Consider the following 56,788-nt stretch of genomic DNA (forward strand, 5'->3'; position numbering starts at 1 on the left):
GGGTAGGCCAGCCAGCCGGTCTGCGCGAATTCGCCCACACCCAGTGACAGGTTAACCAGGATAACGCCGACAACCGTGAACCAGAAGCTCAGGTTGTTCAGGAACGGGAACGCCACGTCGCGCGCGCCGATTTGCAGCGGAACGACAACGTTCATCAGACCGATAACCAGCGGCATCGCCACGAAGAAGATCATGATAACGCCGTGGGCGGTAAAGATCTGATCGTAGTGGTGCGGTGGCAGGAAGCCGGCTTCACCCGCAGAAGCGAGTGCCTGCTGGCTACGCATCATGATCGCATCCGCAAAGCCACGAATTAACATGACGATACCGACGATGCAGTACATGATACCGAGTTTTTTGTGGTCAACCGAAGTCAGCCACTCGTTCCACAGGTAGCTCCACTTACCGAAGTAAGTGATCAGGGCCAGTAAGGCCGCGCCACCAATGATAATTGCAGCCACCGTAACCACGATAATCGGTTCATGGTAGGGCACTGCATCCAGTGTCAATTTTCCGAACATTTTCTTCCTCGGCCCCTTAGTGAGCGGTTTCCGCGTGGCTCATGTCCATGCCTTCCATACCTTCGTGCGCGCTGTGCTCGCCTTCAGGCTGGGTCATGTCCATGCTCTTGCCGTGATCCATAAATTTGCCAATAACGTCTTTGAACAAATCTGGTTTCACATTAGAGAAGTACTCCACCTTGTTGTATTCGCTTGGTGCAGCCACTTTTTCGAACGCCGCCATGTCAGACATGGTGTTTGGAGACTGCTTCGCTTTTTCAACCCACTGGTCGAAAGCGGCACGGTCTGGCGTCGCAATAGCTTTGAACTTCATACCTGAGAAGCCCGGGCCGCTATAGCTGGCGGAGATACCATCATAGGTGCCTGCTTCATTCGCGATCAGATGCAGGTTGGTCTGCATACCGGCCATCGCGTAAATCTGGCTACCCAGACGTGGGATGAAGAAGGAGTTCATTACGGAGTTGGAGGTCACTTTGAACTGAACCGGAGTGTTCGCCGGGAAGGCGATTTCATTCACGGTAGCAATACCCTGCTCTGGATAGATGAAGAACCATTTCCAGTCCATGGAGACCACTTCAATGGTAATAGGTTTCTCATCGTGAACCAGCGGTTTGCTTGGCTCAAGTGCGTGAGTGGTTTTCCAGGTCAGTACGGCAAGGAACAGGATGATCAGAATAGGTACCGTCCAGACCACAGCTTCCACTTTATTGGAGTGTGACCAGTTAGGGCTATACTTCGCATCTTTATTGCTCGCACGATACTTCCAGGCGAAACCAACAGCCATCAAAATGGCAGGAATAACCACAATCAACATCAGGCCAAAAGCCGTCAATATCAGTGAACGTTGTTCCAGTCCAATCTGTCCTTTGGGGTCTAGTAGTGCAGAATCGCAGCCACTGAGTAATACAGTGCCCGCGAATAATGACAACCATCCCAAACTTTTATTGTATTTCCCGAGTCTCATTTAACGACCTCAATTCCACGGAGTCTGGTGGCGTTTAAAGTGTGCGGGCATTTTACGGGAAGGTTACATTACTGTAAACATCATTAGGCCTGTGTCAGGAAGGTGTTACCGGGTTCTGCCGCACGTGTCACAAGTGTTGCAAATTATGTCGCTTTTTATGACCGAAGCCGCATGTCATGGGCTTTATAACGAAAGGACCCCCAAGCATACCTTAAAAGGGGCAATTGGTATAACCATTGTTGAAAATAAACAAAAAATTAACAATTAATTATCAATAAAAAGACATCTTAAAAACGAAAAATCAAACTCTCGGGTGCTGAATCGTTTAATGAAAAATAGCGTTTTGGAACTGGTGCCAATAATTTCCAAATCCTATCCCGCACAAAACAACAAATATTTTTTTTAGCGGTTGGTGGCTATTTCGCCGTTATAATTGCGGTTAGTGATTACAACGGGAAATAACCTTTCGCTTTTTTCTTCAGGTCAGCTGGATTTTACGCAACGCCATGAAATCAAGCAGACCTCCGGTCAGGATCCCGGCGATAGCCAGCAGGGCGCCTGCGTCCAGCAGAAGGGCTTCGAAAGGGAGTACCAGAGAGGTGCTGGCATTGATAATAAGTACCACAAGCCAGAGCGCCAGAGCAGTGCAGCCCGCCATTAACAGACGTAGCGCAAAACGGTAGGCGCGGCGATATTCGGTGCGCGGCATAAAATGTTCTGTCCGCTGGGTATATTCCAGCGTCTGACGGCAGACCAGCAGCAATAAAATTCCCGGCACGGCAGCCACGACCGAGAAGAGATAAAATGTTGGCCAGCCGTGGGCTTCGACGAACCAGCCGGCAATCGGGCCAACGTACACGCGGCCAACGGCGGAGAGCGCCGAGAGCAGCGCGAACTGGGTAGCGGAAAACGACTTGTTGCACAGGGTCATCAGCAGGGCGACAAACGCCGCGGTGCCCATGCCGCCACAGAGGTTTTCGAAGAACACCGCCGCGGCCATGCTGATCGTATGTTTGTCGGTAATCGACAGCAGCCAGTAGCCTGCGTTAGAGGCGCCCTGAAGGATGCCGAAAATCAGCAGCGCGCGGAACAGCGTCAGGCGCTGCATCAGCACGCCGCCATAAAGCGCGCCGACAATGGTCGCAAACAGCCCCAGCGTTTTATTCACCACACCCACTTCACCGGCATCAAAACCGACACCCCTGATCAGGAAGGTGGTGGTGAGGCTCATGGCAAATGCGTCGCCCAGCTTATAAAGAACGATAAGCAGCAGGATCAGCCAGGCGTTGTTGCGGCCAAAGAAGTCTCGGAGCGGTTCGGCGACGGCCTGCTCCAGCGAGCGGGGAACCGGGATGATGTCACTCGGTTCGGGCGCGAACAGCGTCGCGATAATGCAGGGGATCAGCAGGGCGGCCATCAGCCAGTACATGCCCTGCCAGCCGAGGTAACGATCTGCCAGCCACAGCGCCAGCCCGCCGGAGACCAGCATCCCGAGGCGATAGCCCAGCACGCTGATTGCCGCGCCGGCGCCGCGCTCTTCTGCAGGTAGCACGTCCGTCTTCCAGGCGTCGAACACGATATCCTGAGAGGCGGAACAGAAGGCAATCACCACCGCAAGCGCCGCCATCCATCGAAGCTGGGTGGTGGGTTCAAGAAATCCCATCGCCGCGATGGCCAGCAGCAGCAGGATCTGCGTCATTACTAACCAGCCGCGTCGACGCCCGAGGAAAGGCGGCGTGTAGCGATCCATGACCGGAGACCACAGGAACTTAAAGACATAGGCCTGGCCGACAAGCGAGAAGAAACCAATGGTTTTAAGATCGATGTTCTCAACCGTCATCCACGCCTGAAGCGTGCCGGAAGTGAGCGCGAGGGGTAAACCCGAGGCGAAGCCGAGGATCAGCAGAATCGCTGATTTCGGTTGCTGGAAAATGCGTAAGTAATGGCTGGACATGTTCTTATAAAACTGACCCGGTGATACACCGGGTCAGAGAGCGGGATTAACGCGCGTTCTGCTTGATGAAGTCGTGAATGCTGGTGTCCTGCGCCATATCGGCGATGGTGTCGGTCAGCACGCTGTTCACGGCGTTAGCAATGTTCTGGTTAGAAGCCTGGAAGGCACCTTCAACAGAGTAGCTGGCGCGGTAGTTTTTGGTCATCTTGTTGCCATTCTTCGCGGTGGCAATGATGGCGATATCCGCTTTGGTCGCGATGTTGTAGCGCACGTTGCCCTGAGACACGTCAGCGTACAGGTTGTTCACGATGATCTGCAGATCGACCGCGCCGCTTGGGCCAATCATGTAGCCGCGAGCGGTCATCTGTTTCTCCAGCACTTCCTGGAGCAGGAAGCGCAGGTCGCGGGAGGCGGTGAGGGTAACCTGCTGGTTATCGCGGGTCACTTTTGCCAGCGCCTGATCCTGACGCTGATCGGCACCGTTAATGCTCACGGTGACGCCCATCAGGCTTGGGTCCTGCTGAGGCAGGGTGATTTTTGGTGAGACATCAATAGTGGTAGGCGGGGTAGCACAGCCTGCCAGCATAAAAAGGGCTACCAACGGAAAGAAGAGTTTTTTTAACATTTTCGGGTTCTCAACGAATCGTAAGCATATAAAGAGAAAAATTGCCGCCATCATAACATCGCCAACGGCGAGGGGAAGTGGTCAACGCATGTAAATTCATCGCCTTGTCCGAAAACTGACCAGTTCACCGTTTTTCCCAATCCGTGTATGACAAAACGTATGAGTCTCACAGTGAACTTCATTCGTTTGAATGAGAAAATCAGACGAAAGCTAAATATTTGTTGTCAAGGTGTAATGGAAACGGTAAAAGCGGCTAACATTTAAAGGGATGGGTGACATCCTGGCGTTGTCGGAGGAGTAATTTCATGATGATACGTGAGCATATAGAAGATAAATTAAGGGCAGCGTTCAACCCTGTGTTCCTCGAAGTCGTCGACGAAAGCTATCGTCATAACGTGCCGGCAGGTTCTGAAAGCCACTTTAAAGTGGTTCTGGTTAGCGATCGCTTCACGGGAGAACGTTTCCTGAATCGACACCGCTTGATCTACAGCACCTTGACGGAAGAACTCTCCACGACCGTGCATGCGCTGGCACTGCATACCTACACCATTAAGGAATGGGAAGGCCTGCAGGATACGGTTTTTGCATCACCGCCCTGTCGCGGAGCAGGCACTATCGCCTGATAAATCGGATTTGCAACGGCTGGAGCTTTTCCAGTATGTTGCTTACAGATTTCCTCAAAACGGCCTCCGGGCCGTTTTGTTTTGTTTGAGTTTTGAGCGGATGGTGCGATTTTAAGGCTAAAAATAGCCTTAAAGTGTGAAAAAAGCCGCAGCAACATGCCCCAACCGTTCTCGACTCACCTAAGTGATGCCGCTATAATGCCGCGTCTTATTGAATGTCTTCGGGATGATTCTGGCGACAGGGAATGTGAATCTGCACTAAGAGAGCATCCCGGTATAACAGACAGATTCAGAGTTGACCGAGCACTGTGATTTTTTTGAGGTAACAAGATGCAAGTTTCAGTTGAAACCACTCAAGGCCTTGGCCGCCGTGTAACGATTACTATCGCTGCTGACAGCATCGAAACTGCTGTGAAAAGCGAGCTGGTCAACGTAGCAAAAAAAGTACGTATTGACGGCTTCCGCAAGGGCAAAGTACCAATGAATGTTGTTGCTCAGCGTTATGGCGCTTCCGTGCGTCAGGATGTGCTGGGTGAACTGATGAGCCGCAACTTTATCGATGCGATCATCAAAGAAAAAATCAATCCAGCCGGCGCGCCGAACTATGTTCCAGGCGAATACAAACTGGGCGAAGACTTCACCTACTCCGTAGAGTTCGAAGTGTACCCGGAAGTTGAGCTGAAAGGTCTGGAATCTATCGAAGTTGAAAAACCAGTTGTTTCCGTGACTGACGAAGACGTTGACGGCATGCTGGATACCCTGCGCAAGCAGCAGGCGAACTGGAAAGAGAAAGAAGGCGCTGTTGACGCTGAAGACCGTGTCACCATCGACTTCACCGGTTCTGTAGACGGCGAAGAGTTCGAAGGCGGTAAAGCGTCTGACTTCGTACTGGCGATGGGCCAGGGTCGTATGATCCCAGGCTTTGAAGACGGTATCAAAGGCCACAAGGCTGGCGAAGAGTTCACCATCGACGTGACCTTCCCGGAAGAATACCACGCTGAAAACCTGAAAGGGAAAGCAGCGAAGTTCGCTATCAACCTGAAGAAAGTTGAAGAGCGCGAACTGCCAGAACTGACTGAAGAATTCATCAAGCGTTTCGGCGTGGAAGATGGTTCCGTAGCGGGTCTGCGTACCGAAGTGCGTAAGAACATGGAACGTGAACTGAACGGCGCGGTGCGTAACCGTGTGAAATCTCAGGCGATCGAAGGTCTGGTGAAAGCCAACGAAATCGACGTTCCAGCTGCCCTGATCGACAGCGAAATCGACGTTCTGCGCCGTCAGGCTGCACAGCGTTTCGGTGGCAACCAGCAGCAAGCGATGGAACTGCCACGCGAGCTGTTCGAAGAGCAAGCGAAACGCCGCGTTGTTGTTGGCCTGCTGCTGGGCGAAGTGATTCGTACCCACGAGCTGAAAGCTGACGAAGAGCGTGTGAAGGGCCTGATCGAAGAGATGGCTTCTGCATATGAAGATCCATCAGAAGTTATCGAGTTCTACGGTAAGAACAAAGAGCTGATGGACAACATGCGCAACGTTGCCCTGGAAGAGCAGGCTGTTGAAGCGGTACTGGCGAAAGCGAAAGTGACCGAAAAAGCGACCTCTTTCAACGAGCTGATGAACCAGCAGGCGTAATTTCGCCCCCATCGGTTTAAAGTTTGAACAGAAAACCCGTTGCCTTGCGGCAGCGGGTTTTTTTTATCGCAGCGATAGCCCAGGAAGAGTGCTAAAACGCCCTTTCGGTGTTAGCGTAACAACAAAAGGTTGTTATGCTTGAAATAGGGCACTGTGAACCCCATAAGTACGTAATCATGATGAATGAGACTGGCTGATAATCCGTCCGTAAGGTTACAATCAGTACAGCAGGTGTTTTCAATTTTGATCCAGGAGACGGAAATGTCATACAGTGGCGAACGAGATAACTTTGCACCCCATATGGCTCTGGTGCCAATGGTTATTGAACAGACCTCACGTGGTGAGCGTTCTTTTGATATCTATTCCCGTCTGCTCAAGGAACGCGTTATCTTTCTGACCGGCCAGGTGGAAGACCACATGGCTAACCTGATCGTGGCGCAGATGCTGTTTCTGGAAGCGGAAAACCCGGAAAAAGACATTTACCTGTACATTAACTCCCCGGGGGGCGTGATTACAGCAGGTATGTCCATTTATGACACCATGCAATTCATCAAGCCTGATGTAAGCACTATCTGTATGGGTCAGGCTGCATCTATGGGTGCGTTCCTGTTAACAGCAGGGGCGAAAGGTAAGCGTTTCTGCTTGCCAAATTCCCGCGTGATGATTCACCAGCCGCTGGGCGGTTACCAGGGGCAGGCGACGGATATCGAAATCCACGCCCGCGAAATTCTGAAAGTAAAAGCGCGCATGAATGAACTTATGGCGCAGCATACGGGTCAACCACTCGAGCAGATCGAGCGCGATACCGAGCGCGATCGCTTCCTCTCTGCTCCAGAGGCAGTTGAGTACGGCTTAGTCGACTCCGTGTTGACCCATCGTAATTGATGCCCGCGACGCGAGTGTGCCGCTATACTAAGGTAGGGCGGCACGCTGCTGATTGCAGCTTGCGTCTTAGAATGGCATTTGCGTCGTCATGTGCGGCACAAAGAACTTAAAAAGAGGTTTGGACTCATGACAGATAAACGCAAAGATGGTTCGGGCAAACTGCTGTACTGCTCTTTTTGCGGCAAAAGCCAGCATGAAGTGCGTAAACTGATTGCCGGGCCGTCCGTGTATATCTGCGACGAATGTGTCGATTTATGTAACGACATCATTCGCGAAGAGATTAAAGAAGTCGCACCGCACCGTGAGCGCAGCGCGCTGCCAACGCCGCATGAAATTCGTCATCACCTTGACGACTATGTCATCGGACAGGAGCAGGCCAAAAAAGTGCTGGCGGTAGCGGTCTATAACCACTACAAACGTCTGCGTAACGGTGACACCAGCAATGGCGTAGAACTGGGTAAAAGTAACATTCTGCTGATCGGCCCAACCGGTTCCGGTAAAACGCTGCTGGCTGAAACCCTGGCGCGTCTGCTTGATGTTCCGTTCACGATGGCGGATGCCACCACCCTGACCGAGGCCGGTTATGTGGGTGAGGACGTCGAAAACATCATCCAGAAACTGCTGCAGAAGTGCGATTACGACGTACAGAAAGCCCAGCGCGGGATTGTTTACATCGATGAGATCGACAAGATCTCCCGTAAATCAGACAACCCGTCCATTACCCGTGACGTATCGGGTGAAGGCGTACAGCAGGCGCTGCTGAAGCTGATTGAAGGTACGGTTGCCGCCGTTCCGCCGCAGGGTGGTCGTAAACATCCGCAGCAGGAGTTCCTGCAGGTTGATACCTCCAAGATCCTGTTCATCTGTGGCGGTGCGTTTGCTGGTCTGGACAAAGTCATCTCCCACCGTGTTGAAACCGGCTCCGGAATTGGTTTTGGCGCAACGGTGAAATCGACGTCCGAAAAACCAAACGAAGGCGAACTGCTTTCTCAGGTTGAACCGGAAGATCTGATCAAATTCGGTCTGATCCCTGAATTCATCGGCCGTCTGCCGGTTGTCGCAACGCTGAATGAACTGAGCGAAGACGCGCTGATCCAGATCCTGAAAGAGCCGAAAAATGCGCTGACCAAGCAGTATCAGGCGCTGTTCAATCTGGAAGGCGTTGATCTGGAATTCCGCGACGAAGCGCTGGATGCGATTGCCAAGAAAGCGATGGTCCGTAAAACCGGTGCCCGTGGTCTTCGTTCAATTGTTGAAGCGGCACTGCTCGACACCATGTACGATCTCCCATCAATGGAAGACGTTGAGAAAGTGGTGATTGACGAGTCCGTCATTAGCGGTCAAACCAAGCCGCTGCTGATTTACGGCAAACCGGAAGCGCAGCAGGCATCTGGCGAATAATTAACCAAATCATACAAGCAGTTAATCAAAAAGGGGGGATTTTATCTCCCCTTTACTTTTTCCGTATTCATAGCGTTGAATGTGTGGGAAACATCCCCATATACTGGATACATGTTAATGGTTATGTGAAGCACAGTGACATGACCAGCTTACCTGGCGGACACTAACTAAGAGAGAGCTCTATGAATCCTGAGCGTTCTGAACGCATTGAAATCCCCGTATTGCCGTTGCGCGATGTGGTGGTTTATCCGCACATGGTCATACCCTTATTTGTAGGGCGGGAAAAATCTATCCGTTGCCTCGAAGCCGCCATGGATCATGATAAAAAAATCATGCTGGTGGCGCAGAAAGAAGCATCAACGGATGAGCCGGGTGTAAACGATCTTTTCACCGTCGGGACCGTGGCCTCTATTTTGCAGATGCTGAAGCTGCCTGACGGCACCGTGAAGGTGCTGGTAGAAGGCCTGCAGCGTGCGCGTATTACCACTCTGTCAGACGACGGCGAACACTTCTCTGCAAAGGCAGAGTACCTTGATTCGCCTGAGCTTGATGAGCGCGAGCAGGAAGTGCTGGTGCGCACCGCGATTAGCCAGTTTGAAGGCTATATCAAGCTGAACAAGAAAATTCCACCAGAAGTGCTGACGTCGCTGAACAGCATCGACGATCCTGCGCGTCTGGCGGACACCATCGCTGCACATATGCCGCTGAAGCTGGCTGACAAACAGTCCGTGCTGGAAATGTCCGACGTTAACGAACGTCTGGAATACCTGATGGCGATGATGGAGTCTGAAATCGATCTGCTGCAGGTTGAGAAGCGCATTCGCAACCGCGTCAAAAAGCAGATGGAGAAATCTCAGCGTGAGTACTATCTGAATGAGCAAATGAAGGCCATTCAGAAAGAACTGGGCGAGATGGACGACGCGCCGGACGAAAACGAAGCGCTAAAGCGTAAGATCGACGCGGCGAAGATGCCGAAAGAGGCGAAAGAGAAGGCCGAAGCAGAACTGCAGAAGCTTAAAATGATGTCTCCAATGTCGGCTGAAGCGACCGTTGTTCGCGGCTACATTGAGTGGATGGTGCAGGTTCCGTGGAACGCCCGCAGCAAGGTCAAAAAAGACCTGCGTCAGGCGCAGGAAATCCTGGATACCGATCACTACGGCCTGGAACGCGTGAAAGACCGCATTCTTGAGTACCTCGCGGTACAAAGCCGTGTAAACAAAATCAAGGGCCCAATTCTGTGCCTGGTCGGACCGCCGGGGGTAGGTAAAACCTCTCTGGGCCAGTCCATCGCCAAAGCGACTGGACGTAAGTATATCCGTATGGCGCTGGGTGGCGTACGCGATGAAGCGGAAATCCGCGGTCACCGCCGTACCTACATCGGTTCTATGCCGGGTAAACTGATCCAGAAGATGGCGAAAGTGGGGGTTAAAAACCCGCTGTTCCTGCTCGATGAGATCGACAAGATGTCGTCGGACATGCGTGGTGACCCTGCGTCTGCGCTGCTGGAAGTGCTTGATCCAGAACAGAACGTGGCGTTCAGCGATCACTACCTGGAAGTGGACTACGACCTGAGCGATGTGATGTTCGTGGCGACCTCCAACTCCATGAACATTCCGGCCCCGCTGCTGGACCGTATGGAAGTGATCCGTCTCTCCGGTTATACCGAAGATGAGAAGCTGAACATCGCTAAGCAGCATCTGCTGCCGAAACAGATTGAGCGTAACGCGCTGAAAGCCAACGAGCTGACCGTCGAGGACAGCGCGATTATTGGCATCATCCGCTACTACACCCGTGAAGCGGGCGTGCGTAGCCTTGAGCGTGAAATCTCTAAACTGTGTCGTAAAGCGGTGAAACAGCTGCTGCTGGATAAGAGCCTGAAACACATTGTGATTAACGGCGACAATCTGCATGCCTATCTCGGCGTCCAGCGCTTCGACTACGGTCGTGCGGACAACGAAAACCGCGTTGGTCAGGTGACCGGCCTCGCATGGACGGAAGTGGGCGGCGATCTGCTGACCATCGAAACCGCCTGTGTGCCGGGCAAAGGCAAGCTGACCTACACCGGCTCGCTGGGAGAAGTGATGCAGGAATCCATCCAGGCGGCGCTGACCGTGGTGCGCGCGCGCGCGGAGAAACTGGGTATCAACTCTGATTTCTACGAAAAACGCGACATCCATGTGCACGTTCCGGAAGGGGCGACGCCGAAAGATGGTCCAAGCGCTGGTATTGCCATGTGTACCGCTCTGGTTTCCTGCCTGACAGGTAACCCGGTGCGTGCCGATGTGGCAATGACCGGTGAAATTACGCTGCGTGGTCAGGTTCTGCCGATTGGGGGTTTAAAAGAAAAACTGCTGGCGGCACACCGCGGTGGGATCAAAACCGTATTGATCCCTTACGAAAACAAACGCGATCTGGAAGAGATTCCGGACAATGTGATTGCCGACCTGCAGATCCATCCTGTGAAGCGAATTGAGGAAGTTCTCAGTCTCGCACTGCAGAATGAACCCTCCGGAATGCAGGTTGTAACCGCAAAATAGTGACCTCGCGCAAAGAGCGTCAATAAAAACAAGGCTGGTAAGTCATTTCGCACTTGCCAGCCTTTTTTTGTATAGCTAATTTAGATTGCTGATTAGGTCCGTCATCAACAACGGGTGTTGTAAGGTCATGGCAGGCCTGATATAACTGCTGCGCGGTCGCGTTGTGAAGGATTCAGGCGCGATATAAATTATAAAGAGAGGAAGAGAACAGTGAATAAATCTCAACTGATTGACAAAATTGCTGCGGGTGCTGATATTTCTAAAGCTGCAGCTGGACGTGCGTTAGATGCCTTAATTGCTTCTGTTACTGAATCTCTGCAGGCTGGGGACGACGTTGCACTGGTAGGTTTCGGTACTTTTGCTGTTAAAGAGCGTGCTGCCCGTACTGGCCGCAACCCTCAGACCGGTAAAGAGATCACCATTGCTGCTGCTAAAGTGCCGGGTTTCCGTGCAGGTAAAGCGCTGAAAGACGCAGTAAACTGATTGCTTTCCCGTTTCAGGGAAGCCGGAAAGTACAAGGGCGCATCATTTGATGTGCCTTTTTTGTTTGTCCAGACCTGATTTGTGCGAGTTTATGCGAGTTGTGGGCTGACAATCGCCCCGTTTTCTTGTCACAATACGCCTTCACGCGCGACGGGCAGGATTTTCCGTCAGCGTCAGGTAACCAGTCACCTACAGCGGAGTGTTGTTACACCATGATGGACAGCTTACGCACGGCTGCTAACAGTCTCGTGCTCAAGATTATTTTCGGTATCATTATCGTGTCGTTCATATTGACCGGCGTGAGCAGTTACCTTATTGGCGGTGGCGCAAACTACGCCGCAAAAGTGAATGGCCAGGAAATCAGCCGTGGTCAGTTCGAGAATGCTTTTGCCGGTGAACGTAACCGTATGCAGCAACAGCTGGGCGACCAATTCTCTGAACTGGCGGCAAACGAAGGGTACATGAAGACCCTGCGCCAACAGACACTGAACCGTCTTATCGACGAAGCGCTGCTCGATCAGTATGCCAAAAAACTGGGCCTTGGCATCAGCGATGAGCAGGTGAAAAAAGCCATCTTCTCCACGCAAGCCTTCCAGTCTAACGGTAAATTCGACAACGCGCGTTACAACAGCATCGTCAATCAGATGGGGATGACGGCCGATCAGTACGCTCAGGCGCTGCGTAACCAGCTGACCACCCAGCAGCTCATCAATGCCGTCGTGGGCACCGATTTCATGCTCAAAGGTGAAACGGATGAACTGGCCGCGCTGGTGGCGCAGCAGCGTGTTGTTCGCGAAGCGACCATTGATGTGAACGCCCTGGCGGCGAAACAGCAGGTAAGCGATGCTGACGTTAACGCTTACTACGAGCAGAACAAGAATTCCTTTGTTTCTCCAGAGCAGTTCCGCGTGAGCTACATCAAGCTGGATGCGGCCGCGCTGCAGGAAACCGCTTCTGATGCTGAAATCCAGTCTTACTACGATCAGCATCAGGATCAGTTCACTCAGCCGCAGCGTAACCGCTACAGCGTGATTCAGACGAAAACCGAGGCCGATGCTAAAGCGGCGCTGGATGAGCTGAACAAAGGCGCTGATTTCGCGACCGTTGCGAAAGCGAAATCCACCGACATTATCTCGGCGAAAAACGGCGGTGATATGGGCTGGCTGGAAGATGCGACCACGCCTGACGAGCTGAAAAATGCCGGTCTGAAAGAGAAAGGCCAGCTTTCTGGTGTTATTAAGTCTTCCGTTGGTTTCCTGGTCGTTCGCCTGGACGACATCACCGCGGCGAAAACCAAGCCGCTGGCTGACGTTCGCGATGATATCGCGGCGAAAGTGAAACAGGAAAAAGCGCTGGATGCCTACTACGCGCTGCAGCAGAAGGTGAGCGATGCCGCCAGCAACGACAACGAATCTCTGGCAGGTGCAGAGCAGGCGGCCGGCGTGAAGGCGGTTGAGACGGGCTGGTTTGGTCGCGACAACCTGCCGGAAGAGCTGAACTTCAAACCAGTTTCCGATGCCATCTTCAACGGTGGTCTGGTGGGCGAGAACGGCACGCCGGGCAGTAACTCTGACATCATTACCGTCGACGGCGATCGTGCGTTTGTGCTGCGCGTCAGCGAACACAAGCCAGAAGCGGTCAAACCGCTGGCGGAAGTGAAGGATCAGGTTGTCGCTCAGGTTAAGCACAACAAAGCGGAACAGCAGGCGAAACTGGATGCTGAGAAGATTCTGTCCGATCTGAAAGCGGGTAAAGAAGACGCGCTGAAAGCGGCTGGCCTGAGCTTCGGTGAAGCGAAAACGCTGAGCCGTACCGGCCAGGACCCAATCAGCCAGGCCGCGTTTGGTCTGACGCTGCCTGCGAAGGACAAGCCAAGCTTCGGCACTACCACCGATGCTCAGGGTAACGTCGTTCTGCTGGCGCTGGATGAAGTAAAAGCCGGCACCCTGCCAGAAGCGCAGAAGAAAGCGATGGTTCAGGGAATTACCCAGAACAATGCCCAGATTGCCTTCGAAGCCATGATGAGTAACCTGCGTAAAGAAGCCAAAATCAAGCTGGGTGATGTCATGACTCAGCAGCAGTAATTACGTGTCTGCTCGCAGATTTTCGTAACGCACTGCAAAAACTAAAGGCCGCTTTCGCGGCCTTTTCCATTTCTGCAATCTGCTGTTTGTGCCGGTTTTAACTGGCGGCTATCGTGATCTGGCTGTCAACAAACAAGGAGATAACAGCATGAAATGTGGAATCAAAGCACTGTTAATTACGCTGGCTATTGCCACCACCGGGATGAGCGCGGGTGCGATGGCGTCGGCCCCCGCCGCCAAAACACAAGCTACGCAGAGCAAGTCCGACGCGGCAGCGCCGGCGCAAGGGCAAACCAAAGCGACAGACGCCGGTAAAAATGCGGATGATGACGGTACGCGGGTCAGTATCAATTCGGCCTCAGCGGAAGATCTCGCCCGCGCGATGAATGGCGTGGGCCTGAAAAAAGCGCAGGCCATCGTTAGTTACCGCGAAGAGTATGGTCCTTTCAAAACGGTCGACGATCTCAAGCAGGTGCCGGGCATGGGCAGCGCGCTGGTTGAGCGCAACCTCTCACACCTGACGTTGTAATTACGCAATTTCTTGCACTGCGGCAAAATTTTGCCAGGATAAAGAGGTCATACCAGTTATGACCTCTCTTCCTACAATAACAGTAAAGGCTATTGCGCTATGCAGACAAAAATCAAAGTACGCGGTTTTCATCTCGACGTTTATCAGCATGTGAACAATGCTCGCTATCTTGAGTTTCTTGAAGAAGCGCGCTGGGACGGGCTGGAAAATAGCGAAAGCTTTCAGTGGCTGACCGCGCACAACATCGCGTTTGTGGTCGTCAATATCAACATCAACTACCGCCGTCCGGCCGTGCTGGGTGATGTGCTCACGGTCACCAGCCAGGTGCAACAGATCAATGGCAAAAGTGGGGTCTTAAGCCAGGTGGTGACGCTCGATCCAGAAGGGCAGATGGTGGCTGATGCGCTGATCACCTTTGTCTGTATCGATCTGAAAACGCAGAAAGCGCTGCCGCTGGAAGGGGAGTTGCGGGAAAAGCTGGAGTTGATGATCGCATAGAAAGTTTGTCTTTTATAAAAGACAAAAGGATTTTTCAGGGATAGAATAATGGACAGGGACTACGTTGTTGAACGCTACCGGACCCGTGACGGGAAAGTACCGTTTGAGGAGTGGGTTGCCAGAATGAATCGAAAGGATCCGGATATGGTTTTCCGGATCCTTATGCGGATTAACCGTGCGATAAAACGTAATTTTGGCGATTACAGGTATCTCAGGGAAGGAGTTTGGGAGATGCGAGTCGACAGTGGCCCCGGCTACAGGATCTATTTTTCAGTAGAGAATCGGCAGGTTTTATTGTTACCGATCGGTGGTGACAAAAAGAGCCAAAAAGCAGATATCAAACTGGCAATAGATTACTGGAAAGATCATCAAACAAAAGGACATTCCAATGAGCGCCGCTGAACGAAAATATTCTAGCTCCGTTAGCCACCATGATGCTGTTGTGAAAATGCTGCGAGAGAATCCTTCCGACGCTCAGCGTTATCTGCAAACAGCCCTGGAAGAGATCTATGAAGATCAGGGGATCCCCGCCTATCTCATTGCACTCCGTCAGGTCATTGAAGCGCGAGGCGGTATTGGAGAAATTTCTGCCAAAGCAGGTCTGTCCCGTCAGCAGCTATACCGAACCCTATCAGACAACGGCAACCCAACGCTGACAACGCTGATGAAAGTCACCCGTGCTGCCGGTGTGAAACTGTTCGACAGCACGGTTAAGTAGCCCTATTTAAGTCCGGTTTTTTTCTGCATCGCGGCCATCACGCCGGATTTATCGGCAAGATAGTGGTTTAGCCCGTTAGCGCGCAGATTACAGGCCGCACACTGGCCGCAACCGTCGCCTTTGATACCGTTATAGCAGGTGAGCGTTTCGCTGCGAACCAGGTCCAGCTTGCCCCAGTAGTCCGCCAGCGCCCAGGTTTCGGCTTTATCCAGCCACATGAGCGGAGTTTCAAAGCGCGTCTCTTTCGCCATACCCAGATTAACGGCATGGTTTAACGCTTTCACGAACTCATCACGACAGTCCGGGTAGCCGGAGAAGTCGGTCTCGCACACGCCCGTGATCACCGCTTCGGCTTTTACCTGGTAGGCGTAGATCGCCGTCAGGGTCAGGAAGAGGATATTACGGCCCGGCACGAAGGTATTTGGAATGCCGCTGGCATCGGGTTCGTAGTCTGGTACAGGAATACTGTCGCGGGTGAGGCTGCTCACGGCCAGTTCATTTAACAGCGTAACGTCCAGCACCTTGTGCGCGCGTGCGCCCAGTTTCAGGGCTAATTCACGAGCAACGTCGATTTCAGCGCGATGACGCTGACCATAATCGAAAGTGACACAGTGAACTTCATCGTACTGATGAAGGGCCTGGACCAGGCAGGTAGTTGAGTCTTGTCCTCCGCTGAACACGACGACGGCACGTTTCATAAATCATCTCGACTGTTACGGTAAAAACGTTATGTTACCGTCTGACCACGACGGCGACCAGCTTCTTCACGATTTGGGCGCGGGCAGCCAGGCTTCGGTGAAGTCAAACCAGCCGCGGGTGTTGAGACGTATACCATTCACGCCAGGCGGAGCACTGATTTGGTATTGATAATTAAAGAGTGGCGTCAGCACCGCACTCTCCATTAGCCGGTTAAAGATGGCTTGCAGTCCCGCGTGTCTATCCCGAGCCTGGGCCTGAGTCTGTACCGCATCCAGCGTCGCTTGCAGATGAGCGTAAGCCGGAGCGCTAAGAACGTGCGGCCAGAGGGCATCGCAGCGCAGCCACTGTTCAAGCGTATATTCCGGCGCTTCGCCAATCAGCCTGTCCCCCATCATGATGTCTGCATCGGCAAGCTCCAGGCACCCGTCCCACGTCTTGGCGTCGTGAAAGATGACGGTCAGTTCGCACCCCTGTAGCGCCAGGTATGCCTTCAACTGGCTGGCCATGGTGTGAAGCTCAACAGGGAGATGATAAACCAGCGTCAACGCTTCAGGGAGGGTGACGTCCGATAAATCAGGCCATTCGGGGATGGTCCACCCGGGAAGCAGTTCCTGGGTGGGCGTGATAAGCCCTTCGTTTAGCGGAAGTGTGTGGAGAAGCCTGGAGAGATGAATGATATTGATAAGCCGTTTTGCCTGGATCTCACTCAGGCGCGCACTCTGTTTTAGCGTGAGGTAACAGAACCCCAGGCTGGTGCTGCTGCTTACCAGCCGCAGACTTTCCAGCTCGTCAGCCTCGCCGATCGCGATTTGCACCGGGTGGCGACAGCTGGTACCCAGCCTGTAATCAAAAAGCTGGGGGGTGATCCAATATTCGATGGCTTTGAGCAACGGATGGCTCAGGTGATACTCCTCATGGCTTTCCAGACGAACCAGGTCGGACTCAAAGGCAGCCAGCCGAAACGGGCCACTGCCAACCGCAGGATGGTCGGGATGCGCCAGACGGCTACAGTAGGTTGCCAGCCTGTGCGGCAGCCAGTAGTCAGGTTGATGCAGCGTAAACGTCAGACACTGTGGATGCGTTGTTTCAATACATAAGACGCTCTGAAACAGAGTGCGCAGGGCGGGAAGCGTCAACAGTGCTGTTAGACTTCGCTGGAGTTGCGCCGTTTCTATTTTATCGCCGTTATGCCAGTGCAGGGTGGAGCGAATGTAGAAATGCCAGCGCAGGCCGTCATCAGAGACATCCCAGTGATGCGCCAGATCGCCCGCGGGTTCACTGCTGTTACCGTTAAAACGCGTCAGGCCTGAGAAGACCTGTCCCGCCAGATGCTGCTCTGCCCGGCCCGGTAAAAATCCCGGCTGAAGCGGCTCCAGGGAGCGATAGTAGGGGATGCGCAGCGTCGGCGTGTCGTTTTGCCACTGCCCGCCCAAAAAAGGATGCAGTAACGACCGCAGCGCTTCAGGGTCAAGCTGGGCCAGTTCCAGCGCGTTATGCTGCTGCCCGCTTTTCAGCGCCTCTTCCATCATCGTATTGCGCAGCGACTCCGGGGCGACATGGAACGTTAGCTCACCGCGCTTACCGCGGCCAGACTGCGCGCGCCAGCTGAGCCAGCCCGCCTCCTGGGCCTGGCGCAGCAACGTTCGGACATGCCGCTCGCTACAAAAACAGCGGGCGGCCAGCTCGCTGATGGTGACCTGTTGCGTTGCACCCAGGGAAGGCTGCCAGAGGCGGTGATACTGGTTGAGTCGATTGAGCTGGCGCATAAGAAACCCGGAACAATAATTTTCATCTATTCACTATTACTTCCGTATATCTCACACGATACTGTTGCACAAGTTAACCGCATCACATTTCGGGAGTAATCATGGCTCGGCTCGCTGCATTTGATATGGACGGTACGCTGTTAATGCCGGATCACCGTTTAGGGGAAAAAACCCTGAACACGCTGAAGCGCCTGCGCGAGCGTGATGTCACCCTGACGTTTGCCACTGGCCGCCATGTGCTGGAGATGCGCCATTTGCTGGGCGCGTTTTCCCTCGACGCCTTTCTCATCACCGGCAACGGGACGCGAATTCACTCCGTAGAAGGGGATGTGCTGCACCGGCAGGATCTCAACCCGGAAGTCGCGGATATCGTGCTGCACAGCACCTGGGACACGCAGGCCAGTATCCACGTCTTTAACGATCGGGGCTGGTTTACCGGACGTGAAATCCCTGAACTGCTGCACGCGCATGTATACAGCGGTTTCAAATATCAGCTTATCGATCTTCGACGGATCCCCGCCCATGTGGTAACCAAGATCTGCTTCTGCGGCGATCATGACGATCTGTGCCGCTTAAGGATTCAACTGAATGAGGCGCTGGGCGACCGGGCGCACCTGACCTTCTCGGCGGTGGACTGTCTGGAAGTGCTGCCGGTGGGCTGTAACAAAGGATCCGCTCTGGCGGTGCTGAGCGACCACCTGGGCTTAACGCTGCAGGAATGTATGGCGTTTGGTGACGCCATGAACGACCGCGAAATGCTGGGTAGCGTAGGTCGCGGTCTGATCATGGGGAATGCGATGGCGCAGCTGAAAGCAGAACTTCCTTATCTGCCGGTTATTGGCCACTGCCGCAATGAAGCAGTGTCCCATTTTTTGACGCATTGGCTGGACAACAACAATCTCCCGTATTCCCCCGAATAGTGAGACCCTTCCAGCAAGCCAGACTTCGGTCTGGCTTTTTTTATTTCACCAGGTCTGCAATCTGTGCTTTCCACGGGGCGATATCGCCGATGTTGGCCTGCACCCACTCCGCGTTATAGTAAGTTTCAAGGTAGCGCTCGCCGCTGTCGCACAGCAGCGTGACGATGGAACCGGTGCGCCCCTCTTCGCGCATACGGGCGGCAAGCTGCAGTGCGCCCCACATATTTGTGCCCGTTGATGCGCCCACTTTGCGGCCCAGCTGCGTTTCCAGCCAGTGCGCCGTTGCCACGCTTGCGGCATCCGGCACGCGCATCATCTCATTCACAACGTCGGGGATAAAAGAGGGCTCCACGCGCGGGCGGCCAATTCCTTCAATTTTACTGCCCACCGGGCTGCGCAGAGCGGCATCGCGATTTTGCCAGTACTCGAGGAACACGGAGTTCTGCGGGTCAACCACCATCAGCTGGGTATCGTAGCCCTGACAGCGAATGTAGCGTCCAATCGTGGCTGACGTGCCGCCGGTACCGGCGCTCATCACAATATACGACGGAACCGGATGCGGTTCGTGGGTCATCTGGCGGAAAATACTGTCGGCAATGTTGTTATTGCCGCGCCAGTCCGTCGCGCGCTCGGCGAAGGTGAACTGGTCCATATAGTGGCCGTTCAGCTCGCGGGCCAGCATTTCGGAGGCGGCGTAGATTTCGCAGGCGCTTTCCACAAAGTGGCAGCGTCCGCCGTAAAATTCGATCTGTTCGATTTTGCGTTTTGCGGTGCAGGACGGCATCACCGCGATAAACGGCAGGCCCAGCAGGCGGGCGAAATAGGCTTCGGACACCGCCGTTGAACCGGATGAAGATTCAATAATAGTGGTGCCTTCTTTAATCCAGCCGTTACATAAACCGTATAAAAACAGCGAGCGCGCCAGGCGATGCTTCAGGCTACCGGTGGGATGGGTGCTTTCATCTTTCAGATAGAGCTGAATGCCGTCAAATCCCGGCAGGGAAAGGCGAATCAGGTGCGTATCCGCCGAGCGCTGATAGTCGGCATTGATTTCGCTGATCGCATGTTTAACCCAGGTGCTATTCATCATCGTTATCCGTTTGTCATTTTGTGCCTAGGATAGCGAAAAGCACAGAAAAAATTGTTGCTATCTGGCCTTTAAAATAGAATGAAGAGAGAAAAATTTTCTCTGTGAGGTGGGTATGCTAGATAAAATTGACCGCAAGCTCCTTTCATTGCTGCAAAATGACTGTACCCTCTCTTTGCAGGCGCTGGCAGATGCCGTTAATCTGACCACCACTCCGTGCTGGAAGCGCCTTAAGAAGCTGGAAGATGACGGCATTCTTCTGGGGCGCGTCGCGTTGTTAGATCCTGAAAAGCTGGGGCTTGGGTTGACGGCATTTGTGCTGATAAAAACCCAGCATCACAGCAGCGAGTGGTATTGCCGCTTCGTTACTCAGGTGTCAGAGATGCCCGAGGTGCTCGGTTTCTGGCGTATGGCCGGAGAGTATGATTACCTGATGCGCGTCCAGGTGGCCGACATGAAGCGCTATGATGATTTCTACAAGCGGCTGGTGAACAGCGTACCGGGTTTGTCGGACGTCACCTCAAGCTTCGCCATGGAACAGATTAAATACACCACAGCATTACCCATTGAATAACTTCGTAAAATACCTTCAGGAACAAACCGCGTGCGATTATTTGCCCAATTAAGCTGGTACTTTCGTCGGGAGTGGCAACGCTATCTCGGTGCAGTCGCCCTGCTTATTATTATTGCCATCCTGCAGCTGATCCCGCCGAAAGTGGTGGGGTACGTCGTGGATGGCGTCACCGAACAGCATTACACCACCGCACGGGTGTTGATGTGGGTCGGCACGCTGGTGCTGACGGCGGTCATTGTTTATCTGCTGCGCTACGTCTGGCGCGTGCTGCTGTTTGGTGCGTCCTATCAGCTGGCCGTTGAGCTGCGTGAAGATTTTTACCGCCAGCTGAGCCGACAGCATCCCGAATTTTATCTGCGTCATCGCACCGGGGATCTCATCGCCCGCGCGACAAACGACGTCGATCGCGTGGTCTTTGCCGCCGGGGAAGGGGTGCTGACGCTGGTGGACTCGCTGGTGATGGGCTGTGCGGTGCTGATCGTGATGTCCACGCAGATCAGCTGGCAGCTGACCCTGCTCGCCCTGCTGCCGATGCCGATCATGGCGCTGGCGATCAATCGCTATGGCGAACAGCTGCACGAGCGCTTCAAGCTGGCGCAGGCGGCGTTTTCATCTCTGAACGATCGCACCCAGGAGAGCATGACCAGCATCCGCATGATCAAAGCGTTTGGCCTGGAAGACCGGCAGTCTACGCTGTTTGCCGCCGATGCGGCAGACACCGGGGCGAAAAACATGCGCGTCGCGCGCATTGATGCGCGATTTGATCCGACGATTTATATCGCAATCGGCATGGCAAATATGCTGGCCATTGGTGGCGGAAGCTGGATGGTGGTGCAGGGCACGCTTACCCTGGGGCAATTGACCAGCTTTGCGATGTATCTGGGGCTGATGATCTGGCCGATGCTGGCGCTGGCCTGGATGTTTAACATCGTGGAGCGCGGCAGCGCTGCCTACAGCCGCATTCGCGCCATGCTGGCCGAAGCGCCGGTGGTCATCGACGGTAGCGAGGCCGTACCGGAAGGACGCGGCGTCATGACCGTCGACGTCCGCAAGTTTGTCTATCCGCATACGGAGCATCCGGTGCTGGAGAACGTCAGCTTTACCCTGCAGCCAGGGCAAATGCTGGGCATCTGCGGCCCGACGGGATCCGGCAAAAGTACGGTGCTCTCTCTGCTTCAGCGGCACTTTGACGTCACCGAGGGCGATATCCGCTTCCACGATATTCCCCTGACCAGACTGCTGCTGGATGAGTGGCGCGGTCGCCTGGCGGTCGTCAGCCAGACGCCGTTTTTATTTTCGGACACCGTGGCGAACAACATTGCCCTGGGACGCCCCGGAGCGACGCAGGACGAGATTGAACATGTGGCGCGTCTGGCCAGCGTACATGATGATATTTTGCGTCTGCCGCAGGGGTACGAAACGGAAGTCGGGGAACGTGGCGTCATGCTGTCCGGGGGACAAAAACAGCGCATCTCCATTGCCCGCGCGCTGCTGCTGAATGCTGAAATTCTGATCCTGGATGATGCGCTTTCCGCCGTGGACGGCCGTACCGAGCATCAGATCCTGCATAACCTGCGCCAGTGGGGCGACGGACGCACGGTGATTATCAGCGCCCACCGTTTGTCGGCGCTCACCGAAGCCAGTGAAATTGTGGTCTTACAGCACGGGCACATTGCCCAGCGCGGGCAGCATGAAATGCTTGCCGAGCAGCCGGGCTGGTATCGCGATATGTACCGCTATCAACAGCTTGAGGCGGCGCTGGACGATGCGCCGGAGCAGGATGAGGAGGCCGCCAATGCGTAAGATCGGAACGATGTGGCCGACGCTCAAACGTCTGCTGGCCTACGGCTCGCCGTGGCGTAAACCGCTCTCCGTGGCCGTGCTTCTACTCTGGATAGCGGCGATTGCTGAAGTGAGCGGTCCGCTGCTCATCAGCTATTTTATCGACAACATGGTCGCCAAAAGCTACCTTCCGCTGGGGCTGGTGGCGGGCTTAGGCGTGGCCTACGTTGGCCTGCAGCTGGCGGCGGCTGGGCTGCACTATGCTCAGTCTCTGCTGTTTAACCGCGCAGCCGTGGGCGTCGTTCAGCAGCTGCGTACGGATGTGATGGACGCAGCGCTTCGCCAGCCGCTCAGCGAGTTTGATATCCAGCCGGTCGGGCAGGTGATTTCGCGCGTGACCAACGATACCGAGGTGATCCGCGATCTGTACGTTACCGTGGTCGCGACGGTGTTACGCAGCGCGGCGCTGATTGGCGCGATGCTGGTGGCGATGTTCAGCCTCGACTGGCGCATGGCGCTGGTGGCAATCACCATCTTCCCGGCGGTGCTGATTGTCATGGTCATTTACCAGCGCTACAGCACGCCAATCGTGCGTCGGGTCCGCGCTTATCTGGCCGACATCAACGATGGCTTCAATGAAGTGATCAACGGCATGAGCGTCATCCAGCAGTTCCGCCAGCAGGCGCGCTTTGGCGAACGCATGGGTGAAGCCAGCCGTTCGCACTACATGGCGCGTATGCAGACGCTGCGGCTTGATGGTTTCCTGCTGCGTCCGCTGCTGAGCCTTTTCTCGGCGCTGGTGCTTTGCGGGCTGCTGATGCTCTTTGGGCTGAGCTCAAACGGTACGATTGAAGTGGGCGTGCTGTACGCCTTTATCAGCTATCTCGGGCGCCTTAACGAGCCGCTGATCGAGCTTACTACTCAGCAATCGATGCTGCAGCAGGCGGTGGTCGCCGGGGAGCGCGTCTTTGAGCTGATGGACAGGCCGCGCCAGGCCTACGGCAATGACGAGCGGCCTCTGCAAAGCGGGACTATCGCCTTTGATAACGTCTCGTTTGCCTATCGCGAAGACCGGCTTGTGCTGCAGGACATCACGCTTGACGTTCCGTCGCGCGGTTTCGTGGCGCTGGTGGGGCATACCGGCAGCGGTAAGAGCACGCTTGCCAGCCTGTTGATGGGCTATTACCCGGTCACGCACGGCGAAATCCGCCTCGACGGGCGCCCGCTCGCGTCTCTCAGCCACACCGTGTTGCGTAAAGGCGTCGCGATGGTGCAGCAGGATCCGGTCGTGCTTGCCGATACCTTCTACGCCAACGTGACCCTGGGGCGAGACTACTCGCAGGAGCAGGTCTGGGACGTGCTGGAAAAAGTGCAGCTGGCAGAGCTGGCGCGCGGGTTTAGCGATGGGATCAATACCAAACTGGGCGAGCAGGGGAACAATCTCTCCGTCGGGCAAAAGCAGCTCCTGGCGCTGGCGCGGGTGCTGATTGAAACGCCGCAGATTCTGATTCTGGATGAAGCTACGGCCAGTATTGACTCCGGTACCGAGCAGGCCATCCAGCAGGCGCTGGCCGCGGTACGCGACCATACGACGCTGGTAGTGATTGCCCACCGTCTTTCCACCATCGTTGATGCCGATACCATTCTGGTGCTACACCGCGGACAGGCCGTTGAACGCGGTACGCACCGTGAACTGCTGGAAGCAAAAGGTCGCTACTGGCAGATGTACCAGCTGCAGCTGGCGGGCGAAGAGCTGGCGGCCAGCGTGCGTGATGAAGAGTCGCTTAGCGCCTGATGCACCAAAATGAGGCGACGCGCTAACAGTCATTCCTGTTGGTGCAAAACTGAAACGCACCGTGCACCGGCATGGTGCGTTTTTTTTCGCTTGTTTGTTTATTACGGCTGCGTAATGCTCTGTGCGCCGCCGTTCCCCCTCGTTTTCATTTCTGGCACACCCCTTGCAATACCTTCTGCGTAAGCTGCGGCCATTACCGAATTCTGACTGGAGGGGATCTATGAAGCTGGTTACGGTTGTAATCAAACCATTCAAACTCGAAGACGTGCGTGAAGCGTTGTCTTCAATGGGTATTCAGGGACTGACTGTCACCGAAGTGAAAGGCTTTGGTCGTCAGAAGGGTCATGCCGAGCTTTATCGCGGGGCGGAATACAGCGTTAACTTTCTGCCAAAAGTAAAAATTGATGTCGCGATTGCTGACGATCAGCTTGATGAAGTCATTGATGTCATTAGCAAAGCGGCCTATACCGGCAAAATTGGCGACGGCAAAATTTTCGTTGCCGAACTGCAGCGCGTCATTCGCATCCGTACCGGCGAATCTGACGAAGCGGCTCTGTAAGTAACTCCTGGCACACAGTGATAGGGATCGAGAAAATGAAGATAGCAACACTCAAAACGGGTCTGGGTTCGCTGGCGCTGCTGCCGGGCCTGGCGCTGGCTGCTACCCCAGCGGTGGTCGACAAAGCCGATAACGCCTTTATGATGATCAGCACCGCGCTGGTGCTGTTCATGTCAATTCCGGGCATTGCGCTGTTCTACGGCGGCCTGATCCGTGGCAAAAACGTTCTCTCCATGCTGACGCAGGTTGCCGTGACGTTCGCACTGGTCTGCGTGCTGTGGGTGGTTTACGGTTACTCGCTGGCGTTCGGTACGGGCAACGCGTTCTTTGGTAACTTCGACTGGGTGATGCTGAAAAATATTGAGCTGACCGCGCTGATGGGCAGTTTCTATCAGTACATCCACGTTGCGTTCCAGGGCTCCTTCGCCTGTATTACCGTCGGGCTGATTGTGGGCGCGCTCGCCGAGCGTATCCGTTTCTCTGCCGTGCTGATCTTCGTGGTGGTCTGGATGACGCTCTCCTATGTGCCGATTGCGCACATGGTCTGGGGTGGCGGTCTGCTGGCAACGCACGGCGCGCTGGACTTCGCGGGCGGTACCGTTGTTCACATCAACGCCGCGGTAGCGGGCCTGGTGGGCGCCTACCTGATTGGCAAACGCGTGGGCTTCGGTAAAGAAGCGTTCAAACCGCACAACCTGCCGATGGTATTTACCGGTACGGCTATCCTCTACTTTGGCTGGTTTGGCTTCAACGCCGGCTCGGCAAGTGCAGCAAACGAAATCGCCGCGCTGGCCTTCGTGAACACCGTTGTGGCAACTGCGGGTGCAATCCTCTCCTGGGTGTTTGGCGAGTGGGCGGTACGCGGTAAACCGTCACTGCTGGGTGCCTGTTCGGGTGCCATTGCCGGCCTGGTTGGCATTACGCCAGCGTGTGGTTATGTCGGCGTGGGTGGCGCGCTGCTGGTCGGTCTGGTTTCCGGTCTGGCGGGTCTGTGGGGCGTGACCGCATTGAAACGTGTGCTGCGCGTTGACGACCCATGCGATGTGTTTGGCGTGCACGGCGTGTGCGGCATCGTGGGTTGTATCATGACCGGTATCTTTGCCGCGAAATCGCTCGGTGGCGTGGGCTACGCAGAAGGCGTGACCATGGTTCATCAGGTGCTGGTGCAGCTGGAAAGTATTGCTATCACCGTTGTCTGGTCTGCCGTAGTCGCTTTCATTGGCTATAAGCTGGCGGATATGACGGTGGGTCTGCGCGTACCGGAAGAGCAGGAGCGCGAAGGTCTGGACGTCAACAGCCACGGCGAGAATGCGTATAACGCATAATAAACAGCAAAACGGCAACTTCGGTTGCCGTTTTTAATGTTTATTCCTTCTCCTCGCGGGAGATAGTCAGGGTGAGGGCATCAGGCCGTACACAATCACCCGCGATTACGCATCACCCCTTCCTGCACCGTAGACGCGACCAGCACGCCGTCCTGAGTATAAAACTCCCCACGCACAAACCCGCGCGCGCTTGACGCTGACGTACTCTCCACGCTGTAAAGCAGCCACTCATTCATGTTGAACGGACGGTGGAACCACATTGAGTGATCGATTGTCGCGACCTGCATTCCTTTTTCCAGGAAACCTACCCCGTGCGGCTGCAGCGCCACCGGCAGGAAGTTGAAATCTGACGCATAGCCGAGCAGATACTGATGCACGCGGAAATCTTCCGGCACGGTCCCGTTGGCACGGATCCAGACCTGGCGTTTCGGCTCGGCGGTATGGCCTTTCATCGGATTGTGGAATTCAACCGGGCGGATCTCCAGCGGCTTATCGCAGAGAAACTTCTCTTTGACCTGCGGCGGAAGCAGATGCGCCAGCGCGCGGGCGATATCCGTCTCTGATTTCAAAGAGTCGGGTGACGGAGCCGGGGGCATCACTTTTTGATGCTCGTAGCCGGGTTCCGGCGCCTGGAAAGAGGCGGTCATGTAAAAAATCGGCTTGCCGCTCTGAATGGCCGCTACGCGGCGCGCGCTGAAGCTGTTGCCGTCTCTCAGGACTTCAACGTCATACACAATCGGTTTTGCGCTATCGCCAGGGCGTAAGAAGTAGCTGTGGAATGAATGCACCAGGCGGTCTGCCGGGACGGTCTCCTTTGCTGCGTACAGAGCCTGTCCGACGACTTGCCCCCCGAAGACCTGGCGTAAGCCGAGATCCTCGCTCTGTCCGCGAAAGAGTCCTTCCTCAATTTTTTCCAGATTCAGTAATGTCAGCAGATTGTTCAGTGCCTGACTCATAGTTGTCCTCAATAAACGCCGTAGCGAAAGATAGGCAGAGTATAACGCAGAAATGAAAGTGGTCCGATGGGTAGAATAATCTGAATATCGTGACGTTTTCAGGCATAAATCGGTGATCTGTGCCACACTTGAATACGTTATGTGATTGAAACGACATCGGATGGGATCGATCCCGCTGGTGCATTGATAAGGAGACTTCAATGAAACTCGTGCCCATGCTAAGTGGTGTAGCTATTGCGGTGGCGTTGTCCGCCTGTGCCGGTAAGAGCGCCCAGGTGCCGGTACCAGCTGCAGACCCGAACGGGATTAATACCCTTTCGCAGCAATCCATTCAGCAGCCTAACGTTTCCGGTACCATCTGGATTAAACAGAGAGTTGCGTTGCCGCCAGATGCGGTATTAACCGTAACATTGTCGGATGCTTCTCTGGCTGACGCGCCGTCGAAAGTTGTGGCCCAGCGTGCCGTTCGTACTGAAGGCAAGCAGGCGCCGTTTAGCTTCGTGTTGCCGTATAACCCGTCGGACGTGCAGCCTAACGCCCGCATCCTGCTGAGTGCTGCGGTAACGATTAACGGTAAGCTGGTCTTTATCACCGATACGGTCCAGGAAGCGATTAACAACGGTGGTACCAAAATTGATCTGAACCTGGTGCCGGTGCAGCAGACCGAAGTACCGATCGCACCGCAGACCAATCAGCCGTCCCTGCCAACCCCACCGACTCAGATGTAATGTCTGCATTGCCCCTCTCCTTCAGGAGAGGGGTCAATACACCCAGCGAAACTTCTGCAAATCGATCTGACCCGACCCCGACACCTGCACTCCGTCTGCATGTAAAGCCTGACGCTGACGCTGGAGATCCGGTCCGGTGAGCGAAATGGCACCATGACGATTCACCACCCGATGCCAGGGCAGCGTACTTCCTTCCGGCAGTCGTTTCAGGACGCCTCCAACCTGCCGCGCCGCGCGCGGGGAACCGGCCAGACGCGCGACATCACCATAGGTGGTGACAAAGCCTTCCGGGATTGAGGCCACGATTTGCCATACGCGCTGTGGAAAGGAGTCGTGTTCGTCCATACCTTTACCTGTGGGGAGTTTATGCAAAGCTATGGTAAACGAAGATCGTCATGATTGCTGCGCCTGTTTGCGCAAGAAACCAGCATCCGGTTGCTGGTCGCTTGCAATTGGGCTTTAGCACAGGGATAATGCGCCAGCGCGTTGGTTATCAACGCTCTCAATGGGGGCTCTGTTGGTTCTCCCGCAACGCTACTCTGTTCACCAGGTCAGGTCCGGAAGGAAGCAGCCAGGGCAGACGACGTGTGTGCCGGGATGTAGCTGGCAGGGCCCCCACCCATTTGTGGCCTCATAAGATTCTTCAGCTTCACCTCTCCCTTGCATCATTACTCCACAATTAAACTACGTCTATATCGTGTAATATATATTTCATCGGACTGAAATATTATTGTCATAAACCTGTAATAATAGACTGTCATTTTATAATCGGACGGTTATTTTCTTCCATAACTCAAAAAAATATATATCTGGATAATATTGTTAACTTCGTGTATTAAATAAAGTACTTATTCCGAAGGGAAGTGACAAACATGGCTACAGCGGTATTAAACGTTAAGATTGATGACGCGCTAAAAGAAAGGCTTCGCCACTATGCGGAAAGCAATAACGAGAATTTAAGCGTGACGACAGAGAAACTGCTGCTGCTGGCATTCGAAGCAGTAGAAGAGGCGGGAGTATCGGAAGAGGATATTGATAATCAGCATACGGAAGAAGAGAGTGTTTCTCCTTTTACTCCTAAAGAAATCAAGGCTCTACGTAAACTTCTGAAGAAGAGAAAATGAAACAACAACTGTCAACCGCCAGTGACTACAACGAGGCCTGCGATCTGTTGCGTTCAGGCTACGTGAAGCATGTACGTCTTGGCTGGAATGTTGGAAGCGATGAGTTCTTTCGTATTGCGTCTGACTGGTGTGATACCGGTGCAAAAATAAAGAAAGACGGTGATAACTTCGTTATTTCACTAAAAGGCTTTCCTATTCCTCCTCAGCATTAAAACCTGACCAGTAAAAACTGCTGACTGCATATGTTACAGTCAGCAGTTTTTATTTTATGATCTGCTTCAAATATTTTAATATTAGATCACGCTGCGTTTTAACGATGGCACGTTTTTATTCAGGGCGAGCCATAACGGTTTGATCCTCAGTAACGCCTGCTCAAGCTCTGTCGATTCCAGCGAGAAGGGCATACGTAAATAGCGGTCAAACGCCCCTGATAAACCAAATCGCGTCCCGGTTCCCAGGTTAATCCCGATTATTTCTGCCCGTGCGGCAAGCTGTGTCGCCAGCATGCCCGGGAGCTCTATCCAGTAAGAGAGCCCGCCTTCCGCCTCGTGGAATTTCCACTCCGGGAAATGTTCGCGCAGCAGGTCACCACAGCGATCGCGCCGTTCTGCCAGCATCTTCCGGCGTGCGGGCAGAAACGTCTCGCTGTTATTAATGAGCCATTGCATTGCCAGCTGTTCCAGCAGCGGCGAGCCTAAATCCAGGGTATCCCGCGTCTGGGCAAGCGTGGCGATGATGCGCGATGAGGCACGGATCCAGCCGAGACGCAGCCCGCCCCAGAAGCTTTTACCGGCAGAGCCTAAGGTGATGACGGTGGCCTGCGGGTTAAAGGCGGCCAGCGGTGGCGGGGGAGGCGCATCAAACCAGAGATCCACCATCGTTTCATCCACCACCAGCGCCGTGCGGGTTTGGGCTGCAATATCCGTGATGGCCCGACGGGTGGCGATATCCATACAGCGCCCGGTCGGATTATGAAAATCTGGCATCAGGTAGGCCAGGCGCGGCGCCGTCTGGGCAAGCGTTGCGGCAAAGCCATCCGTATCCCAGCCGGTTTCCGGCAGCGACACCCCGACTGGCCGACATTGCGCCCCCTGAATGGCGGCAATCGCCAGCGGATAGGTGGGATGATCGACCACGACGCGGTCCCCCGGCCCGGTCATCATCCGCAGTACCAGCGCAAAGCCGCTGACGGCACCATTGACCACCATCACTTCATCTGCGCGGGTGGGAAGACCCCGCGCGGTGTAGCGCGCAGCGATGGCCTCCCGCAGCGTCGGCAGCCCAAGCTGATCGTAGCCCGTCAGCGAGAGATGCGGGGTAATGGCCGTGAGCGCATGGGTATAAGCCTGATGGATCTCCGGCCCGGCATTCAGGGCGGCAGTGGAGAGATCCAGTGCGGCGCTCGCCGCGGAAAGGGTTGGAACGGCGCGCGTGTCCGGGAGAATGACCCGCGACCCGCTACCGTGGCGGCTTTCAAGGTACCCTTCTTCACGCAGGTGGGCGAGCGCGCTGCTGACGGTGGTTCGGCTCACGTCCAGCGCAGAGGCCAGCTCGCGCTCACCCGGCAGCCGCGTATTCAGTGCCAGACGCCCATCCAGAATTAACAAACGCAGCGCGTCGGCAAGCTGTCGCCAGAGCGGGGTGCGGGATGAGGCTTGCTGCCAGTGGCCTAAAAGGCGTACCAGCGACTGGCTTCCGAAGCGGCGTGATGACATATGCAGTCCACTATTTGAAAACTGGACATTAATCATAGTGCCATTTTAGGTCAGGATGAAAGCCTGGTTCACTGGAGAAGATAAAAATGGTACGTCGTCTGCTACAACTTTATGTCGGTTTAGGACTGTATGGCCTTTCCACCGCGATGTTCATTCGTTCCGATTTGGGTGTCGATCCCTGGGATGTGTTTCACCTCGGGGTGGGGATGCAGCTGGGGATGACTATCGGGACGGTGATCATTGTGACCGGCGCTGCGGTGCTGCTGCTGTGGATCCCGCTGCGCCAGATGCCGGGCCTTGGCACGATAAGCAACGTGATTTGTATCGGTCTGGCGGCGGACGCCAGCATGGCGCTTATCCCGGAGCTGGATTCGTTACCCGTTCGAATTGCTTTCCTGGTGTCGGGCATCGTGATGAACGCGATTGCGACCAGCATGTACATCGGGGCCGGTTTCGGACCAGGCCCGCGCGACGGCCTGATGACCGGGATTCACGCCCGGCTGGGGTGGTCTATTCGCAGCGTGCGTACCTCAATTGAGGTGTCCGTCCTGCTGATTGGGTGCGTGCTTGGCGGCACGTTTGGGGTGGGAACCGTACTCTATGCTCTGACCATTGGCCCGCTTATCCAGCTCTGTCTGCCCTGGTTCCGCCAGAAGCCGCGCATTGCGGAAATCCCCCAGCCGGAGCGGGTGGTTTAATTTTGCGAAGCGCTCACATGTTTTAACGGCGTCGCTGTGCCAGAATAGGCGCTTCGAAAATCGCGATGCCAGAAAGCATGAAAGCAATCACTCTCTATGATGTCGCCCTCCTTGCGGGGGTTTCTTACCAGACCGTTTCGCGCGTCATTAACGATGCGGAACATGTGTCTGCCCGCACGCGAGAAAAGGTGCAGCAGGCGATGGCGGAGCTGCACTACGTTCCTAACCTACGGGCACAGCAGCTGGCGGGTAAACGCACCCGTTCGCTGGGCCTCATCACGACTGACCTGGCCCTGCACGCGCCTTCACAAATTGTGTCGGCGGTCAAATCGCGTGCGGCGGAACAGGGGGCGAGCGTCCTGATTTCCATGGTGGAGCAACCCCAGCAGTGTCAGGCCGCGCTTCAGGCGCTGTTGGCACAGCGGGTGGACGCGCTGCTGGTGAACGTGCCGCTTGACGATCCTGACGCCGAAGAGCTTGGGGCGCTGGCGTCGCCCGTCCCGGTGCTGTTCCTCGATGTGGCGCCCTCAGCGCGGGTAAACAGCCTCGTGTTTAACGCGGAGCAGGGGGCGCGTCTGGGCGTTGAGCATCTGCTGTCGCTGGAGCATCGGAATATTGCCCTGCTGAGCGGGCCGGAAAGCTCGGTCTCTGCGCGGGCGCGCCTGGCAGGGTGGAAAGCGACGCTGGCGCAGGCGGGTCTTAACGCGACGGCTGTGGCCTACGGTGACTGGAGCGCGGCCAGCGGTTACGAGAAGGGACACGTGCTGCTGTCGGGTGCGGCATTACCGGACGCGATTCTGGTGGCGAACGATCAGATGGCGCTCGGGGTGATGCGCGCCTGCGCGGAAAAAGGGATCGCGATCCCAGGCCAGCTTTCGGTGGTGGGGTTTGACGATACGGCCGACAGCGCATGGTTTTCCCCGCCGTTGACGACCATTCGTCAGGCGTTTCGCGAGGCGGGCGAACGCAGCGTGGAGTGGCTGCTGGCCCCTACCGGAGGCGAGACGTGCTGGCAGGTTCAACTGCCGGTGACGCTGGTTTCCCGTCATTCCAGCGCGCGCCGCAACCCGAAGCAGGCCGAGCGCGAGGATCTGGCGCAGCAGCTCAGAAGCCTGGCACTGCTTGCCGAGCAGATTGCCCGCAAATAAAACTTTGTGATCGGACTCGCTACCCCGCGATTGAACGCTTTACCGTTGCCCGGTGCCAGGGCATGTTAACCAAAATTGTGAGCGCTTCGCAAAGAGGTTACTATGTCCACCACTTCACCGCTGACCCTCAGCGCCATTCTGGCCCGTCGGGACTGGGAAAATCCTGGCGTCACCCAGTGGAACCGTCTGGCCGCACACGCGCCGTTGCACAGCTGGCGCAATGAGCCCTCTGCCAGAGAGGACGCTGGATCGACCAGCAGGCACTCTCTGAACGGAGTGTGGCGGTTTAGCTACTTTACTGCACCGGAACGGGTTCCTCAGGCATGGGTAACCGAAGATTGTGCAGATGCCGTTGCGATGCCCGTGCCGTCTAACTGGCAGATGCAGGGGTTCGACACGCCCATTTATACCAATGTCACCTATCCCATTCCCGTTAATCCGCCTTTTGTGCCGCAGGAAAACCCTACCGGTTGTTACTCGCTCACATTTGAGGTGGATGACGCCTGGCTTCATAGCGGGCAGACCCGCATCATCTTCGACGGCGTGAACTCGGCGTTCCATCTCTGGTGCAACGGTCAGTGGATGGGCTACTCCCAGGACAGCCGCTTGCCCGCCGAATTTGACCTCTCGGCGGCATTACGCCCCGGGCAGAACCGCCTGGCGGTGATGGTATTGCGCTGGTGCGACGGCAGCTATCTGGAAGATCAGGACATGTGGCGCATGAGCGGCATCTTCCGCGATGTGACCTTGCTGCATAAACCCGAGACGCAGATTGCCGACTATCACGTAGTGACGGATCTGAATGAGGAGCTGGACCGCGCGGTGCTGAAGGTTGATGTCGCGCTGGCAGGCGCCGGCTTTGCGGACTGCGAGGTGGTCATGACCCTGTGGCGCAGGGGTGAAAAATGCGCCAGCGTTTCCCGGCGTCCGGGGGCTGCCATCGTCGACGAGCGCGGCAGCTGGGCAGAGCGCTTAACGGCGTCGATCCCCGTTGACCAGCCCGCGCTCTGGAGTGCTGAAACGCCAGAACTGTACCGCCTGACGATTGCGCTTCTTGACCCGCAGGGTGAGGTTCTGGAGGTTGAGGCGTGCGACGTAGGCTTCCGCCGCGTTGAAATCAGCAATGGCCTGCTGAAGCTCAACGGTAAACCGCTGCTAGTCCGCGGGGTTAACCGGCACGAGCATCATCCGGAAAACGGCCAGGTGATGGACGAAGCGACCATGCGCCGCGATATCGAAATCATGAAGCAGCACAACTTCAACGCCGTGCGCTGCTCGCACTACCCGAACCATCCCCTGTGGTACCGGCTTTGCGACCGCTACGGGCTGTACGTCGTTGACGAAGCCAATATCGAAACGCACGGCATGGTGCCGATGAGCCGCCTTGCTGACGATCCGCGCTGGCTGCCCGCGATGAGCGAGCGCGTGACCCGCATGGTGCAGCGCGATCGTAACCATCCCTCGGTTATCATCTGGTCTCTGGGCAATGAGTCGGGCCACGGCGCGAATCACGATGCGCTGTACCGCTGGCTGAAAACCACCGATCCTACGCGTCCGGTGCAGTATGAAGGCGGCGGCGCGAACACCGCGGCGACCGATATTGTCTGTCCGATGTACGCCCGGGTCGATTGGGATCAGCCTTTCCCGGCAGTGCCTAAATGGTCAATCAAGAAATGGATCGGCATGCCGGACGAAACGCGCCCGCTGATCCTCTGTGAATATGCCCACGCGATGGGAAATAGCTTTGGCGGGTTTGCGAAATACTGGGAAGCGTTTCGCAGCCATCCTCGCCTGCAGGGCGGGTTTGTCTGGGACTGGGTCGATCAGGCCCTGACGAAACGGGACGAAAAGGGCAATACGTTCTGGGCCTACGGCGGAGACTTCGGCGATAAGCCGAACGATCGGCAGTTCTGTCTTAACGGGCTGGTGTTCCCCGATCGCTCGCCGCACCCGGCGCTGTACGAGGCGCAGCGCGCCCAGCAGTTCTTTACCTTTACGCGGGTCAGCACCTCTCCGCTGGTGATTGAGGTGCAAAGCGGCTACCTGTTCCGCCATACCGATAACGAAGTGCTGAACTGGACGGTTGTCCGGGACGGGGACGTGCTGGCCGCGGGCGAGATGACGCTCTCGATGGCGCCTGAAGGCACCCAGCGTCTGGAGATTGACCTGCCGGAGCTGAAAGCCGGGCCGGGTGAGGTCTGGCTTAACCTTGAAGTACGCCAGCCGCGGGCAACGCCGTGGTCACCTGCTGACCATCGCTGCGCGTGGGAGCAGTGGCCGCTGCCGGCTCCCCTCTTTATTGCTCCGCCAGCCCCGGCGGGCGAGCCTCCGGTGTTAACGCAAAACGATCGCATCCTGGAGATCTCCCATCATCAACAGCGCTGGCAATTCGATCGCTCAACCGGAAATCTGACTCAATGGTGGCGAAATGGCGTTGAAACGCTGCTTTCACCTCTGACGGATAACGTCAGCCGCGCGCCGCTGGACAACGACATTGGCGTGAGTGAAGCGACGAAGATCGATCCGAACGCCTGGGTTGAACGCTGGAAAGCGGCGGGCATGTACGATCTCACCTCGCGCGTTCTGCACTGTCAGGCAGAGCAGCATGCGGGTGAAGTGATGGTCACAACCCAGCACGTCCTTGAGTATCTCGGCAAAGCCCTGTTCATGAGCCGTAAAGTCTGGCGGGTGGACGATCGGGGAGTTCTGCATGGCGATATTCAGGTCGATATTGCATCTGATATCCCGGAGCCTGCGCGCATTGGTCTGAGCGTTCATCTTGCCGAAACGCCGGAAAACGTTCACTGGCTGGGGCTGGGGCCGCATGAAAACTATCCGGACAGAAAGCTGGCTGCACGGCAGGGGCGCTGGACATTACCTCTCGAGGCCATGCACACGCCGTATATCTTCCCGACGGAAAATGGGTTGCGCTGTGATACGCGGGAACTTGTGGTGGGAACGCATCAGCTGAACGGCCGGTTCCACTTCTCGGTGAGCCGCTACGGTCAGCAGCAGCTGCGTGAGACAACCCATCATCATCTGCTGCGGGAAGAGCCGGGATGCTGGCTTAACCTCGATGCGTTCCATATGGGCGTGGGCGGCGACGACTCCTGGAGTCCCAGCGTTTCACCGGAATTCATTCTGCAGACACGTCAGCTTCGCTATACCTTCAGCTGGCAGCAGAACCCTTAACTAATCATGAAGTTGCGGCCACAGAGCGTGGCCGCACGCTTACTCCAGAATGCCGCTCAGGCCATGCAGGCTCATATAAATCCCGACTACGGTAATCAGAGCAGCGGAGATCCACGGCGCTTTACGGGAGAATTCGCTAAACCCGGGCCAGCGTTTTGTCGCATGTTTGAGGCTTAAGGCGGCAATCGCGCCGGAAGCGACCAGCGTTAACGCCAGACCAATACTGAAGCTGAACACCAGCGTTGCGCCGAGGGCAAAATGCTTCAGCTGCAGGCAGATCAGCAGCACGGTGATTGACGCCGGGCAGGGGATAAGCCCGCCGGTGAGGCCAAACATCACGATCTGTCCGGTGGTGACGTTTTGACCGCTGAAGCGGCGGTTAATATCCTGCGCGTGAGCGCGCTGGTGAGCGTCCTGCCACTCTTCTTCAACCAGCGGGTGTTCGTGGTGGTGATGATCATGATGGTGGTCATGGTCATGGTCATGGTGGTGATGACGATCGTGTGGCTGACTCTCTTTCCAGGTTCGCCACGCCATCCACAGGGCGATCGCAACGATCAGCACCCCGGAGAACAGCTGGAACCAGGGTTCGGACGTGTGCGCATCCCAGCCCCGACCAAACCATAGTCCCGCCATCGCAACGAGCCAGACCACCGCCGTATGGGAGAGCGTGGCCGCCAGGCCGAGCAGTACCGCCTGTTTCAGCGTGCCGCGGATGGCAACAATAAAGGCGGCCATCATTGTTTTTGAATGGCCCGGTTCCAGGCCATGCAGTGCACCGAGCAGGATAGCGCTGGGAACAAACAGCCAGGCGTTGCCCTGCTGAAGGAGTGAAGCAAAATCGGTCATGGGAAATTCCGGAGTGGAAAGCGTGCGGAGATACTACTCCCCCCCAGTAGTTTAATACTACCCCCCAGTAGAAAAATACTCAGGGGGAGTAGAGCGTGATATGCTTTAAAAGCTAAAAACAAGGGGTACAGAGATGTCACATACCGTTCGAGACAAGAAGATGTTACTGACTCGCCTGAAGAAAATTCAGGGGCAGAGCACCGCGCTGGAGAAAATGCTCAACAGCGATCACGAATGCGCCGAGGTCTTACAGCAGCTGGCGGCGATCCGCGGGGCGGTCAATGGCATGATGATGCAGGTGATCGAAGGGCATTTAACCGATCATGTGGTGAAAGAGCCTGAAGAAGCGCAGCGTGAAGCCGATCTTGGCGTGGTGTTGCGGGTGATGAAATCCTATCTCAAGTAGTGTGCGTTCCGAGGTTATTTTCTGCCCAAAGAATAAATTCCGTCTTTGGCAGCGCTTTACTGTAAAACCACCCCTGACCGTACTGCACGCCGTGGCGGTGTAGCCAGGCGAGCTGCCCTGCGGTTTCAACGCCCTCCGCCACCATCGCCAGCTTCAGCGACTTCGCTATTTCAATGATGTGCGGCGTCACGTTTTTATACTCCAGCGCATCCACGAACGATTTATCAATTTTTAGCGTGTCGACGTCCAGATCCTGCAGATAGCTCAGGCTGGAATAGCCCGTGCCAAAATCATCAATGTAGACAGGGTGGCCCGAACGACGGAATGCGGCGATAGCCGGTGCGCTAATTTTGGGATCGGCAAAGCCACGCTCGGTGAGCTCAAGGGCGATCTGTCGGGGATGGATTTGCCACTTGTTCAGAAGCTGACTCAGCAGAGGCGGCAGGATGCCGGAGGTTAAATCGGCAGGGGCGAGGTTGATGGAGATATGCTGATCCGGATGACGCTGCAGCCAGTGTCCCATATCTTCAAACACCTTTTCGATGACTAACTGCGTCAGCTGCGAAATAAGCCCCGTTTGCTCGGCAAGGGGGACAAAAATATCCGGCGAGAGGCTACTTCCGTCCGGCTGGGGCCAGCGCGTCAGCGCCTCAGCGCCCACAATTTTTCCGCTACAGAGCGCCACGATGGGCTGATAGTGAACCACAAAATCCCGGCTGTGAATGGCGTCAAGCAGGCGATTGCGCGGCGACTGGATACGCCGCAGGATCCGCAGGACAAACAGTGCGGCGAGCAGGCTTATCAACATGCCGAACGGTAACCAGAAAAGAAGCTGCCGGTGCCAGGTTTCAGCGAGCGGTTTGAGCGTTGCCCATGCGACGACGGTAAACCCAAGTTCAGGTACAGACTTCATAACGTACATTGAACCGTTGTACTGCACGCTTTTCACACCCTGCTCCTGAACCATGTCGCGGATGTGAGAGTCGAGCTTGCTGCTGCTGGCGAATATGCGGTGCGTTGCGCTTCCTACCAGAGCGGCATCAATCGCAATCTCGCCGAAAGGGATCACGTCCACCAGCGAGGCAGGATCGACCATCACAAGGTAGTTGCCTTTTCCCAGCACCGTCATGTAGCGGTTAAACCCAAGATCGTTTTGCGTGGTCAGCCACGCGCTGTAACCATCTTCGGTAATGCGCATTGGAGGAGGGAAAGGGGACGCATGACTGGTTTGCTCCAGGGAGGAGCAGAGCGGTCGAAGGTTGTCGATATAAATCACTTCCTGGACATATCGCCACGAGAAAGCGACCCGGCGCATTTCCCGCAATTGCAAGGGGCTACACGGCACACCCTCAAAGGCCTGCAGGTGATCGAGCGCTTCTTTTGCCTGATCCACAACCCTGTCGGTGCGTACCAGCACGCGGGAGGCATAGTTATCCAGCGCATCGGCAAATTTATCTTCCGCCTGGCGGTGGGCCAGCCAGATGCTCAGGCAAATGGGGACCAGCACGGAAAAGATAAGTACGCCAGTCACCAGACTGACCAGATGTCGGGTTTTCATGCTGTCGTGTCCTTCCTCGTACACCCGTTCCTGGGCATTGAGTTCCCTGCCTGAAGAGAAAGATTTTACCGCGAAATGATATAGTTATAGCACGTGGTTGGCATGGTTTTCATTTTATCTCAGGCAAATGAGAAAATATCGCCAGGCGAGAGGGGGTTGTTTTTTCTAACTGGCCTGGATATTATTTTGTTATGTTATAACAAAACATAAAGGATTTACGATGAAACCCAATATCCACCCAGCCTATCGCACCGTGGTTTTCCACGACACCAGTGCCAATGAATACTTTAAAGTAGGCTCAACCATTAAAACCGACCGCGAAATTGAACTCGACGGTGAGACGTATCCGTACATCACCATCGAGGTTTCTTCAAAATCGCACCCGTTTTATACCGGTAAGCAGAAAACGTTCTCCACGGACGGCAGCGCAGCACGCTTCCGCAAGCGTTTTGGCGGTTTTCTCAATGCGAAGCGAGGCTAACCATGCAGGTACTTAACTCATTACGCAGTGCAAAGCAGCGTCACCCGGATTGCCAGATAGTCAAACGCAAGGGACGCTTGTACGTGATTTGCAAATCCAATCCGCGCTTTAAGGCGGTTCAGGGACGTAAAAAAAGACGCTAAACGCGCGTTTCTCGCCAGCTTTCCAGGGATCTAATCTGTTTGCCATCGGCAGTAAAATTGTCGGTGGCAAGCCAGCTTTCAAAGGCGCTCGCCAGCGCAGGCCACTCTTTGTCGAGAATCGAAAACCAGTCGGTATCCCGGTTACGGCCTTTTATAACCAGCGCCTGACGAAAGCGACCCTCAAACTGAAAGCCCAGACGCAGCGCCGCTTTGCGGGAAGGCTCGTTCAGGCTATTGCACTTCCATTCATAACGCCGGTAGCCCAGGGTATCGAACACATACCGCATCAGCAGATACTGCGCCTCTGTCGACCCTGGCGTGCGGCTTAAAAGCGGTGAGAAGTGAACGTGCCCCACCTCCACGACCCCGTTTTTGGGATCGATCCGCATCAGGGACAGCGTCCCGACAGGGGACTGGGTCCGGTTATCGATAACGGTAAAGTGGATGGGGTCGGATAATTCACTTACGCTCGCCACCCATTCGGCAAACTCCTCTGCGGTGGCATCGGGTTCACGCAGCAGCCACGTCCAGCTGCGGGTATCCTCGGCCAGGGAATAGGCGGAGAACAACGCGTGGGCATGCTCCACGCGCAGCGGTTCAAGCCGACAATAGTGACCATGAAGGACCACCCGGGACGGGTGCGGACGAGGCTGCCAGTCGATAAGGGCTTCGCCTACGGGCTGTCCAAACTCATTGAATGTATTCATCTTTATTTCCATGACGTTGAAAAGATCTCCAGATTAGTGAATTGCTGGTTCCTTAAAAAGGACCACCAGGCTATGTTTTTCTGGTACCACAAGGAGGGAAGATGAATATACCGGGCGATGAGCTTTACGCTTTGCTCCATGCTGCGCTGAAAAAGCGTGGGCAGGAGACGCTCCAGCGCGCGCTCTATCTTGCTTTGCGGGAGGCCATACTGGGCGGAAGGCTTCGGTCCGGCAGCCAGCTGCCCGGTTCGCGAACGCTGGCGCAGCAGATCTCGGTTTCCCGAAATACCGTCAATGCGGCGCTGGACCAGCTCACGCTCGAAGGCTATTTGCTGCGTAACCGTCACGGTACGCGGGTGGGGCAATTCGCTCATCGTGCGATTGCCCGGACATTGCCGGATCCTGACGTCAGGCTGACAAAACGGGTCGCCTTGCTGCCCGCCCCCGTGCCGCGCGACACCCCGGTGATGGCGTTTACGCCGGGAACGCCTGCCATTAACTATTTCCCCTTGCCGCTGTGGCGGCGACTGTACGATCGCGTCCTGCGCGAGGAGGGGAGTGCCCTGTTAGGCTATGGCGACCCGGCCGGCGAGCCGTCGCTGCGTGCCGCGATTGCCCGGCATCTCGCCCTGTCCCGCGGTATCGACTGCGATGCCAGCCAGATTGTGATAACCGAAGGAGCGCTTGAGGGAGTCAACCTCTGCACGATGCTGTTAAGCGAGCCTGGGGATGTCGCCTGGGTAGAAAACCCCGGTTATAGCGGGGCAAAGAGTGCGTTTGTTAAAACTGGCCTGGCAATGACGGGAATACCGGTTGATGACGAGGGAATGTGCTGGGAAGGGCTGAATGCGCCTGCGCCCTCACTGATTTTTACCTCACCTTCGCATCAGTTCCCTTACGGGAGCGTGCTCAGCGCGCGGCGGCGGTTGGCGCTGCTGGAGCTGGCACGGCAGCACAACGCGTGGATCATTGAAGACGATTACGACAGCGAGTTTCGCTATGCCGGTGAGCCCGTACCGGCGATGCTGGGAATGGTCGCTAACGCGCCCGTTGTGTATCTGGGGACGTTCAGTAAAACGCTGTTTCCGTCGCTCAGAGTGGGGTTCATGGTGTTACCGCCAGCGCTGGCGAAAGCTGCGCATCCGGCCATCGGCTCGCTGCTGCGCGGGGGGCATCGTGCGGAGCAGCGTACCCTGGCGCGGTTTATTGAGGAGGGGCACTATGCCCGTCATTTGGCTTCCATGCGTCGTCTTTATCGTAAGCGTTACCGACAGCTACGGGAAGTGCTGGGCGCAGAGCTTAATACGCCGCACCGTATTCTCGCTGGCGAAGGCGGGATGCATCTGACGCTGGCAATAGACGGTATTGACGATCAGATAATGGTGGAGCAGGCGAGGGCGTTTCAGCTGGCACCCGCTGCTCTGAGCGGGTACTACCTGGAGGCGAAGCAGGGGCAAACCGGTCTGGTTTTAGGTTACGGCAATACCCCTGCTTCTCAGTTTGCGCCGGGGATCCGACGTCTGCAGACGTTAATTACGCAGCAGCAGGGCGGGAAAGGGTAAAGACATCATAGAAAGAGAGCTGACCTTTGGTGGAGACCATTTTCTGCAGCTTCTCTTTTTGCCCGGCTTCTACCGCCGGTGAATGCATGATGTTTTCGATCAGCTCCTCTGGCACGTAACGCGTGTTGTACCATTCGCCGTTATAGCAGACCCGAAAATCGAGCACGTCGATATCTTCGTAACGGTAGCGCGGATTCACGTCGAAAAAGAAAAAGGCGTTAAAGACGACAAACAGTACAACCAGCAGCCAGACGGAGTCCACCAGCGTTTCGGACTTCAGCATCACAATAAGCGTCGCCAGCCAGGCGGCATACATGGCGACAAACAGCCCGGGATGTTTGCGAATAAAGCTAATGCTAAAGCGCGGGCGATTATCGCGCTTTTCGCGGAGGTTAAGATCGTCGATGGTGGCGGTAAGCAGGCGCTGTATCTCGGTCATTTTTTGCCTTCATGAGAGTTGACAATACAGGGTGTCTGCCAATTTTAGGGGAGCCATCAGGCTGAAAAAAGTAACAGTCTGGCGCTAAAAGACCATAACAGTTGACTCCCCGCAACCTCACAGCGTTTTGATGATTTTTGCCGGATTGCCACCAACGACGACGTTAGCCGGGACGTCTTTCGTCACGACGGCGCCGGAGGCCACGACCACATTATCACCAATGGTGACGCCAGGGTTAATGACCGCCCGGCCGCCAATCCAGACGTTATTGCCAATATTGACGGGTTTTCCAAACTCCACGCCGCTGTTTCGTTCTTCCGCGTCCAGGGGATGGGTAGCCGTATAAATATGAACACCCGGCGCGAGCATGCAGTTATCGCCAATATGAACAGGGCAGACATCCAGCATCACGCAGTCGAAGTTAGCGTAAAAGTTTTTGCCCAGATAAATGTTATATCCATAGTCGCAGCGGAAGCTCGGCTCAATATAAGCGCCTGCGCTTTGTCCCAGAAGTTCCGCCAGAATGTTCTGGCGTTCTGTTTTTTCATCAGGCGCGGTGTGGTTATAGCGGTAAACCAGATGGCGGGCCCGCAGTCGGTCAGCCCGTAACGTCTCATCGCCGGGGCGGTAATGTTCACCGGCAATCATTTTCTGTTTTTCTAAGCTCATTGGAAACCTCTCTGGATGTGATTACCGAAGGGTAATCGGAACAGGCCAGAAGGGGAACGTTCCCGAAAAGCCGATGTGACTGACGTCACAACATTGCTGCTGATGAACACGTTTTAAACGGAGACCTGGCCTGGGCACAGGGAGCATAACGGGATAGGTAAATACTCAGAACGAGGCGTAGAACTCTACAGACACCCTTCAAAGATTAACGGACAAATTTCCACACAGAAGTAGGGATTTTGTCATACAGCTTATTCATTGTCAGCTCAGCAAGACGATGGTCAGCGGCTGAATAAAATACCGCCAGTTCATTATCAGAAAGCTCGTATTTATTCTTTTCGATGACGCGCTCAAGCGTGTCAATTGACTGACAACGTCGTAAGCGCATCAAATAATCGATCTTTGTGAGTGGTTTATCAGACATAAATTCACCTTAGTAATTGTAATAATTTTAACAGGAAAGACTCACCGGGTTAGCTCTGCTCACGTTGACGAAACAGCGGAATAGCCGATTTCCCGATTTACGCCATTTTTGCAAATCCTGAGCGTTAATGCCGTAACTGCTGAACAACATAAAGGTGTCGTCCAGGTATTCATCAATTTGCTCAATGAGCTTATTATCTTCATTGTACTTAATTTTATAATTAAGTGCGAAGGTTGCGATATGCTCTATCAGCTCGTTCAACTGTAAATTGATGGCAGACGTTGGATCGTTTACCCAGCCATGGTTACTTTCATCAAGATTGGCAAGGCAGTCATGGTACAAGGATTCGCAGAGAAATTTCAACTGCGCGATATCATGCCTTTTTGGCGAGTACTCGTCCATAGCGCATCCCCTTCTGAGTGATTTCTTACTCACCGAACATCATTGTCGGGATGGATACAACTGACTTAGCTACATGAGTGCTGTGTTCCTGATAACCTAACTATAAGCCACTCCTTCCTGGATTTCACCGCGCTATTACGAAAAATTACAAATAAAAACCGCAGGCTGGGAGCGTGTACGCAAATGGTCACCCTGGACTCAACGTTTTTATCCAAATTAACGACGGGGTTTTATCCCTTCCTTACGTTTCATCGGCTTAGCAAAAATGATGAGAAAAGTTCAGATTCAGACTTATCTATGTAAGAACTTCTTATTAGGAATATTCCTAATACCTTAAGCGGGGAAATGAAATTAAAAAAATCCTGAATTCACCGATTAAGTTATCAGTTAATTATGATATGTCTATTTAAGATGACAGAAAATAAATAGAACTACAATAAGCGTAATTTATGATTTTTTCTGAAAAAGAAAAAGGCCGCTAATGCGGCCTTTTTATCATGTGGAACCGGTATCAGTGAGGTTCTACCGAATGACTGTGTTCAACATCTTCATTCTTGCGGCTAAAGCGGCGGCGAACCACCACGAAGAACACCGGTACGAAGAAGATAGCCAGTACGGTCGCGGTAACCATACCGCCCATCACGCCTGTACCTACCGCGTTCTGCGCGCCGGAGCCCGCACCGGAGCTGATAACCAGCGGCAGTACGCCGAGGATGAACGCCAGCGACGTCATCAGGATTGGGCGCAGACGCATACGAACCGCTTCAAGCGTCGCCTCAATAAGACCTTTACCTTCTTTCTCCATCAGATCTTTGGCGAATTCAACGATAAGTATCGCGTTCTTCGCCGACAAGCCAATGGTTGTCAGCAGGCCTACCTGGAAGTAAACGTCGTTGGTCAGTCCACGGAACGTTGCCGCAAGCAGCGCACCGATAACCCCAAGTGGAACCACCAGCATAACGGAGAACGGAATCGACCAGCTCTCGTACAGCGCCGCCAGACACAGGAAGACCACTATCAGTGAAATGGCGTACAGAGCAGGGGCCTGGTTACCGGACAGACGTTCCTGATAGGACATACCGGTCCAGTCATAGCCGATACCCGAAGGCAGTTTGCTTGCCAGTTCTTCCATCAGGTTCATGGCTTCACCGGTGCTTCGGCCCGGTGCGGCCTGACCCAGGATTTCCATCGATGGCAGACCGTTATAGCGTTCCAGACGCGGCGAACCGTATTCCCAGCGTGAGGTTGAGAACGCCGAGAACGGAACCATCTGACCATTGCTGCCGCGCACGAACCAGTTGTTGATATCGTTAGGCAACATACGGTACTGCGCCTCTGACATCACGTACACTTTCTTCACGCGACCGCGGTCGATGAAGTCGTTAACGTAGCTGCCGCCCCAGGCTGCGCCCAGCGTGGTATTGATGTCACTGATGGATACGCCCAGCGCCTGGGCTTTCTCCTGGTCGATATCGATCTTGTACTGCGGCGTATCTTCCAGGCCGTTTGGACGCACGCCGACCAGCAGGTCAGGGTGTTTAGCGACTTCACCAAACAGCTGGTTACGCGCCTGCGTCAGCTTCTCGTGACCCAGGCCACCCTGGTCAATCAGCTGGAAGTCGAAGCCGGTCGCGGTACCCAGTTCAACAATCGCTGGCAGGTTAAAGGCGAAGACCATCGCATCTTTAATCTGCGAGAAGGTGCCCATTGCACGGCCGGTGATGGCTTCAACCTTGTTCTTTTCGCCCGGACGTTCAGACCAGTCTTTCAGAGAAACGAAGGCAATACCGGTGTTCTGACCACGACCCGCAAAGCCAAAGCCGTTAACCGCAAACACGGACTCAACGTTGTCTTTCTCTTTGGTGAGATAGTAGTCCGTCACTTCATCCAGCACTTTCTGAGTACGCTCTTGCGAAGCACCCGCCGGAAGCTGTGCCATCGTCAGGAACACGCCCTGGTCTTCATCTGGCAGGAACGAGCTTGGCAGACGAACGAACAGGAAGGCCATGCCCACCACGATGATGATATAGAGCAGGAGGTAACGACCGGTGCTGCGCAGAATGTTGCCCACGCTGTCGGTGTAGTGGTGCGTGCTCTTATCGAACATGCGGTTAAACCAGCCGAAGAACCCTTTGTGCTCGCCGTGACCGCCTTTCTGAATAGGCTTCAGCATGGTGGCACACAGCGCAGGCGTCAGGATCAACGCCACCAGCACAGACAGCGCCATCGCGGAAACGATGGTAATGGAGAACTGGCGGTAAATCGCACCGGTGGAGCCCCCGAAGAAGGCCATCGGAATAAATACCGCAGACAGCACCATCGCGATACCGACCAGCGCGCCCTGGATCTGACCCATTGATTTACGGGTCGCTTCCTTCGGCGGCAGACCTTCCTCCGCCATGACACGCTCGACGTTCTCGACCACGACGATGGCGTCATCAACCAGCAGGCCGATGGCGAGCACCATCCCGAACATTGTCAGGGTGTTTATCGAGTAGCCAAATATCGACAGGATCGCAAAGGTCCCGAGCAATACCACCGGCACGGCAATCGTTGGGATAAGCGTCGCGCGGAAGTTTTGCAGGAACAGGTACATGACCAGGAAGACGAGGATGATCGCCTCAACCAGCGTCTTAACCACTTCGTGAATCGAAATTTTAACGAACGGCGTGGTGTCGTACGGGTAAACGATTTTCAGACCTGACGGGAAGTAAGGTTCCATCTTCTTCAGCTCTGCGCGGATCGCCGTGGCGGTGTCCAGGGCGTTCGCGCCTGTCGCCAGTTTGATACCCAGACCGGAAGCCGGTTTACCGTTAAACTTCGCGATGATGTCGTAGTTCTCACCGCCCAGCTCAACTTTCGCCACGTCGCGCAGGCGAACCTGCGAACCGTCCTGATTCACTTTCAGCAGAATTTTGCTGAACTCATCGGCAGAGGTCAGACGGGTCTGCGCGATGATCGAGGCGTTAAGCTGCTGGCCTTTCACCGGCGGCGTACCGCCTAACTGACCGGCCGCTACCTGGGCGTTCTGCGCTTTAATTGCGCTGATCACGTCAACCGGGGTTAGCTGGAAGTTGTTCAGCTTGTTCGGATCCATCCAGATACGCATCGCGTACTGAGAACCGAACAGCTGCACGTCACCCACACCGGAAGTACGGCTGATGGCGTCCTTCATGTTGGCGCCCACGTAGTCGGAAATATCCTCCTGCGTCATGGTGCCGTTGGTGTTGATAACGCCGACAACCATCAGGAAGCTGCTGGACGATTTCTCGACGCTCACACCCTGCTGTTGTACTTCCTGCGGCAGCAAAGGCATCGCTAGCTGCAGTTTGTTCTGCACCTGAACCTGCGCGATGTCAGCATCTGTACCTGACTGGAAGGTCAGGGTGATCTGCACCGTACCGGTGGAGTCACTGTTTGAGGACATGTACATCAGGTTATCGATACCGTTCATGTTCTGTTCGATAACCTGGGTGACGGTGTCCTGCACCGTTTTCGCATCAGCCCCCGGGTAGGTTGCGGAAATTGTCACCGCCGGTGGCGCAATCGTTGGATATTGCGCGACAGGCAGCTTCAGGATCGCAAGTCCCCCGGCCAGCATGATGATTATGGCGATCACCCACGCAAATATGGGGCGATCGATAAAGAAATTAGGCATGTCTTAACGGCTCCTGTTTAAGTTAAGACTTGGTTTGTTCTGACTGGCCAGCGGCCGAAGCTTGTTGTTTATCGTCAGATTTCACTTCCTGTGCTTTAACCTGCGCGCCAGGACGAACTTTTTGCAAACCAGTAACAATCACGCGATCGCCATCTTTCAGACCTTCCGTCACCAGCCATTTATCGCCAATCGCCTGGGTGGCGGTGATATTGCGCGTTTCGACTTTGTCATCAGCCCCAACAACCAGCGCGCTCGCATCGCCGCGTGGCGTACGGGTCACACCCTGCTGTGGAACCAGAAGTGCGGTTGGATTCGTTCCTTCTTCCAGACGCGCGCGAACGAACATACCTGGCAGAAGATTTTTGTCAGGGTTCGGGAAAATCGCACGTAAGGTGATGGAACCGGTAGTCTGATCGACCGTCACGTCAGAGAATTCCAGGGTACCTTCCTGCGGGAACTTAATACCGTCGTTGGTAATCAGCTCCACTTTGGCTTTACCGTTTTCCTGTTTCAGGGTGCCGTTTGCCAGCTCCTGTTTCAGGCGCAGGAAATCGTTGCTGGACTGCGTCACGTCAACGTAGATCGGATCAAGCTGCTGCACGGTTGCCAGCGCATTGGTCTGACCGTTCTGCACCAGCGCCCCTTCCGTGACGGAAGACTTACCAATACGACCGCTGATAGGGGAGGTCACTTTGGTATAGGCCAGGTTAATGCGCGCGGTTTCGACGGCCGCTTTGGCTGCCACCACGGCCGCGTTAGCCTGCTGTGCATCTGCCAGGGCGGTATCGTAATCCTGTTGGCTGATGTACTTGGTACCGAGCAGCTTTTGGTAGCGGTTCAACGTCAGCTGAGCAATTTTGGCCGCGGCCTGTGCTTTCGCCAGGTCACCTTTCGCACTTTCATAAGAGGCCTGATAGGTTGCTGGATCAATCTGATACAGAGACTCACCGGCTTTCACATCACCACCTTCGGTGAAGTTACGCTTCAGGATAATGCCGCTGACCTGAGGACGCACTTCCGCAATGCGGTAAGCATTGGTACGGCCTGGTAATTCGGTGGTGATTTGTAGAGGTTCAGATTTGAGCGTCACGACGCCTACTTCTGGCGCCTGCTGAGCTCCTTGTTGAGCTGGTTTGTCGTCACATCCTGTTAGCGCTAAGCTGCCTGAGAGCATCAGAACGACCGCCAGAGGCGTTAACCCTCTGTTTTTGTTCATATGTAAACCTCGAGTGTCCGATTTCAAATTGATCAAGGGTCCTGAGTCTAAAACCCATTGCTGCGTTTATATTATCGTCATGCTATGGTACATACATTCACAAATGTATGTAAATCTGACTCCTGTAAATTCACCCACCTATGGCACGAAAAACTAAACAACAAGCGCTGGAAACCCGACAACACATTCTGGATGTGGCAATACGTTTGTTCTCGCAGCAGGGTGTTTCATCCACCTCGCTGGCGCAGATTGCTCAGGCTGCCGGTGTGACGCGAGGAGCGATTTACTGGCATTTTAAAGATAAGTCAGATCTGTTCAGTGAAATCTGGGAGCTTTCAGAGTCCAGCATTAGCGATCTCGAGAGTGAGTATCGGGCAAAATTCCCTGACGATCCACTCTCAGTATTGAGAGAAATATTAGTATATATCCTTGAAGCAACGGTAGTTGAAGAACGTCGCAGATTAATGATGGAGATTATATTTCATAAATGCGAGTTCGTGGGCGAGATGGCGGTGGTGCAGCAGGCGCAACGCAGCCTTAGCCTGGAGAGCTATGATCGTATCGAACAGAATCTGAACCTGTGTATGCAGGCAAAATTATTACCGGCCAATCTCTTGACCCGACGGGCGGCAATCCTGATGCGCAGCTACATTTCAGGTCTGATGGAAAACTGGCTTTTCGCGCCGCAATCCTTTGACCTCAAAGAGGAAGCCCGCAGCTACGTGGCGATTTTACTGGAAATGCTACAGCTCTGCCCCACGCTGCGCAGCGACGCGCCTTCGCTAACGGCCTGATCCCTTTCCAGGATTTATCTCAGAGGATAACGTTCGCGCTATTCTGCTTTCAGCGAGCGTGATATTCTTCACGCCGGACTATTTTCGGTCATCTTCTGACATCATTCACAACTATGCTGCCCATCAATCGCTCGCAACATCCTGTTTTTGCATTGCTCTTTGCGATGCTGTTTTTCTTCGCTACGGCGCCGCTGACCTGGGCCCGCGCCGATAACAGCAACGATATTCCCTCGCGCGGCGATGTTCAGTCGCAGCTCGACACGCTGAACAAACAAAAAGATCTCTCTCCTCAGGAGAAACTCGTCCAGCAGGATCTGACGGAAACGCTGGAAACGCTGGATAAAATTGAACGCATCAAAGCAGAAACCGTCCAGCTTCGTCAGAAGGTGGCGCAGGCGCCTGAAAACATGCGTAAGGCCACCGACGCGCTGAATGCCCTCAGCGATGTGGATAACGACGACGAGACGCGCAAGACGCTCTCGACGCTCTCCTTACGCCAGCTGGAGTCCCGCGTCGCGCAACTGCTCGACGATCTGCAAACCGCGCAGTCGGATCTCGCAACCTATAACAGCCAGCTTGTCTCGCTGCAGACCCAGCCCGAGCGCGTGCAAAACGCGATGTACGCCGCGTCTCAGCAGCTGCAGCAAATCCGCAACCGTCTGAACGGCACGACGGTCGGTGAAGGTACGCTGCGCCCGACGCAGCAAACCCTGCTGCTGGTTCAGCAGACCTTGCTCAATGCGCAAATCGAACAGCAGCGTAAAAGCCTTGAAGGGAACACGGTGCTGCAGGACACGCTGCAGAAACAGCGTGATTACGTGACGGCGAATATTAATCGCCTCGAACACCAGCTTCAGCTGCTGCAGGAAGCGGTTAACAGCAAACGCCTGACGTTAACGGAAAAAACCGCCCAGGAGGCCGTATCGCCGGACGAAACCGCCCGCATTCAGGCGAATCCGCTGGTGAAACAGGAGCTCGAGGCCAACCACCAGCTGAGCCAGCGCCTGATACTGGCGACGGAAAACGGCAACTCGCTGGTTCAGCAAAATATCAAAGTGAAGAACTGGCTGGATCGCGCGCTGCAGGCTGAACGCAACATTAAAGAGCAGATTGCTGTTCTGAAGGGCAGCCTCCTGCTGTCGCGTATTCTCTACCAGCAGCAGCAGACGCTCCCGTCCGCCGATGAGCTGGAGGACATGACCAACCGCATCGCGGATTTACGTCTGGAACAGTTTGACGTCAACCAGCAGCGCGATGCCCTTTTCCAGAGCGATACCTTTGTCGCCAAAATTGAAGAGGGGCATTCCAGCGACGTGAACCCGGAAGTGCACGACGCGCTGCTCCAGGTCGTCGATATGCGTCGCGAGCTGCTGGACCAGCTCAACAAACAGCTGGGCAACCAGCTGATGATGGCCATTAACCTGCAAATCAACCAGCAGCAGCTGGTGAGCGTCTCGAAAAGTCTGCAGGAGATCCTGACCCAGCAGATTTTCTGGGTGAACAGCAACAAACCGATGGACTGGGACTGGGTCAAATCCTTCCCGGAGACGTTGAAAACACAGATTAAGAGCATGAAGATCACCGTAAACTGGGAGAAAGCCTGGCCTGCGGTAATGATTGCTTTCCTGGCCGGTTTACCGTTGCTGCTGATTGCCGGCCTGATCCGCTGGCGTCTGGGCTGGCTGAAAAAATATCAGGAGAAGCTGGCGTCCGAAGTGGGGCAGCTGCGCAACGATAGCCAGCTCCACACGCCAAAAGCGATTCTCATCGATCTCATCCGCGCCCTGCCGGTGTGCCTGATTATTCTGGCTGTGGGGCTGATTCTGCTCACCATGCAGCTCAACGTCAGCGATCTGTTGTGGGCGTTCAGTAAAAAACTGGCGCTGTTCTGGCTGGTGTTTGGCGTGTGCTGGAAGGTGCTGGAAAAAGACGGCGTGGCGGTGCGCCATTTCAACATGCCTGCACAGCTGACCAGCCACTGGCGTCGTCAGATCGTGCGCATCAGCCTGGCGCTCCTGCCGCTGCACTTCTGGTCGGTTGTCTCTGAGCTTTCTCCGCTGCACCTGATGGATGACGTGCTGGGCCAGCTGGTCATCCTGCTGAACCTGCTGCTGATTGCGATCCTGATGTGGCCGATGTGCCGTGACAGCTGGCGTGATAAAGAGTCCCACAATATTCGCCTGGCCACCGTGACGGTGCTGGCGATCATTCCGCTGGCGCTGATGGTGCTGACGGCAACGGGCTACTTCTATACCACGCTGCGCCTTTCCGGGCGCTGGATTGAAACGGTCTATCTGGTGATCGTCTGGAACCTGCTCTATCAGACCGTGCTGCGCGGCTTAAGCGTCGCGGCCCGCCGCATTGCCTATCGCCGTGCCATCGCGCGTCGTCAGCATCAGGTGAAAGAGGGGGCCGAGGGCGCGGAGCCGCAGGAAGAGCCGACCATCGCCCTGGAGCAGGTTAACCAGCAGACGCTGCGTATCACCATGCTTGTGATGATCGCCCTGTTTGCGGTGGTGTTCTGGGCTATCTGGTCCGATCTTATTACCGTTTTCGCCTATCTCGACAGTATTACCCTCTGGCAATACAACGGTACCGAAGCGGGCGCGGCGGTCATGAAAAGCGTGACCATGGGCAGCCTGCTGTTTGCGCTGGTGTCGTCGGTGGTAGCCTGGGCGCTGATCCGCAACCTGCCAGGTTTGCTTGAAGTGCTGCTTCTGTCACGTCTGAATCTTCGCCAGGGGGCGTCCTACGCCATTACCACGATCCTCAACTACGTGATCATTATTGTTGGGGCGATGACGGTCTTTGGCTCGCTTGGCGTCTCGTGGGATAAACTGCAGTGGCTGGCGGCGGCCCTCTCGGTCGGTCTTGGTTTTGGCCTGCAGGAGATCTTCGGTAACTTCGTATCCGGCCTGATCATCCTGTTCGAACGTCCGGTACGAATCGGCGATACCGTCACCATCGGCACCTTCTCCGGTACGGTCAGCAAGATCCGTATTCGCGCCACTACCATCACCGACTTCGATCGCAAAGAGGTGATCATCCCGAACAAAGCGTTCGTGACCGAGCGTCTGATCAACTGGTCGCTCTCCGATACGGTGACGCGCGTGGTGATCCGCCTGGGCGTTGCCTATGGATCGGATCTGGAGAAGGTGAAAGAGGTGCTGCTGAAGGCGGCGTCAGAACATCCGAAAGTGATGCACGATCCGGCCCCTGCGGTCTTCTTCACCACCTTTGGGCCGAGCACGCTGGATCACGAGCTGCGTTTATACGTGCGCGAGCTGCGTGACCGCAGCTACACGGTGGATGAACTCAACCGTTCTATCGATCGCCTGTGCCGTGAAAACGATATTAATATCGCCTTCAACCAGCTCGAGGTTCACCTGCGTAACGAGAAAGGTGATGAGCATACGGAAGTGAAGCGCGACATTAAGGGTGACGATCCGACTCCGGCGTAATCTATTTTTTTCCCTCTCCCTGTGGGAGAGGGTTAGGGTGAGGGCAACAGGCCTTCACCTTTGCTTCAAAATCCCGCCGCACGATGTCCAGAGCTTTAAGCACAGTTTCGGCGGGGATCTCATGATTCTCCAGCAGCATAATCAAATCGACGGCCAGCTTGACCTCATCGGGTGCATTTTCCAGTGACATGGGCGTGGCTCCTGTTAACGGGTCAAACGTTCAATGACGCGCTCAATCTCATCCAGCGCCTGACGGCAGCGGACGATACGTCCTTCCAGCGCGCTAATCTCGCGCATCAATAGCTGCTGCTCTTCCAGCGTTTCGCTGTTGTTCAGCCGCGTCTCGCGCTCGCGCTTCATCTCAAACAGCCGGCGCTCAAACTCCTGGTTCTCCAGCCGCTTGCGCTGCCATTTACCGAGCCTTGGCGAGGCGCTGTCCCAGGCGCGCAGCGGCCAGGCGGCGATTTCGCGATGCAGAGCGGTGATTTGCTCTGTGAGATGCTCTGCGAGCCACGCCACCTGTTCCTGCTGTTCACTCTCAACCGCATGGCGAAGCTCGTCGAGGTTGGTCTGCGCTTCCGCCAGATAATCCTGAATGACGGTGCTGCGGGTACGAAAAAGCTGCCGGTCAAAGCGCGGTTTCAGCGTGGCGTGCCCCATCAGCGGTGTAGCCTGCTCCCGCAGAGCAATGAGCTGATTTTGCAGCCTCTCAAGAAGCAGTGCTGTTTTCAAGGCGCTCTCCAGTGGTAAAGTAGCCGTTCAGTTTGATAACGATTCGCATTATGAAGCGTACTATTTTAATCATCATTGGCTGGCTCGCGGTAGTGCTTGGCACGCTGGGCGTGTTTTTACCCTTGCTGCCGACCACCCCGTTTATCCTGCTTGCGGCCTGGTGCTTCGCCCGCTCGTCGCCGCGTTTTCACCACTGGCTGCTCTATCGCTCGTGGTTTGGCGGCTATCTGCGGCACTGGCAAAAACACCGGGCCATGCCGCCCGGCGCGAAGCCGCGCGCGATCGCGGTGATCCTTATCACCTTCGCTATTTCATTATGGCTGGTGAAAATGATGTGGGTACGCATTCTGCTGCTGGCGATCCTCTCCTGCCTGCTTATCTTCATGTGGCGGATCCCCGTGGTTGATGAAAAGCAACAAAAGCACTGAAGCCTTATCATGGCTGTTGCAATTATTGCGCACAGCCAGTAAATTCGACCGTTTTCGAGCACAGGTGCGCCTGGTCAAAGGTTAAACAATTGTTGCCTTGGCCGACTCGTTGCGCGCTGTGAGTAACACTGTTTCATTTAGGCAAAACCGATGACCGCAACTGCACAGCAGCTTGAATATCTGAAAAACAGCATCAAAAGTATCCAGGACTATCCAAAGCCTGGCATTCTTTTCCGTGATGTCACCAGCTTGCTGGAAGACCCGAAAGCGTACGCGCTCAGCATTGAACTGCTGGTCGAGCGTTATAAAAACGCCGGGATCACCAAAGTAGTAGGTACCGAAGCCCGTGGCTTCCTGTTTGGCGCACCGGTTGCGCTGGCAATGGGCGTGGGTTTTGTGCCGGTGCGTAAGCCGCGCAAGCTGCCGCGTGAAACCATTGCTGAGAGCTATGAGCTGGAGTACGGCACCGATCAGCTGGAGATCCACGTTGACGCGATCAAGCCTGGCGACAAGGTGCTGGTGGTGGACGATCTGCTGGCAACCGGCGGTACCATTGAAGCGACCGTGAAGCTGATCCGTCGTCTGGGTGGTGAAGTGACCGACGCGGCCTTCATCATCAACCTGTTCGATCTTGGCGGTGAACAGCGCCTGGAAAAACAGGGTATTACCAGCTACAGCCTGGTGCCTTTCCCGGGCCATTAATCCCGGTTTTCACAACCTCGCTCAATGGGTGAGGTTGTGATAGCATTCCCCTCCATAAATTCACCTTCCAGCGTTGCAGAGCCTGCCCATGAGTTATCAGGTGTTAGCCCGTAAATGGCGACCACAAACCTTTGCTGACGTTGTCGGTCAGGAACATGTGCTGACGGCCCTGGCGAACGGCTTGTCGCTAGGTCGCATCCATCACGCCTATCTTTTTTCCGGCACCCGCGGCGTCGGTAAGACCTCTATTGCCCGTTTGCTGGCAAAAGGTCTTAACTGCGAAACCGGGATCACCGCCACGCCGTGCGGCGTGTGTGATAACTGCCGGGAGATCGAGCAGGGGCGTTTTGTCGATCTGATCGAGATCGACGCCGCCTCGCGCACCAAAGTGGAAGATACCCGCGATCTGCTCGATAACGTGCAGTACGCCCCGGCGCGCGGTCGCTTCAAGGTCTACCTGATCGATGAAGTGCACATGCTGTCGCGCCACAGCTTTAACGCCCTGCTGAAGACTCTGGAAGAGCCGCCCGCGCACGTGAAGTTCCTGCTGGCGACCACCGATCCGCAAAAGCTGCCGGTCACGATTTTGTCACGCTGCCTGCAGTTCCACCTAAAGGCGCTGGACGTTGAGCAGATCCGCGCTCAGCTTGAGCACATTCTTGATGAAGAGAAAATTGTCCACGAACCGCGCGCCCTGCAACTGCTGGCCCGCGCGGCGGACGGCAGCCTGCGTGATGCGCTCAGCCTGACCGACCAGGCGATTGCCAGCGGTGACGGCAAGCTCTCCACCGAGGCGGTCAGCACCATGCTCGGCACGCTGGATGACGATCAGGCGCTGTCGCTTATCGAAGCGATGATTGCCGCCAACGGCGAACGCGTGATGTCGCAGGTGAATGCGGCCGCTGCCCGGGGTATTGAATGGGAAGGGCTGCTGGTCGAGATGCTCAGCCTGCTGCACCGCGTGGCGATGCTGCAGCTTTCTCCGTCCGCCATCGGCGCGGATATGGCCGCTATTGAACAGCGGATGCGTGAGCTTGCCCGCACCGTGCCGCCTGCCGACGTGCAGCTGTACTACCAGACGCTGCTGATAGGCCGCAAAGAGCTACCGTTCGCGCCGGATCCGCGAATGGGCGTTGAAATGACGCTGCTGCGCGCGCTGGCGTTCCACCCGCGCATGCCATTGCCGGAGCCGGAAGTGCCGCGGCAGTCTTTCGCGCCGGTCGCCCCTACGGCGGTGATGTCGCCGCAGCAGGTGCCACCGCAGCCGACACCGCCGCCGCAGCAAAACGTGCCGCTGTCGGATGCCACCAGTTCGGTGCTTGCCGCACGCAGCCAGCTGCAGCGTGCCCAGGGAGTAACCAAACCAAAAAAGAGTGAACCGGCAGCGCCTGCAAGAGCGCGGCCGGTGAACAACGCCGCGCTTGAACGACTGGCCTCGGTAACGGAGCGCGTACAGTCGCGTCCTGCACCGTCCGCGCTCGAGCAGAAAGCCCCGGTGAAAGAAGAGGCTTACCGCTGGAAGGCAACCACCATCACCGAAGAGGTGAAGGAAGTGGTCGCCACCCCGAAAGCGCTGAAAAAGGCGCTGGAGCATGAGAAAACGCCGGAGCTTTCCGCGAAGCTTGCCGAAGAGTCTATTGCGCGCGACGCCTGGTCCGCCGAGGTCAGCAAACTCCAGCTGCCGAAGCTGGTTGAGCAGGTCGCGCTGAACGCCTGGAAAGAGCAGGACGGCAATCAGGTGCGTTTGCACCTGCGTCCGGGTCAGCGGCACCTCAATTCTCCTGGCGCGCAAAAGGCGCTGGCGGAGGCGCTCACCGCATTACAGGGTGCGCCGGTTGAATTGACTATCATTGAAGATGATAATCCGGCAGTGAAAACGCCGCTCGAGTGGCGCCAGGCTATTTATGAAGAAAAGCTCGCGCAGGCGCGCGAGGCGATTATTGCGGATAACAACATTCAGACCCTGCGCCGGTTCTTCGACGCCGATCTGGATGAAGAGAGTATTCGCCCCATTTGATCGTGAGTCTGACTTACGGTTGTAATCCTTAAACGTGAAAGAAGAGAGAAGCCTATGTTTGGTGGAAAAGGCGGTCTGGGTGGCCTGATGAAGCAGGCTCAGCAGATGCAGGAAAAAATGCAGAAGATGCAGGAAGAGATCGCTCAGCTGGAAGTCACGGGTGAGTCCGGTGCCGGTCTGGTCAAAGTGACCATCAACGGTGCGCACAACTGCCGTCGCGTGGAAATCGACCCGAGCCTGCTCGAAGACGACAAAGAGATGCTGGAAGATCTGGTTGCCGCCGCGTTTAACGATGCCGCTCGCCGTATCGACGAAACTCAGAAAGAGAAAATGGCCTCTGTTTCCAGCGGTATGCAGCTGCCGCCTGGCTTCAAGATGCCATTCTGATGCAGACCAGTCCGCTGCTCACGCAGTTAATGGAAGCACTGCGCTGCCTGCCGGGCGTTGGCCCGAAGTCGGCGCAGCGCATGGCGTTTACGCTATTGCAGCGCGACCGCAGCGGCGGGATGCGCCTGGCGCAGGCTTTAACCCGCGCCATGTCAGAAATTGGTCACTGTGCGGATTGCCGCACCTTTACCGAGCAGGATGTGTGTAACATCTGTACGAACCCGCGTCGTCAGG

The 56,788-nt window shown here is 55.4% G+C and carries 54 protein-coding genes, 1 other RNA gene, 1 pseudogene and 1 other annotated feature (1 of these 57 cut by a window edge); of the genes and pseudogenes, 35 read left to right on the plus strand and 21 right to left on the minus strand.

Annotated features, from left to right (window positions below; all coding sequences use genetic code 11):
• The 4 genes from NUX24_RS15180 to NUX24_RS15195 all read right to left on the minus strand — a co-directional run.
• Positions 1–521, minus strand: a 521-nt coding sequence (locus NUX24_RS15180; RefSeq protein ID WP_257832573.1) for a cbb3-type cytochrome c oxidase subunit I, incomplete at its 3' end; no start/stop codon positions are given.
• A gap of 16 nt (positions 522–537) precedes the next feature.
• The gene (cyoA, locus tag NUX24_RS15185) at positions 538–1,485 is read right to left on the minus strand and encodes a cytochrome o ubiquinol oxidase subunit II (RefSeq protein WP_014882770.1); all 948 of its coding nucleotides are present in this window, start codon (positions 1,483–1,485) and stop codon (positions 538–540) included.
• A 478-nt stretch (positions 1,486–1,963) separates the two neighbouring features.
• Complete coding sequence (gene ampG / locus NUX24_RS15190; protein WP_047650431.1) at positions 1,964–3,439, minus strand: muropeptide MFS transporter AmpG; 1,476 nt, start codon at positions 3,437–3,439, stop codon at positions 1,964–1,966.
• A 46-nt stretch (positions 3,440–3,485) separates the two neighbouring features.
• On the minus strand, positions 3,486–4,064 hold the full coding sequence (locus NUX24_RS15195) for a lipoprotein (RefSeq protein WP_023310568.1): 579 nt from the start codon (positions 4,062–4,064) through the stop codon (positions 3,486–3,488).
• Between the two features lie 305 nt (positions 4,065–4,369).
• Between NUX24_RS15195 and bolA the strand changes: the two genes are divergently transcribed.
• From bolA to NUX24_RS15250, 11 genes are all read left to right on the plus strand, one after another.
• Positions 4,370–4,687 (plus strand): transcriptional regulator BolA, encoded by a 318-nt coding sequence (bolA, locus tag NUX24_RS15200; protein WP_021241655.1) that lies wholly within the window; start codon positions 4,370–4,372, stop codon positions 4,685–4,687.
• A 330-nt stretch (positions 4,688–5,017) separates the two neighbouring features.
• Positions 5,018–6,316, plus strand: a complete 1,299-nt coding sequence (gene tig / locus NUX24_RS15205) for a trigger factor (RefSeq protein WP_023310569.1) — start codon at positions 5,018–5,020, stop codon at positions 6,314–6,316.
• A gap of 261 nt (positions 6,317–6,577) precedes the next feature.
• Positions 6,578–7,201 carry an ATP-dependent Clp endopeptidase proteolytic subunit ClpP gene (clpP, locus tag NUX24_RS15210; RefSeq protein ID WP_010428105.1) on the plus strand — a complete coding sequence of 208 codons (624 nt, stop codon included), beginning with the start codon at positions 6,578–6,580 and terminating at the stop codon, positions 7,199–7,201.
• A 126-nt stretch (positions 7,202–7,327) separates the two neighbouring features.
• Complete coding sequence (gene clpX / locus NUX24_RS15215) at positions 7,328–8,602, plus strand: ATP-dependent protease ATP-binding subunit ClpX (protein ID WP_023310570.1); 1,275 nt, start codon at positions 7,328–7,330, stop codon at positions 8,600–8,602.
• 182 nt (positions 8,603–8,784) lie between these two features.
• A complete protein-coding gene (gene lon / locus NUX24_RS15220) occupies positions 8,785–11,139 on the plus strand; it encodes an endopeptidase La (protein ID WP_047650432.1) in 2,355 nt (784 codons plus the stop codon).
• Positions 11,140–11,349: 210 nt separating this feature from the next.
• Positions 11,350–11,622 (plus strand): nucleoid-associated protein HU-beta, encoded by a 273-nt coding sequence (gene hupB, locus NUX24_RS15225; RefSeq protein ID WP_002444653.1) that lies wholly within the window; start codon positions 11,350–11,352, stop codon positions 11,620–11,622.
• 212 nt (positions 11,623–11,834) lie between these two features.
• Positions 11,835–13,706 (plus strand): peptidylprolyl isomerase, encoded by a 1,872-nt coding sequence (ppiD, locus tag NUX24_RS15230; protein ID WP_047650433.1) that lies wholly within the window; start codon positions 11,835–11,837, stop codon positions 13,704–13,706.
• A gap of 148 nt (positions 13,707–13,854) precedes the next feature.
• Entirely contained in the window at positions 13,855–14,235 is a 381-nt protein-coding gene (locus NUX24_RS15235) for a helix-hairpin-helix domain-containing protein (RefSeq protein ID WP_063439852.1), read from the plus strand.
• Positions 14,236–14,334: 99 nt separating this feature from the next.
• Positions 14,335–14,733 (plus strand): YbgC/FadM family acyl-CoA thioesterase, encoded by a 399-nt coding sequence (locus NUX24_RS15240; RefSeq protein ID WP_023310574.1) that lies wholly within the window; start codon positions 14,335–14,337, stop codon positions 14,731–14,733.
• Positions 14,734–14,781: 48 nt separating this feature from the next.
• Positions 14,782–15,135, plus strand: a complete 354-nt coding sequence (locus NUX24_RS15245; protein WP_257832582.1) for a type II toxin-antitoxin system RelE/ParE family toxin — start codon at positions 14,782–14,784, stop codon at positions 15,133–15,135.
• A 46-nt stretch (positions 15,136–15,181) separates the two neighbouring features.
• Positions 15,182–15,451 carry an addiction module antidote protein gene (locus NUX24_RS15250; protein ID WP_308280947.1) on the plus strand — a complete coding sequence of 90 codons (270 nt, stop codon included), beginning with the start codon at positions 15,182–15,184 and terminating at the stop codon, positions 15,449–15,451.
• A gap of 2 nt (positions 15,452–15,453) precedes the next feature.
• Here the strand turns inward: NUX24_RS15250 and queC are convergent, their stop codons facing one another.
• Both queC and NUX24_RS15260 read right to left on the minus strand, forming a co-directional pair.
• The gene (queC, locus tag NUX24_RS15255) at positions 15,454–16,149 is read right to left on the minus strand and encodes a 7-cyano-7-deazaguanine synthase QueC (protein ID WP_023310577.1); all 696 of its coding nucleotides are present in this window, start codon (positions 16,147–16,149) and stop codon (positions 15,454–15,456) included.
• A gap of 66 nt (positions 16,150–16,215) precedes the next feature.
• Entirely contained in the window at positions 16,216–17,916 is a 1,701-nt protein-coding gene (locus tag NUX24_RS15260) for an SgrR family transcriptional regulator (protein ID WP_257832587.1), read from the minus strand.
• Between the two features lie 101 nt (positions 17,917–18,017).
• Between NUX24_RS15260 and cof the strand changes: the two genes are divergently transcribed.
• Positions 18,018–18,836, plus strand: coding sequence for an HMP-PP phosphatase (gene cof / locus NUX24_RS15265; RefSeq protein ID WP_257832589.1), 819 nt, complete (start codon positions 18,018–18,020; stop codon positions 18,834–18,836).
• A gap of 40 nt (positions 18,837–18,876) precedes the next feature.
• On the opposite strand, the gene NUX24_RS15270 is transcribed toward cof, so the two are convergent.
• Positions 18,877–19,926 (minus strand): PLP-dependent cysteine synthase family protein, encoded by a 1,050-nt coding sequence (locus tag NUX24_RS15270; RefSeq protein ID WP_257832591.1) that lies wholly within the window; start codon positions 19,924–19,926, stop codon positions 18,877–18,879.
• A 112-nt stretch (positions 19,927–20,038) separates the two neighbouring features.
• On the opposite strand from NUX24_RS15270, the gene NUX24_RS15275 reads away from it, so the two are divergent.
• From NUX24_RS15275 to amtB, 5 genes are all read left to right on the plus strand, one after another.
• A complete protein-coding gene (locus tag NUX24_RS15275; protein WP_023310581.1) occupies positions 20,039–20,497 on the plus strand; it encodes an Lrp/AsnC family transcriptional regulator in 459 nt (152 codons plus the stop codon).
• Positions 20,498–20,527: 30 nt separating this feature from the next.
• Positions 20,528–22,300, plus strand: a complete 1,773-nt coding sequence (locus NUX24_RS15280) for a SmdA family multidrug ABC transporter permease/ATP-binding protein (protein WP_257832593.1) — start codon at positions 20,528–20,530, stop codon at positions 22,298–22,300.
• Entirely contained in the window at positions 22,293–24,074 is a 1,782-nt protein-coding gene (locus NUX24_RS15285; protein ID WP_182071806.1) for a SmdB family multidrug efflux ABC transporter permease/ATP-binding protein, read from the plus strand. The genes NUX24_RS15280 and NUX24_RS15285 overlap by 8 nt, the downstream gene beginning before the upstream one ends.
• A gap of 220 nt (positions 24,075–24,294) precedes the next feature.
• On the plus strand, positions 24,295–24,633 hold the full coding sequence (gene glnK / locus NUX24_RS15290; RefSeq protein ID WP_008503304.1) for a P-II family nitrogen regulator: 339 nt from the start codon (positions 24,295–24,297) through the stop codon (positions 24,631–24,633).
• Positions 24,634–24,668: 35 nt separating this feature from the next.
• Positions 24,669–25,958: an ammonium transporter AmtB gene (gene amtB / locus NUX24_RS15295; RefSeq protein WP_023310584.1), complete on the plus strand. Its 1,290-nt coding sequence runs from the start codon at positions 24,669–24,671 to the stop codon at positions 25,956–25,958.
• Positions 25,959–26,053: 95 nt separating this feature from the next.
• Here the strand turns inward: amtB and tesB are convergent, their stop codons facing one another.
• On the minus strand, positions 26,054–26,914 hold the full coding sequence (gene tesB / locus NUX24_RS15300) for an acyl-CoA thioesterase II (RefSeq protein ID WP_023310585.1): 861 nt from the start codon (positions 26,912–26,914) through the stop codon (positions 26,054–26,056).
• 200 nt (positions 26,915–27,114) lie between these two features.
• Here tesB and NUX24_RS15305 point away from each other — a divergent pair, with 200 nt between their 5' ends.
• On the plus strand, positions 27,115–27,642 hold the full coding sequence (locus NUX24_RS15305; protein WP_149323815.1) for a YbaY family lipoprotein: 528 nt from the start codon (positions 27,115–27,117) through the stop codon (positions 27,640–27,642).
• A 33-nt stretch (positions 27,643–27,675) separates the two neighbouring features.
• Here NUX24_RS15305 and NUX24_RS15310 read toward each other — a convergent pair.
• Positions 27,676–28,073: pseudogene (locus tag NUX24_RS15310) on the minus strand (MGMT family protein).
• A gap of 84 nt (positions 28,074–28,157) precedes the next feature.
• On the opposite strand from NUX24_RS15310, the gene ffs reads away from it, so the two are divergent.
• From ffs to NUX24_RS15325, 3 genes are all read left to right on the plus strand, one after another.
• Positions 28,158–28,254: signal recognition particle sRNA small type (gene ffs, locus NUX24_RS15315), an RNA gene on the plus strand.
• 260 nt (positions 28,255–28,514) lie between these two features.
• On the plus strand, positions 28,515–28,766 hold the full coding sequence (locus tag NUX24_RS15320; RefSeq protein WP_126329096.1) for a hypothetical protein: 252 nt from the start codon (positions 28,515–28,517) through the stop codon (positions 28,764–28,766).
• On the plus strand, positions 28,763–28,978 hold the full coding sequence (locus tag NUX24_RS15325) for a hypothetical protein (protein WP_023310588.1): 216 nt from the start codon (positions 28,763–28,765) through the stop codon (positions 28,976–28,978). The genes NUX24_RS15320 and NUX24_RS15325 overlap by 4 nt, the downstream gene beginning before the upstream one ends.
• Before the next feature lie 81 nt (positions 28,979–29,059).
• On the opposite strand, the gene NUX24_RS15330 is transcribed toward NUX24_RS15325, so the two are convergent.
• The gene (locus NUX24_RS15330) at positions 29,060–30,481 is read right to left on the minus strand and encodes a PLP-dependent aminotransferase family protein (RefSeq protein WP_047650446.1); all 1,422 of its coding nucleotides are present in this window, start codon (positions 30,479–30,481) and stop codon (positions 29,060–29,062) included.
• A gap of 86 nt (positions 30,482–30,567) precedes the next feature.
• On the opposite strand from NUX24_RS15330, the gene NUX24_RS15335 reads away from it, so the two are divergent.
• From NUX24_RS15335 to NUX24_RS15345, 3 genes are all read left to right on the plus strand, one after another.
• Positions 30,568–31,179 (plus strand): YitT family protein, encoded by a 612-nt coding sequence (locus NUX24_RS15335; protein WP_023310590.1) that lies wholly within the window; start codon positions 30,568–30,570, stop codon positions 31,177–31,179.
• Positions 31,180–31,256: 77 nt separating this feature from the next.
• Complete coding sequence (locus NUX24_RS15340; protein ID WP_047650662.1) at positions 31,257–32,327, plus strand: LacI family DNA-binding transcriptional regulator; 1,071 nt, start codon at positions 31,257–31,259, stop codon at positions 32,325–32,327.
• Between the two features lie 102 nt (positions 32,328–32,429).
• A complete protein-coding gene (locus NUX24_RS15345) occupies positions 32,430–35,519 on the plus strand; it encodes a beta-galactosidase (protein ID WP_257832601.1) in 3,090 nt (1,029 codons plus the stop codon).
• Between the two features lie 39 nt (positions 35,520–35,558).
• Here the strand turns inward: NUX24_RS15345 and NUX24_RS15350 are convergent, their stop codons facing one another.
• Positions 35,559–36,368: a nickel/cobalt efflux protein RcnA gene (locus tag NUX24_RS15350; protein WP_257832603.1), complete on the minus strand. Its 810-nt coding sequence runs from the start codon at positions 36,366–36,368 to the stop codon at positions 35,559–35,561.
• A 133-nt stretch (positions 36,369–36,501) separates the two neighbouring features.
• On the opposite strand from NUX24_RS15350, the gene NUX24_RS15355 reads away from it, so the two are divergent.
• Complete coding sequence (locus NUX24_RS15355) at positions 36,502–36,774, plus strand: metal-sensing transcriptional repressor (RefSeq protein WP_023310594.1); 273 nt, start codon at positions 36,502–36,504, stop codon at positions 36,772–36,774.
• Here NUX24_RS15355 and NUX24_RS15360 read toward each other — a convergent pair.
• Positions 36,767–38,332: an EAL domain-containing protein gene (locus tag NUX24_RS15360; protein WP_047650449.1), complete on the minus strand. Its 1,566-nt coding sequence runs from the start codon at positions 38,330–38,332 to the stop codon at positions 36,767–36,769. The two genes, NUX24_RS15355 and NUX24_RS15360, sit on opposite strands and share 8 nt — an antisense overlap.
• 220 nt (positions 38,333–38,552) lie before the next feature.
• On the opposite strand from NUX24_RS15360, the gene NUX24_RS15365 reads away from it, so the two are divergent.
• The gene (locus NUX24_RS15365; RefSeq protein ID WP_006176933.1) at positions 38,553–38,813 is read left to right on the plus strand and encodes a type B 50S ribosomal protein L31; all 261 of its coding nucleotides are present in this window, start codon (positions 38,553–38,555) and stop codon (positions 38,811–38,813) included.
• Between the two features lie 2 nt (positions 38,814–38,815).
• A complete protein-coding gene (gene ykgO / locus NUX24_RS15370; protein ID WP_003859006.1) occupies positions 38,816–38,956 on the plus strand; it encodes a type B 50S ribosomal protein L36 in 141 nt (46 codons plus the stop codon).
• On the opposite strand, the gene NUX24_RS15375 is transcribed toward ykgO, so the two are convergent.
• On the minus strand, positions 38,953–39,663 hold the full coding sequence (locus NUX24_RS15375) for a GNAT family N-acetyltransferase (protein WP_257832608.1): 711 nt from the start codon (positions 39,661–39,663) through the stop codon (positions 38,953–38,955). The genes ykgO and NUX24_RS15375 overlap by 4 nt on opposite strands.
• A gap of 101 nt (positions 39,664–39,764) precedes the next feature.
• On the opposite strand from NUX24_RS15375, the gene NUX24_RS15380 reads away from it, so the two are divergent.
• Positions 39,765–41,225, plus strand: a complete 1,461-nt coding sequence (locus tag NUX24_RS15380) for a PLP-dependent aminotransferase family protein (protein WP_257832610.1) — start codon at positions 39,765–39,767, stop codon at positions 41,223–41,225.
• Here the strand turns inward: NUX24_RS15380 and NUX24_RS15385 are convergent.
• The 6 genes from NUX24_RS15385 to acrA form a co-directional block, all read right to left on the minus strand.
• On the minus strand, positions 41,197–41,664 hold the full coding sequence (locus NUX24_RS15385) for a YlaC family protein (protein WP_023310598.1): 468 nt from the start codon (positions 41,662–41,664) through the stop codon (positions 41,197–41,199). The two genes, NUX24_RS15380 and NUX24_RS15385, sit on opposite strands and share 29 nt — an antisense overlap.
• A 117-nt stretch (positions 41,665–41,781) precedes the next feature.
• Positions 41,782–42,333, minus strand: a complete 552-nt coding sequence (gene maa / locus NUX24_RS15390) for a maltose O-acetyltransferase (RefSeq protein ID WP_023310599.1) — start codon at positions 42,331–42,333, stop codon at positions 41,782–41,784.
• A 205-nt stretch (positions 42,334–42,538) separates the two neighbouring features.
• Positions 42,539–42,757 (minus strand): HHA domain-containing protein, encoded by a 219-nt coding sequence (locus NUX24_RS15395; RefSeq protein WP_008499287.1) that lies wholly within the window; start codon positions 42,755–42,757, stop codon positions 42,539–42,541.
• Positions 42,758–42,784: 27 nt separating this feature from the next.
• Positions 42,785–43,159, minus strand: coding sequence for an Hha toxicity modulator TomB (gene tomB / locus NUX24_RS15400; RefSeq protein WP_008499288.1), 375 nt, complete (start codon positions 43,157–43,159; stop codon positions 42,785–42,787).
• Positions 43,160–43,670: 511 nt separating this feature from the next.
• Positions 43,671–46,817: a multidrug efflux RND transporter permease subunit AcrB gene (gene acrB, locus NUX24_RS15405; protein WP_047650452.1), complete on the minus strand. Its 3,147-nt coding sequence runs from the start codon at positions 46,815–46,817 to the stop codon at positions 43,671–43,673.
• A 22-nt stretch (positions 46,818–46,839) separates the two neighbouring features.
• The gene (acrA, locus tag NUX24_RS15410; protein WP_029741963.1) at positions 46,840–48,033 is read right to left on the minus strand and encodes a multidrug efflux RND transporter periplasmic adaptor subunit AcrA; all 1,194 of its coding nucleotides are present in this window, start codon (positions 48,031–48,033) and stop codon (positions 46,840–46,842) included.
• Between the two features lie 140 nt (positions 48,034–48,173).
• On the opposite strand from acrA, the gene acrR reads away from it, so the two are divergent.
• Positions 48,174–48,827, plus strand: a complete 654-nt coding sequence (gene acrR, locus NUX24_RS15415; protein WP_023310602.1) for a multidrug efflux transporter transcriptional repressor AcrR — start codon at positions 48,174–48,176, stop codon at positions 48,825–48,827.
• A gap of 113 nt (positions 48,828–48,940) precedes the next feature.
• On the plus strand, positions 48,941–52,288 hold the full coding sequence (mscK, locus tag NUX24_RS15420) for a mechanosensitive channel MscK (RefSeq protein WP_047650453.1): 3,348 nt from the start codon (positions 48,941–48,943) through the stop codon (positions 52,286–52,288).
• A 1-nt stretch (position 52,289) separates the two neighbouring features.
• Here mscK and rsmS read toward each other — a convergent pair whose 3' ends face one another.
• Together rsmS and priC are read right to left on the minus strand one after the other, a co-directional pair.
• A complete protein-coding gene (gene rsmS, locus NUX24_RS15425) occupies positions 52,290–52,478 on the minus strand; it encodes a pleiotropic regulatory protein RsmS (protein ID WP_047650454.1) in 189 nt (62 codons plus the stop codon).
• A 14-nt stretch (positions 52,479–52,492) separates the two neighbouring features.
• Positions 52,493–53,020 carry a primosomal replication protein N'' gene (priC, locus tag NUX24_RS15430; RefSeq protein ID WP_257832620.1) on the minus strand — a complete coding sequence of 176 codons (528 nt, stop codon included), beginning with the start codon at positions 53,018–53,020 and terminating at the stop codon, positions 52,493–52,495.
• A 50-nt stretch (positions 53,021–53,070) separates the two neighbouring features.
• Between priC and NUX24_RS15435 the strand changes: the two genes are divergently transcribed.
• The 5 genes from NUX24_RS15435 to recR all read left to right on the plus strand — a co-directional run.
• The gene (locus NUX24_RS15435; RefSeq protein WP_029741960.1) at positions 53,071–53,448 is read left to right on the plus strand and encodes a DUF454 family protein; all 378 of its coding nucleotides are present in this window, start codon (positions 53,071–53,073) and stop codon (positions 53,446–53,448) included.
• 150 nt (positions 53,449–53,598) lie between these two features.
• A complete protein-coding gene (gene apt, locus NUX24_RS15440) occupies positions 53,599–54,150 on the plus strand; it encodes an adenine phosphoribosyltransferase (RefSeq protein WP_000127359.1) in 552 nt (183 codons plus the stop codon).
• 88 nt (positions 54,151–54,238) lie between these two features.
• Complete coding sequence (gene dnaX / locus NUX24_RS15445; protein WP_257832623.1) at positions 54,239–56,167, plus strand: DNA polymerase III subunit gamma/tau; 1,929 nt, start codon at positions 54,239–54,241, stop codon at positions 56,165–56,167.
• Positions 55,497–55,561 (plus strand) — a sequence feature (DnaX frameshifting element). (Overlaps the previous gene by 65 nt.)
• A 54-nt stretch (positions 56,168–56,221) precedes the next feature.
• Positions 56,222–56,554, plus strand: a complete 333-nt coding sequence (locus NUX24_RS15450; protein ID WP_003858972.1) for a YbaB/EbfC family nucleoid-associated protein — start codon at positions 56,222–56,224, stop codon at positions 56,552–56,554.
• Positions 56,554–56,788, plus strand: partial view of a recombination mediator RecR gene (gene recR / locus NUX24_RS15455; protein ID WP_008499298.1) — the start only. Its footprint extends 371 nt past the window's final position; the window shows 235 of its 606 coding nt (coding positions 1–235); its start codon is at positions 56,554–56,556; the stop codon falls past the right edge of the window. The genes NUX24_RS15450 and recR overlap by 1 nt, the downstream gene beginning before the upstream one ends.

The sequence above is a fragment of the Enterobacter sp. HG048 genome (assembly GCF_024702055.1).
Taxonomy (GTDB): Bacteria; Pseudomonadota; Gammaproteobacteria; order Enterobacterales; family Enterobacteriaceae; genus Enterobacter; species Enterobacter dykesii.

Excerpts from the sequence above, each read along its gene's own strand:
- cyoA (WP_014882770.1), bottom strand. The coding sequence starts at position 1,485 with ATGAGACTCGGGAAATACAATAAAAGTTTGGGATGGTTGTCATTATTC.
- ampG (WP_047650431.1), bottom strand. The coding sequence starts at position 3,439 with ATGTCCAGCCATTACTTACGCATTTTCCAGCAACCGAAATCAGCGATT.
- NUX24_RS15195 (WP_023310568.1), bottom strand. The coding sequence starts at position 4,064 with ATGTTAAAAAAACTCTTCTTTCCGTTGGTAGCCCTTTTTATGCTGGCA.
- bolA (WP_021241655.1), top strand. The coding sequence starts at position 4,370 with ATGATGATACGTGAGCATATAGAAGATAAATTAAGGGCAGCGTTCAAC.
- tig (WP_023310569.1), top strand. The coding sequence starts at position 5,018 with ATGCAAGTTTCAGTTGAAACCACTCAAGGCCTTGGCCGCCGTGTAACG.
- clpP (WP_010428105.1), top strand. The coding sequence starts at position 6,578 with ATGTCATACAGTGGCGAACGAGATAACTTTGCACCCCATATGGCTCTG.
- clpX (WP_023310570.1), top strand. The coding sequence starts at position 7,328 with ATGACAGATAAACGCAAAGATGGTTCGGGCAAACTGCTGTACTGCTCT.
- lon (WP_047650432.1), top strand. The coding sequence starts at position 8,785 with ATGAATCCTGAGCGTTCTGAACGCATTGAAATCCCCGTATTGCCGTTG.
- ppiD (WP_047650433.1), top strand. The coding sequence starts at position 11,835 with ATGATGGACAGCTTACGCACGGCTGCTAACAGTCTCGTGCTCAAGATT.
- NUX24_RS15235 (WP_063439852.1), top strand. The coding sequence starts at position 13,855 with ATGAAATGTGGAATCAAAGCACTGTTAATTACGCTGGCTATTGCCACC.
- NUX24_RS15240 (WP_023310574.1), top strand. The coding sequence starts at position 14,335 with ATGCAGACAAAAATCAAAGTACGCGGTTTTCATCTCGACGTTTATCAG.
- NUX24_RS15245 (WP_257832582.1), top strand. The coding sequence starts at position 14,782 with ATGGACAGGGACTACGTTGTTGAACGCTACCGGACCCGTGACGGGAAA.
- NUX24_RS15250 (WP_308280947.1), top strand. The coding sequence starts at position 15,182 with ATGCTGCGAGAGAATCCTTCCGACGCTCAGCGTTATCTGCAAACAGCC.
- queC (WP_023310577.1), bottom strand. The coding sequence starts at position 16,149 with ATGAAACGTGCCGTCGTCGTGTTCAGCGGAGGACAAGACTCAACTACC.
- NUX24_RS15260 (WP_257832587.1), bottom strand. The coding sequence starts at position 17,916 with ATGCGCCAGCTCAATCGACTCAACCAGTATCACCGCCTCTGGCAGCCT.
- cof (WP_257832589.1), top strand. The coding sequence starts at position 18,018 with ATGGCTCGGCTCGCTGCATTTGATATGGACGGTACGCTGTTAATGCCG.
- NUX24_RS15270 (WP_257832591.1), bottom strand. The coding sequence starts at position 19,926 with ATGATGAATAGCACCTGGGTTAAACATGCGATCAGCGAAATCAATGCC.
- NUX24_RS15275 (WP_023310581.1), top strand. The coding sequence starts at position 20,039 with ATGCTAGATAAAATTGACCGCAAGCTCCTTTCATTGCTGCAAAATGAC.
- NUX24_RS15285 (WP_182071806.1), top strand. The coding sequence starts at position 22,293 with ATGCGTAAGATCGGAACGATGTGGCCGACGCTCAAACGTCTGCTGGCC.
- glnK (WP_008503304.1), top strand. The coding sequence starts at position 24,295 with ATGAAGCTGGTTACGGTTGTAATCAAACCATTCAAACTCGAAGACGTG.
- amtB (WP_023310584.1), top strand. The coding sequence starts at position 24,669 with ATGAAGATAGCAACACTCAAAACGGGTCTGGGTTCGCTGGCGCTGCTG.
- tesB (WP_023310585.1), bottom strand. The coding sequence starts at position 26,914 with ATGAGTCAGGCACTGAACAATCTGCTGACATTACTGAATCTGGAAAAA.
- NUX24_RS15305 (WP_149323815.1), top strand. The coding sequence starts at position 27,115 with ATGAAACTCGTGCCCATGCTAAGTGGTGTAGCTATTGCGGTGGCGTTG.
- NUX24_RS15320 (WP_126329096.1), top strand. The coding sequence starts at position 28,515 with ATGGCTACAGCGGTATTAAACGTTAAGATTGATGACGCGCTAAAAGAA.
- NUX24_RS15325 (WP_023310588.1), top strand. The coding sequence starts at position 28,763 with ATGAAACAACAACTGTCAACCGCCAGTGACTACAACGAGGCCTGCGAT.
- NUX24_RS15330 (WP_047650446.1), bottom strand. The coding sequence starts at position 30,481 with ATGTCATCACGCCGCTTCGGAAGCCAGTCGCTGGTACGCCTTTTAGGC.
- NUX24_RS15335 (WP_023310590.1), top strand. The coding sequence starts at position 30,568 with ATGGTACGTCGTCTGCTACAACTTTATGTCGGTTTAGGACTGTATGGC.
- NUX24_RS15340 (WP_047650662.1), top strand. The coding sequence starts at position 31,257 with ATGAAAGCAATCACTCTCTATGATGTCGCCCTCCTTGCGGGGGTTTCT.
- NUX24_RS15345 (WP_257832601.1), top strand. The coding sequence starts at position 32,430 with ATGTCCACCACTTCACCGCTGACCCTCAGCGCCATTCTGGCCCGTCGG.
- NUX24_RS15350 (WP_257832603.1), bottom strand. The coding sequence starts at position 36,368 with ATGACCGATTTTGCTTCACTCCTTCAGCAGGGCAACGCCTGGCTGTTT.
- NUX24_RS15355 (WP_023310594.1), top strand. The coding sequence starts at position 36,502 with ATGTCACATACCGTTCGAGACAAGAAGATGTTACTGACTCGCCTGAAG.
- NUX24_RS15360 (WP_047650449.1), bottom strand. The coding sequence starts at position 38,332 with ATGAAAACCCGACATCTGGTCAGTCTGGTGACTGGCGTACTTATCTTT.
- NUX24_RS15365 (WP_006176933.1), top strand. The coding sequence starts at position 38,553 with ATGAAACCCAATATCCACCCAGCCTATCGCACCGTGGTTTTCCACGAC.
- ykgO (WP_003859006.1), top strand. The coding sequence starts at position 38,816 with ATGCAGGTACTTAACTCATTACGCAGTGCAAAGCAGCGTCACCCGGAT.
- NUX24_RS15375 (WP_257832608.1), bottom strand. The coding sequence starts at position 39,663 with ATGAATACATTCAATGAGTTTGGACAGCCCGTAGGCGAAGCCCTTATC.
- NUX24_RS15380 (WP_257832610.1), top strand. The coding sequence starts at position 39,765 with ATGAATATACCGGGCGATGAGCTTTACGCTTTGCTCCATGCTGCGCTG.
- NUX24_RS15385 (WP_023310598.1), bottom strand. The coding sequence starts at position 41,664 with ATGACCGAGATACAGCGCCTGCTTACCGCCACCATCGACGATCTTAAC.
- maa (WP_023310599.1), bottom strand. The coding sequence starts at position 42,333 with ATGAGCTTAGAAAAACAGAAAATGATTGCCGGTGAACATTACCGCCCC.
- NUX24_RS15395 (WP_008499287.1), bottom strand. The coding sequence starts at position 42,757 with ATGTCTGATAAACCACTCACAAAGATCGATTATTTGATGCGCTTACGA.
- tomB (WP_008499288.1), bottom strand. The coding sequence starts at position 43,159 with ATGGACGAGTACTCGCCAAAAAGGCATGATATCGCGCAGTTGAAATTT.
- acrB (WP_047650452.1), bottom strand. The coding sequence starts at position 46,817 with ATGCCTAATTTCTTTATCGATCGCCCCATATTTGCGTGGGTGATCGCC.
- acrA (WP_029741963.1), bottom strand. The coding sequence starts at position 48,033 with ATGAACAAAAACAGAGGGTTAACGCCTCTGGCGGTCGTTCTGATGCTC.
- acrR (WP_023310602.1), top strand. The coding sequence starts at position 48,174 with ATGGCACGAAAAACTAAACAACAAGCGCTGGAAACCCGACAACACATT.
- mscK (WP_047650453.1), top strand. The coding sequence starts at position 48,941 with ATGCTGCCCATCAATCGCTCGCAACATCCTGTTTTTGCATTGCTCTTT.
- rsmS (WP_047650454.1), bottom strand. The coding sequence starts at position 52,478 with ATGTCACTGGAAAATGCACCCGATGAGGTCAAGCTGGCCGTCGATTTG.
- NUX24_RS15435 (WP_029741960.1), top strand. The coding sequence starts at position 53,071 with ATGAAGCGTACTATTTTAATCATCATTGGCTGGCTCGCGGTAGTGCTT.
- apt (WP_000127359.1), top strand. The coding sequence starts at position 53,599 with ATGACCGCAACTGCACAGCAGCTTGAATATCTGAAAAACAGCATCAAA.
- dnaX (WP_257832623.1), top strand. The coding sequence starts at position 54,239 with ATGAGTTATCAGGTGTTAGCCCGTAAATGGCGACCACAAACCTTTGCT.
- NUX24_RS15450 (WP_003858972.1), top strand. The coding sequence starts at position 56,222 with ATGTTTGGTGGAAAAGGCGGTCTGGGTGGCCTGATGAAGCAGGCTCAG.